This is a genomic window from Streptomyces sp. NPDC049813 (assembly GCF_044465085.1).
In the GTDB taxonomy this organism is placed as follows: domain Bacteria; phylum Actinomycetota; class Actinomycetes; order Streptomycetales; family Streptomycetaceae; genus Streptomyces.
The window spans coordinates 167,952-224,624 of the sequence record NZ_JBITLI010000007.1; the positions used below are offsets into that span (position 1 = coordinate 167,952).

Consider the following 56,673-nt stretch of genomic DNA (forward strand, 5'->3'; position numbering starts at 1 on the left):
GATGATCATCTTCAGCTGAGCCGGCAGCGGGGGGGGGGGGGGGGCGCGCGGCCCCGCCCCCCCCCCCCCCCCCCCCCCGGGCCCCCCCGGCGCCGGCCCCCCCCCCCCCCCCCCCCCCCCCCCCCCCCCCCCCCCCCCCACGCCGGGCTGGGCGTCATGGTCTGCAACAGCGCGCAGAGCGCCGCCGAGGAGGCCGAGTACCTCTCGCTCTTCGCCGAACAACGCGTGCGCGGCGCCCTGATCACCCCCGCCGACCCGAGCGGTGCGACCCTGCGCGACTTCCGCCGCCACGGCATCCCCTTCGTCGTCGTGGACCGGGTCGCCGGGGCCACCGAGGACGGCGCGGGCTGCTCCGTCTCCGTCGACGACGTGTCCGGCGGCGCGCTCGCCGTGCGCCACCTCGTCGCCGGGGGCCACCGCTCGCTCGCCTACGTCAGCGGACCGCCCCACCTCAAACAGGTGCAGGACCGCAGGGAAGGCGCCCTCAAGGCGCTCGCCGAGGCGGGCCTGCCCGGGGACCTGCTGCGCGAACTGCCCACCGAACGGCTCGACGTGGCCGCGGGCCGCGACGCGGGCGCCCGCCTGCTCGGCCTCGCCGACCGCCCCACCGCCGTCTTCTGCGCCAACGACCTGCTCGCCCTCGGCGTGCTCCAGGCCCTGTACGCGGCCGGCGTCAAGGTCCCCGACGACTTGTCCATCGTCGGCTACGACGACATCGAGTTCGCGGCGGCCGCCACGGTCCCCCTCACCTCGGTCCGCCAGCCCGCCCGCACCCTCGGCACCATCGCCGCGCAACTCCTCCTCCAGGAAACGGACGACCGCGCCGCCGACCACCGCCACCAACGGGTGGTGCTGCGCCCGGAACTGGTGGTCCGCGGGTCGAGCAGGGCGCTGCCCCGGGCCTGAGGGGCGGGTTGGGGCCGGACGCGGTGGCGTCCGGCCCCGCCCGCGTCTCCCCTCGCCGCTCAGCGCACCACGCTGGTCACCCGGTACCGCCCGGCCGGCAGCCGGTAGGTGGCCGTGGTGTCCGCGAAGCCCAGGAGGCGGACGCCGGGTACGGAGGCCAGCGGGGTGCGTCCCTCGCGGACCGCGGAGGCGGAGACCGCCGGCAGGCTCAGGGTCGCCTCGGTGTTCGCGGGGACCACCGCCTCGTAGGTCAGCTTCCCGTCCTTCGCCAGGGACCAGGCGCTCGTGATCTCGCCGTACGGCGACAGATGCCGGCCCGTGACCCGGGTGATCGCCCCGGTCGGGTCCAGGTGCGGCTGGAGGCGAAAGCGCCGGAAGCCGGGGTGGTCCGGGTCGCGGGCGATGCCCGCCATGTAGGCGTACATCCACTCCGCGATCGCGCCGTAGGAGTAGTGGTTGAAGGAGTTCATCTCGACAGGGCCGAAACCGTCCTCCTTGGAGTACGAGTTCCAGCGCTCCCACACCGTGGTCGCGCCGTTCTCCACGGAGTACAGCCACGACGGCATGGCGTTCTGGTGGAGCAGCGCGTACGCGAGGTCGGCGCGGCCCTCGTCGGTCAGGACCGGCGCGAGCACGTTCACGCCGAGGAAGCCGACGGACAGCGTGTTCTGCGCGTACTGCACGCGGGCACTGTCCGGGTGGGCCGCCTTGTACGCCGCGTCGTTGCCGATGTTGTCCGCCAACAGGCCGACCAGCGCGCGGCGTTGAGCCTGCGTGTCGTAGAAGCCGAGCTTCAGGACCCACAGCAGCGCGGACTGGCTGTCGTCCTCGGGCTCGCCGCCCATCTGCGGCTTCCCGCCGAGGCTGGACCTCACCGTGATCGAGTCGCCGTCCGTCACCACGTACTTGGCCAGGAACGCGCGCCGGATGTTGCCGAAGAGCCCGTCGTACGCCGTGGCCTCGCGGGTACGCCCGGTGGCCCGCGCCATCTGCGCCATCAGCCGGACGCTGTAGGCGTAGTAGACGTCGCTCATCAGCTGGGTGCCGGTGTTCTGGAAGGCGAGCCAGTCGGCGAAGATCGCGCCCTGCCCCGCGTACGTGTCGCCGCCCTTGCGCTCGATCCAGTCGAGGTAGCGGACCATCGCGTCCCAGCTGCGGTCGACGACGGTACGGTCGCCGCTCATCTGCCACACGGTCCACGGCACGATGACCCCGCAGTCCGCCCAACCGCTGCACGGGGCCGCCGCGTTGTACCGGTTGCCGGGCGCCACCGCGGTGAACTGGGCTCCGTCCACGCCGTAGATCTTCTGCGACTCGACGAGGATGGACTCGAAGTGGCTGAGGAAGGCGACGGCGTCCGTGTTGTAGAGGCCGGTGTTCGAGAAGACCTGGGTGTCGCCGGTCCAGCCGAGCCGCTCGTCCCGCTGCGGGCAGTCGGTCGGCACCCACAGGTAGTTGCCGCGCTGCCCCCACCGCACGTTGCTGAACAGCTGGTTGATGGCGTCGTCGTCGGTGGTGACGCTCCCCGTGTCGCGGATCGCCGAGGTGCCGACCCGGCCGGTCAGACCGGAGACGGTGACCTCCGCGCCGGGCGTCGTCACCTCCACCGAGACGTAGCGGAAGCCGTAGAAGGTGAGCGAGTCCTCGTGGGTCTCGCCGTCGGCCGCGCCCTTGAGGACGTACGTGCTCGTCGCCTCGGCGCTGCGCAGATTGGCCCGGTACAGGGACCCCGCGGGGCCGTCCGCACCCGCGCTGTCGTCGTTCAGCATCTCGCCGAACCGCACGACGACCTCCGCGCCGGCTGGGCCGCGCAGCGTGTAGCGCGGGACACCGACCATGTTCTGGCCGAGGTCGAAGACGGCCGTGTCGCCGGGGCGCAGGGCGACGGGACCGGGCGCGTCCCGGGTCGAGCGGGCCTCGTCCGGCACGACGCGGCCCTTGCCGCCGGCGCTCGACGACGCGCCCGTGACCTCGCGGTAGACCGTGACGGAGCGCGGGTGCCGGTCCCACCGCTCCATCAGCCGCGCCGACTCGCCGGGGTACGCGGTCAGCTTCGCGTCGGGGAACTTCGCGGCGTAGCCGACCTCCTCGACGTCCGCCCACCGCGCGGCGGAGAACCCGCCCGCCGTCCAGCCGTCCAGCTCCCTGCGCGCGTCGTACGTCTGGCCGTCGTAGATGTCGTCGGCGCGGTAGGGCCCGGTGTCCGTGGCCCGCCAGCCGCCGCCCGGCGCGGTGACGACGCTCTGGGTGCTGCCGTCGGCGTAGCGGATCAGCAGTCTCGCCTTGAGCGCGAGAGCATTGCCGTCCGGGGAGTAGTACGTGCTGCCCTCGGAGATCCGGCCGTTGTACCAGCCGTTGCCGAGGACCGCCGCGAGCGTCACCGACCGGCCGCGCGCGACGCTCCGCGTGACGTCGTACGTCAGGTAGTTGACGGTCATGTCGTAGTTGGTCCAGCCCGGGGCCAGCAGCTCGACCGTGCGGCCCCCGTCCTGCGGGACGGTGACGCGCTCACCGTTCACGTACGCCTCGTACACGCCGAGCGCGCTCACGTACAGGCGCGCCTCGCTGACCCGGCCCTTGCGCAACGGCGTCTCGCAGCGCAGCAGCGGCGCGCCCGCGGAGTTCGGCGCCTTGCCCTTCATGCCGACCCACCGCGCGCCGTCCCAGTTGGTGCTGCCGTCCGAGGAGAGCAGGCCCGTCTCGAACCAGGAGGCGGCCGAGGTGCCGAGCGGCCGTCCTTCGCCGTCCCAGGCGGAGACCGTCCAGAAGTACCGGGTGGACGGCCGCAGTCCGGGCCCGTCGTACAGGACGGCGACGCAGTCGGCCGAGGCGACCCGGCCGCTGTCCCAGACGTCGGGGCGCGGTCCGGCGAGCCGCGCGGGCGAGGACGCGACCCGGATGCGGTACGCGCCCTGGGTGAGCCCGCGCCGCCGCGAGCCGAGGTGCCAGCCGAAGCGCGGGCGGGCGGCGTCGGTCCCGAGCGGCTGTTCCCGGTGCTCGACGGTCAGTCCGGTGACGCTCCCGGTCCCGTCCGCCGGGGCGGGGGCCGCCTGGGCCGGTGCGGCGCTCCCGAAGGCGCCGGCGGCGGCCACGACGGGCACGGCGCCCGCGGTGGCGGCGAGGACGGTCCTGCGGCGGATGTCGCTGCTCATCTGTCGGGTTTCCCTTCGACGGTGAAGGTGCTCGGCCCCCTTTGAACGGTTTCAAACGATTCAATGTGGGGTGGAGGAACCTATGTGCAGCGCCGTCCCCTGGCAAGAGGCATGCAGCAGGCATCTTTGCTCGGCCGGATCGGCTCGCGACCGCGACCGTGCGGGCCTCTTCCGGTGCGGGCGTACGAAACGATTCAACCCGTGATGTCCGCGTCCGCCGTGCCGCGGCCGCCCCGCTCACCGGGGCGCCCGGCCGCTCCCGCGCACCGTCCGGCCGGCCGGACGGCGGGCGGGCCCGGCCCCCGTAGACTCGCCCTGCCGCACCCGCTCACCTGGAGGTCCACACCCGATGGCACAGACCGTGGGGATCAAGGACGTCGCCCGCGTCGCCGGGGTCTCCGTGGGCACGGTCTCGAACGTCATCAACCGGCCCACGACCGTCGCCGACCAGACCCGGGCCCGCGTCCTCGCCGCCATCGACCGCCTCGGCTACGTACGCAGCGAGTCCGCCCGGCAGCTGCGGGCGGGACGCAGCCGCATCATGGGCCTGCTCGTCCTGGACATGGGCAACCCGTTCTTCGTGGACGTGGCACGCGGCGCCGAGCGCGCCGCCCGTGACGCGGGTCTTGGCGTCATGGTCTGCAACAGCGCGCAGAGCGCCTCGGAAGAGGCCGAGTATCTCTCGCTCTTCGCCGAGCAGCGGGTGCGCGGCGTCCTGCTCACCCCCGCCGAGGCCACCGGCCGCACCGTCGAGGCGTTCCGCCGCCACGACATCCCCTTCGTCCTCGTCGACCGCGTCGCCGAGGGCGCCACCGAGTGCTCGGTCTCCGTCGACGACGTCAACGGCGGCGCGCTCGCCGTCCGCCACCTCGCCGGCGCCGGACACCGCCGGATCGCCTACGTCAGCGGCCCGCCCGCCCTCAACCAGGTCGAGGACCGCCGCCAGGGCGCCCTGCGCGCCCTGGCCGAGGCCGGACTGCCCGCCTCCGCGCTGCACGAACTGCCCACCGAGCGGCTCGACGTCGCCGCCGGACGCGACGCCGGGGCCCGCCTGCTCGGCCTCGCCGACCGCCCCACCGCCGTCTTCTGCGCCAACGACCTGCTCGCCCTCGGCGTCCTGCAGTCCATGTACGCGGCCGGGGTGCGGGTCCCCGAGGACGTCGCGATCGTCGGCTACGACGACATCGAGTTCGCGGCCGCCGCGGCGGTCCCCCTCACCTCGGTGCGCCAGCCCGCCGTCACCATGGGCGCGCTCGCCGCGGGCCTCCTCCTGGAGGAGATCGCCGCCGCCGACGACCCGGGCACCGCGCACGAGCACCGCCGCGTGGTGCTCCAGCCCGAGCTGGTCGTACGCGGCTCCAGCCTGGGCCCGCGCTGACCGGACCGGCACCGGTGTGCTCAACTGGGCGGCGGACCCGGACGTCCGGAATCCGGGCAGCCCGCACCGTCTGCAGAACTCCCGCACAGGAGCCGCTTTGAGCGCCGTCAGCTACCGCCAGCCCGGGGTCGTCCTCACCGACCGCCGTTTCTCCGTCCCCCTGGACCACGCCCGCCCGGACGGCGAACGCATCGAGGTCTACGCGCGCGAGGCCGTCGCCGCGGGCCGCGAGGGCGAGGACCTGCCCTGGCTGCTCTACCTCCAGGGCGGCCCCGGCTTCGGCGCCAACCGGTTCTCCGGCACGCAGGCCTGGCTCGGCCGTGCCCTGCGGGACCACCGCGTCCTCCTGCTCGACCAGCGCGGCACCGGCGCCTCCACGCCGGTCAACCGGCAGACGCTCCCGCTGCGCGGCGACGCCACCGCCCAGGCCGACCACCTCGCCCACTTCCGCGCCGACGCGATCGTCCGCGACTGCGAGCTGATCCGCCGCGAGGTGACCGGCGGCGCCCCCTGGACCATCCTCGGCCAGAGCTTCGGCGGCTTCTGCGCCACCCACTACCTCTCGTCCGCGCCCGAAGGCCTGACGGCGGCGCTCGTCACCGGCGGCCTGCCGACCCTGGACGGCCACGCCGACGACGTGTACCGCGCCGCCTACCCGCGCGTCGAACGCAAGGTCCGCGCGCACTACGCCCGCTACCCGATGGACGTCGCTCGCGCCCGGGAGATCGGCGCCTACGTCCTGGAGCACGAGCCCGTGCTGCCGGGCGGCTACCGCCTCACCCTGGAGGCCTTCCAGTCCCTGGGCATCTGGCTCGGCGCCGGCGACGGCAGCGACCGGCTGCACTACCTCCTGGAGGACGCCTTCGTGCCGACCCCGGCCGGGCGCGCGCTGTCCGACGCCTTCCAGGAACAGGTCGCCGCCGCCCTGTCGTACGCGAGCCACCCGATCTACGCGCTGCTGCACGAGGCGATCTACGCCCAGGACGGCCGCGCCACGGACTGGTCGGCGCAGCGGGTGCGCGGCGAGTTCCCGCAGTTCGACGGCGAGCGGGCGCTGGCCGCCGGCACGGCCCTGCTGTTCACCGGCGAGTCGATCCACCCCTGGCAGTTCGACTGCGACCCGGCCCTGCGGCCCCTGCGGGACGTCGCGCAGCAGCTCGCCGCGCGGACGGACTGGGCGCCGCTGTACGACACGGCCCGGCTCGCGGCCAACGAGGTCCCGGTGGCCGCCGCCGTCTACCACGACGACATGTACGTCGACACCGGCCACGCCCTGCGCACCGCCGCCTCGATCCGCGGGCTGCGCCCCTGGGTCACGAACGAGTTCGAGCACGACGGGCTGCGGGCGGGCGGCCCGCGCGTACTGGACCGCCTGCTCGGCATGGTGCGCGGCGAGGTGTGACGGGCCCGGGGCGGCCGCCCGGACTGTGCGAGACTCGGGGCGTGGACACCGCCAAGCTCGAACTCGCCGCCCAGCGCTACCGGGAAGCCGTGGAGGCGCTCGAAGGCGCCCGCCTCGACCTGCGGGCCGAGGCCGTCGCGGCCCTGAGCCAGGACGGCGTCCAGCCGGACGATCAGGCGGAGGTGGCCCGGATCACCGGCTGGAGCCGGGCCGACCTGCTGGCGCTCCTGGAGGAAGCCCCCGGCGGGCCCCGCCGATGATGGCACGCTCCAAACTGATCCAGGAGCTGCGTCGCGGCGGCCTCACCGCGGCCGCCGCCGCGCTCCTCGTCGAGGACTACGCCCACCAGCTCGCCGTGGAACTCCGCGAGGCCGGCCGGCGCGACGCGGCGGCCCTCATCGACCCCCGCGGGGGCCGCTGCACCTGCGGTGCCCCCACGGGCGAGGACGAGGACAGCGAACAGACCCGCCGTTACTGGCACCACGCCCGGGCCTGCCCGCTGGGCTCGTCGTAGCGCGCGGCGCGCCCAGGCGCGCTCAGTGGAGTCGGGCCGCACCGGCGGCCCCGGCCCAGCCGGTGGCTCCCACCACCTCGCGCGCGATGTCGACGACACCGCGCCCGTCGGTGGCCACCCGTCTCGTCCCCGGCGCACACCGCTGATCGAGCAGACGTGCCTTGCGGACACCGGCCGCCAGCTCGTGGGCGAGCCCGGACCCGAGCTCGCGTCCGGTCAGCCGCGCGCGGGCGGTGTCGTCGTCCGCGGTCAGCAGCACCCTGGTGATCACTGCGCCCGGCCCCAGGGCTCGCTCGAACATGCCGGTCGCCTCGGGCAGGACGCTCACCGTGTTCGTGTAGACCAGCCGACGACAGCCGCGGGCGGCGAAGTTGGCCCACACGGCGGTCAGGTTCCGTTCGGTGATCTCCGAGCGCTGCGGATCGTCGGCGGGCGCCGGATGGATCTGCCCCAGGAAGTCACCCTCAAGGACGGCATGAAACACGGTCGCGGCGCGCAGGAGCACCGAGACCTCCCAGGCCACAGTGGTCTTGCCGACCCCGGCCCGGCCGCCGAGAAGAAGTACCTCCGCCGCGTCCACCAGGGCAGCGTGCCAGGTGAGGACGCCGGAGCGCGAGGCGTTTGCGGTGCGCGCGGTCGAAGGGAGCGGTCGGGAGCCGCCCGGTGGCGGGCCCGGGTGGGGTGCGGAGCGGTCAACGGGTGGGTGCCGGGAGCACTATCGTGGCCTGATGGTTGCCGAGCTGATCCGTATCGTCTCCCGGTCCTCCCCGATGGCCCTGGCCCAGGTGGAGCGCGTCCGCGCCGAACTCGCCGCGCTGCACCCGGGCATACGTACCGAAGTCGTCCCCGTCACGACCAGCGGCGACCGGTGGATGGGGGACCTCGCCGCGCTCGGCGGCAAGGGCGCCTTCACCAAGGAGGTCGACCAGGCGCTGCTCGACGGGCACGCCGACCTCGCCGTGCACTGCCTCAAGGACATCCCGGCCGACCGCCCGCTGCCCGAAGGGTGCACGTTCGGGGCCTACTTGCAGCGGGACGACGTACGCGACGCGCTGATCGATCCGCAGGGCCGACGCCTCGACGAACTGCCCGAAGGCACCCGCATCGGCACCTCCTCCGTCCGCCGGGTGGCACAACTCGCGGCTACGCACCCGCACTTGACGTGCGTACCGATGCGCGGCAACGCCAACCGCAGGCTGGAGAAGCTCGCCGCGGGCGACGCGGACGCGCTGCTGCTCGCCGTCTCCGGCCTGGAGCGGATCGGGCGTCCCGACCTCATGACCGACGTGCTGGCGCCGGAGCTGATGTGTCCGCCCATCGGGGCCGGCATCCTCGCCTTGCAGTGCCGCGCCGACGACGAGGCGACCCTCGACGCCGTCCGCGGCCTCGGCCACCGGGACACCTGGCGCGAGGCGACCGCCGAGCGGATGTTCCTGCACGTGCTCCAGGGCCACTGCAACTCGCCGGTCGCCGGGTACGCGCGCGCCGAGCGCAGCGGCGACCTGTCGCTGCGGGCCTGCGTCTTCACGCCCGACGGGAAGCGGGTCCTGAACGCCCAGGAGTGGGCCGGTCCGCTGGACCCGGCGACGCTGGGCATGTCCGTGGCGGTGGCACTGCTGCGGCAGGGGGCGCGGGAACTGATCGACGGCATCGCGCACTGACACGGACCGCCCCGTGGCGCCGCTCGCGCGCCGACCCGGGACGCACCGGGCGGGAGCGGGCCGCGCCGCCCTGCGGTGTCACCGGTCCGTAGGGGCGACCGGTCCGCCCGGCGGCCGGGCCCCGTCCGCCGCCGGGGTGCGGGCGGCCCCGCGTGCCCGGGGCGGGAGGCCCCGCGCCGCCACCGCGCCGACGCAGGTCACCAGGGCCAGCACGGTCAGCGCCGGGCCCAGCGCGGAGGCCAGGTCCCGGCCCGCGGCGAGCAGCGTCGTGCCGAGGGCCACCCCCAGCGTCGGTCCCACGTTCATCGCCGTCTGCTGGAGCCCGCCGGTCACCCCGGCGTCGGCCGTCGCCGACCTGCGGACCAGCGCCTCCGTCGCACTGACCATGACGGCGCCGAACCCCGCCCCCATGGCGACCGCGCAGGCGCCCACGGCGAGCGCCGAGGCCGACCTGTCGAGACGGCCGAAGGCGAAGACCCCGAGCGCCAGGAGCACCATGCCCGCACCGGTCGTCATCCGGGCCCCCTGGCGGCGCAGCAGCACCGCGCCGAGCGGCGCCGCGAGGACCATGCACAGCGCCGCGGGCAGCAGGTACAGGGCCGTGCCGAGAGCGGAGAGCCCCCGGACGTCCTGCAGGAAGTACGACGCCACGAACAAGGTGCCGAACAGGGCGGCCGACGCGGCCAGCAGCACCCCCAGCGCCGCCACCACGACCGGCGAGGCCACGACGGACGGCGGCAGCAGGGGGCTCGGCGTCCGCCGCTCGTGCCGCGCCAGCGCCGCGGCCGCGATCCCCGCGCCACCCGCCGCGAGGACCGTGTACGCCGGCGAACCCCGGTCGGAGAGCGTGACCAGCGCTGTGACCAGGCAGGCGAGCGCGGCGCCGAGCAGCACCACACCGGCCGGGTCGAGGCCCGCCGCACCGCCCGGCACCCGGGCCCGCTCCGGCTCCTTCGCCCGCAGGACCAGCAGCGCGATCACCACGGCGGGCAGCACCCCGATGAAGAACACGGAGCGCCAGCCGAACTGGGCCGTCAGGACGCCTCCGACCAGGGGTCCGGCAGCCGCCGCGACCCCGATGGCACTGGTGCGCAGCGCGATCGGCATGCCCAGTTCGTCCGGGGGATACGCCGCCCGCAGCATGCCCAGGGTGGCGGGCTGCAACAGCGCGCCGCACACCCCCTGGGCGACGCGCAGCGCGATCACCCAGCCGATCGTCGGCGCGCACCCGATCCCCGCCGACGCGGCGGCGAACCCGAGCATGCCGGCCGCGAAGAGCCGCCGGTGCCCGTACCGGTCGCCGAGCCGTCCCGCGAAGACCAGCAGACTCGCCACGGCGATCAGATAGGCGGTACTGGTCCACTGGGCCTGGGTGAGCGACGCGCCCAGATCGTGCTGGAGCGCGGGCCGCGCGACGGTCAGGACCGTGCCGTCGAGGGCGACGAGGACGGCACCGACGACGCTGCCGGCCAGCGTGACCCGGCGCAGGGACGGCACGCTCACGACGCCACCGGCCCCAGATGCGCGTCGAGCACCCTGATGATCAACGGCTCGATCGCGTCGTGCCCGACGGCGAGCGGGAGGCTCCCCCAGCCCCACAGTTGCGCCACCCCGTGCAGATTGGCCCACAGTGCCCCGGCCACCACCGCGGATTCGCCGCCGGCCGGTCCGCCGCCCGGCCGGGTGGCGTCCTGGTGGACGGCCGCGACAAGCTCCGTGAGCATCCGGAACAGCGGCAGGCTCGTCTCCCGCAGCCCCAAGGTGCCGCTCTCCAGCAGGTCGTGACGGAACATCAGCTCGTACATGCCCCGGTGGTCCGCCGCGAAGCCGAGATAGACCCGGGCCAGCGTCGCGAGCCGGGCGCGCGCGGAACCCGGCCCGGACCCGCCGTCCCCGTCCCGCACCGCTTCCGCCGCCCGCGCCCCGAGATCCGCGAAGCCGCGCCGCGCGATGGCCGACAGCAACTCCAGGTGGGTCGGGAAGTAGCGGCGGGGCGCGCCGTGCGAGACGCCTGCCGCGCGGGCGATCTCCCGCAGGCTCAGGGCCCCGGCGCCCCGCGCGTCGACGAGGGCCACGCCGGTGTCGACGAGGCGGTCCCGCAGGCTCCCGCCGACGCCGCCCGTCTCCGTGCCGTCCGTCTCCGTGCCGCCCGTCTCCGTGCCGCCCGTCTCCGTGCCGTCCCTCTCCGTGCCGTCCCTCTCCGTGCCGTCCCTCTCCAGGCTGCCAGCCGCCGAGTCGTCCGCACCGGGCATGCCCGCACTCTCCGTCTGCATAGACACTGTCTACTCGATTGGGGTAGACAGTGTCTACCCCAATCGGCGCGCCGGGAGCGACCGGGGCGGCGGGCCCGCTCACAAACCCGCGCCCGCCGCCCGCGCCCGGGCCACCGCACGCTCGCCCTCCGGCGAGAAGACCCCGCCCCGGCGCCGCGCCACCTCACGCGCCAGATCGGCGTGGAGCAGTTCGGCGTTGAGGGTGGCCCCGGCCCGGTACCCGGCGCTCGCCGCGTTCACCACCTGCTCGGCGGGGCCCGTCGCGTTGCCCACGGCCCAGACGCCCGGCACGCTGGTCAGCCCGGTGGGGTCCACGTCGACGAACGGCCCGGCCTGGGTCTCCTTCGTGCGCGCCCCGAGAGCCGTGAGCAGCGAGTCGCTCGGGACCATGCGCGGCGGCACCACGAACACGTCGCGCGCGAACTCCCGCCCGTCGGCGAGGCGCACCCCGGTGAGCGCGTCGCCGGCCACGACCAGCCCGTCGAGCTTGCCGCTGACCACGCTCACCCCGGCCGCCGCCAGCAACTGCCAGTCGCTGTCCGGTACTTCGTCCTCGTCGGCGCCGTCCAGGAAGAGCGTCACGTCCTTCGACTGCTGGCTGAACAGGACGGCCTGGTGGCTGCCGGACGCCGCCGTGTACAGCACCCCGATCGCCCGGTCGCGTACCTCCCAGCCATGGCAGTACGGGCAGTGGATCACGTCCTTGCCCCACCGCTCGGCGACGCCGGGCAGGTCCGGCAGCTCGTCCACGAGGCCGGTGGCGACGACGAGTCGGCGCGCGTACACCCGGCCGCCGTCCGCCAGCGTGACGTCGAACCCGTCGGCCCGACCCGGCTCGCCGGGCCCGCCCGGCAGATCGGACCCGGCGCTCCCGTCGTCCCCGGCCACCCGGGCCGGTTCCGCCGCCGTCACCCGGCCGCGGACCAGCTCCACGCCGTACGCGGCCACCTCACGGCGCACCTCCGCCAGGAACGCCCCGGGCGCCATCCCGTCCCGCGAGGGATATCCGTGCATGTGCGCGGCCGGCGCGTTGCGCGGCTCGCCCGCGTCGACCACGAGCACCGAGCGGCGCGAGCGGCCGAGGATCAGCGCGGCCGCCAGGCCCGCCGCTCCGCCGCCGACGACCACGACGTCGTACGCGTCCTTGCTGTTGCTGTTGGTGTGCTGCTGCGTGCGCATGAGAGCCCCTCGCTTCCGGCGTCGGAGTCCGAGCCCGGCTCCGTGGTTCCGAACATGCACCCGGGCTCTCGGTATTGACAAACAGACTTGCCGAAACTGCAATGGGACCATGAAACAGCGCGCACACGACGAGGAGAACGGGCCGCCCGAGGCGAGCATGGACGCCGTGCTGGGCGGTGTCGGCCCGCGCCTGCGTGCCCTGCGCAAGGAGCGCGGCGCCACGCTCTTGGGCCTCTCCGAGACCACCGGCATCTCCGTCAGCACGCTCTCCCGCCTGGAGTCGGGGCTGCGCAAGCCCAGCCTGGAGCTGCTGCTGCCGATCGCCCGGGCCCACCAGGTGCCGCTGGACGAGCTGGTCGGCGCCCCGCCGGTCGGCGACCCGCGCGTCCGGCTGAAGCCGATCGTGCACTTCGGCCGCACGATGATCCCGCTCACCCGGCAGCCCGGGGGGCTCCAGGCGTACAAGGTGATCGAACCGGTCCGGCAGCTGGAGCCGGACCCGCGCTCGCACGAGGGCTACGAATGGCTGTACATGCTCTCCGGCAAGCTGCGCCTGGTCCTCGGCGACCATGACGTGATCCTGGGTCCCGGCGAAGCGGCCGAGTTCGACACCCGGGTGCCGCACTGGTTCGGGTCGACGGGGGAGGGCCCCGCCGAGTTCCTCAGCCTGTTCGGGCCGCAGGGGGAGCGGATGCACGTACGGGCCCGGCCGACCCGCGGCGAGGCCTGACGGGGCCGCCCGGCACCGCCGCGCGGACCTGCCGCACCCGGGCATTCACAGAAGGGCAAGCGACCGCTTAGTATGCGCGGGAAGCCGGTAGCGCCCGCCGTGGCGGCGGGCGCCGTCGCGGCAGTCCTGACGCAGCAGTCCGTGGAGGCCCCGCATGCAGGCATGGCAAGTGCACGAGAACGGCGAGCCGAGCGAGGTGATGCGCCTCGAAGAGGTCGAGCGCCCCGTGCCCGGCGAGGGGCAGGTCCTGCTCAAGGTGCGCGCCGCCGACATCAACTTCCCCGACGCGCTGCTGTGCAAGGGGCAGTACCAGGTCAGGCCGCCCCTGCCGTTCACGCCCGGCGTCGAGGTCTGCGGCGAGACCGAGGACGGGCGCCGTGTCATCGCCACCCCCGCGCTGCCCCACGGCGGCCTCGCCGAGTACGTCGTCGCCGACGCGCGCGCCCTGCTGCCCGCCCCCGACGCCCTGGACGACGCCGAGAGCGCCGCACTCCACATCGGCTACCAGACCGGCTGGTTCGGCCTCCACCAGCGGGCGCGCCTCCAGGCGGGCGAGACGCTCCTCGTGCACGCCGCCGCGGGCGGGGTGGGCAGCGCCGCCGTCCAGCTGGGCAAGGCCGCGGGCGCCCGGGTCATCGGCGTCGTCGGCGGCCCCGAGAAGGCCGCGGTGGCCCGGGCGCTCGGCTGCGACGTGGTCGTGGACCGGCGCGGCGAGGACGTCATCGCCGCCGTGAAGGAGGCCACCGGCGGGCGCGGCGCCGACGTGATCTACGATCCCGTGGGCGGCGACGCGTACACGCAGTCGGCGAAGACGGTCGCCTTCGAAGGCCGGATCGTCGTGGTCGGCTTCGCCAGCGGCACCATCCCGAGCCCCGCCCTCAACCACGCCCTGGTCAAGAACTACACGATCATGGGCCTGCACTGGGGTCTGTACGCCACCAAGAACCCGAAGCTGATCGCGCACTGCCACGAGCAGCTCACCGAGCTGGCCGCGCGCGGCGCCATCAAGCCGCTGGTCAGCGAGCGCGTCGACCTGACCGAGGCCGCCGGCGCCGTGCAGCGCGTCGCCGACGGCGTCACCACCGGTCGCGTCGTCGTCGTCCCCGGCCTGCACGCGCGTACCGAAGGAGCCGCCGCATGAGCATCGACGCCGCGCGACTGCGCACCCTCACCCAGGAGTTCCTGACCGCCCACCCGCCCGCCACCACACCGCGCGCGGACTTCCTCAGCGCCCGCTTCGACGCCGGGCTGGCCTGGGTGCACTACCCGCAGGGGCTCGGCGGGCTCGACGCGCCGCGCGCCCTGCAGGCCGTCGTCGACGCCGAACTGGAGGCGGCGGGCGCCCCCGACAACGCTCCCCGGCGCAACGGCATCGGACTCGGCATGGCCGCGCCGACCGTCCTGCACTACGGCACCGACGAGCAGAAGCGGCGCTTCCTCAAGCCGCTGTGGGTCGGCGACGAGATCTGGTGCCAGCTGTTCAGCGAGCCCGGCGCCGGATCGGACCTCGCCGCGCTCGGCACCCGGGCCGTCCGCGACGGCGACACCTGGATCGTCAACGGGCAGAAGGTGTGGACCTCCGGCGCGCACAACGCCCGGTTCGCCATCCTCATCGCCCGCACCGACCCGGACGTGCCCAAACACCGCGGCATCACGTACTTCGTCTGCGACATGAGCGACCCGGGCGTCGACGTGCGCCCGCTGCGCCAGATCACCGGCGAGGCCGAGTTCAACGAGGTCTTCCTCACCGACGTCCGCATCCCCGACGCCCACCGCCTCGGCGAGGTCGGCGACGGCTGGAAGGTCGCCCAGACCACCCTCAACAACGAGCGCGTCGCCATCGGCGGCATGCGTCTGCCGCGCGAGGGCGGGCTCATCGGCATCGTCGCCAAGACCTGGCGCGAGCGCCCGGAGCTGCGCACCACCGACCTGCACCAGCGGCTCGTGAAGCTCTGGGCCGACGCCGAGGTCGCCCGCCTCACCGGGGAACGCCTGCGCCAGCAGCTCGTCGCGGGACACCCCGGTCCCGAGGGCGCCGGCATGAAGCTCGGCTTCGCCCGGCTCAACCAGGAGATCAGCGGCCTGGAGGTCGAACTCCTCGGCGAAGAAGGTCTGTTGTACGACGACTGGACCCTGCGCAGGCCCGAGATCGTCGACTTCGCGGGCCGCGAGGCCGGGTACCGCTACCTGCGGGCCAAGGGGAACAGCATCGAGGGCGGGACGAGCGAGGTCCTGCTGAACATCGTCGCCGAGCGCGTCCTGGGCCTGCCGCCCGAGCCGCGCACCGACAAGGACGTCGCCTGGAAGGACCTGGTCCGATGAGCGCACAGCCCGATCTGCTGTACTCCGAGGAAGAGGAAGCGCTGCGGGCGGCGGTCCGCGATCTGCTCGCCGACCACTGCGACGCCACCGCCGTGCTCGCCCGCGTCGAGTCCGGCGAGCCGCACGACCGCGCCCTGTGGAAGAACCTCGCCGAGACCATGGGCCTCGCCGGGCTCCTCGTCCCCGAGGATCAGGGCGGCCAGGGCGCCTCGCACCGCGAGGCCGCCGTCGTCTGCGAGGAGCTGGGCCGCGCCGTGGCGCCGCTGCCGTACCTCACCAGCGCCGTCATCGCCACCGAGACGCTGCTCGGCTGCGCCGGCGACGAGGCCCGGACGCTGCTCGCCGCCCTCGCCGGCGGCCGCACCGTCGGCGCGCTCGCCGTCCCGCTGTCGGCAGGTCCCGGGCAGGGCCCGGGCGACGTGCGCGCCGACGGGGGAGCGGTGAGCGGGCGCGTCACCGCGGTCGCCGACGCGGCCGCCGCCGACGTCTTCCTCGTCCCCACGCCCAGTGGCCTGTTCGCCGTGGACGCCACCGCCGACGGCGTCACCGTCACGCCGCAGACCTCCCTCGACCGGACCCGGCCGCTGGCCGCCGTCACGTTCGACGGCGCGGCCGGACGCCTGCTCACCGACGACGCCCCGGCCGCGGTCCGCCGTGGCCTGCGCGCCGGAGCCGGGCTGCTCGTCTCCGAGCAACTGGGCATGGCCGACTGGCTGTTGGCCGAGACCGTGCGCTACACACGCGAACGCCACCAGTTCAACCGGCCCGTCGGCTCCTTCCAGGCGCTCAAGCACCGCCTCGCTCAGCTGTGGCTGGAGGTGGTCAACACCCGTGCCGTCGCCCGCAACGCGGCCGACGCGCTCGCCACCGGCAGCGACGACACCGACGTGGCGGTCGCCGTCGCCCAGGCGTTCGCCGCCCCCGTCGCGGTACGGGCCGCGGAGGAGGCGCTCCAGCTGCACGGCGGCATCGGCATGACCTGGGAGCACCCGATCCACCTCTACCTCAAGCGCGCCAAGGCCGACGCGATCGCCCTCGGCACCCCGGGCCACCACCGCGCGGCCCTGGCCGAACTGGTCGACCTCCAGGCCCCCTGAGCCGCCCCCGGCCCCCCCGGCGGGGCAGCGACCACCCACCCCGGCGACCGCTGCCCCGCCCAGGACGGCTCCTTCGACCCGGCCCCCACCTACCCGGCGGCGAGTCGGTGGGGGCACCCGCTGCTCCACCGCCCGCTGCCTGCCCCCCCCGGGCAGCTCCCGGAGGGCATGGACCTCCCCCCCCAAGCCGCCCCCGCCGACCCGGCGGTGAGCTGGTGACGGCGCCCTCCCGCCCCCCGGGGCCCCGCCCCGTTCCGAGCAGTTCCCGCCCGCTCCGGCCGCGCCCGCCCCGTTCCGGGCAGTTCCCGCCCCCCGGGGCCCCGCCCCCGCCGACCCACCGGTGAACCCGGAGCGGCAGTCCAACCAACTCCCGCCCCGTATCTGCCCCTTGGCAACGCGCGCCCCGCATACTCGCCGTGTCCCCACCCGCCCACCACGGGAGGCACCCATGGCTCCGACCACCCGCCGCAGAGCACTCGGCACGCTCGCCACCGCCCTCACCGTCGGCATGGCCGCGCCGCAACTCGCCCGCGCCGACGGGCGAAAGCGCGGCCCGCGCCCGCTCCTGCGGGCCCACGCCCACAACGACTACGACCACGCGCGGCCCCTCTTCGACGCCCTGGACCACCGGTTCAACAGCGTCGAGGCCGACATCTACCTCGTCGACGGCGACCTCCTCGTCGCCCACGACCCGGTCGACCTCGACCCCGCGCGCACCCTCGAATCCCTCTACCTCGCCCCGCTGGCCGCCCGGGTCCGCGCCCAGCACGGAGCCGTCTACCGGGGCTGGCACACGCCGCTCCAGCTGCTCGTCGACATCAAGACCGAGGGCGCCGCGACCTACCTCGAACTCGACCGTCAACTGCGCCGTCACCGCGGCCTGTTCACGACGTACGCGCACGGCCGGGTGCACGCCGGGCCCGTCACCGCCGTCGTCTCCGGGGACCGCGCGGCCCGCGTCCCGATGGAGGCGCAGCGCAGCCGCAGCGCCTTCTACGACGGGCGCCTCACCGACCTGGACACGCCGACCCCCGCCTCCTTCACGCCGCTCATCAGCGACAACTGGTCCACGAACTTCACGTGGCAGGGAGTGGGCCCCGTCCCCGCCGCCGAGCGCGCGAAGCTGCGCGGCATCGTCTCGGCCGCCCACCGCCGCGGTCGGCGCGTGCGTTTCTGGGCCACCCCCGACCTCGCGGGCCCGGCACGGGACGCGGTCTGGGCCGAACTGCTCGCCGCCCGCGTCGACCACCTCAACACCGACGACCTCGCCGGACTCGAAGCCTTCCTCGACGCCCACGAGCGGTGACCGACCCTTACCACCCGATCGAGGGACAGGTCAGACACCGCCGGACGCCCTCCGCTGCGTCACACTTGCGGCCGAAAGCCACGGCGCCGACGTGGCGGAGGAGGTCCGACGGTGTCGCTGTCCATTTCCATTGTGCTGCTGCTCCTGATCGTCGCGGTGCTGTTCCTGCGCAACGGAGCCATGAAGCTGTCGCACGCCGTCGTGTGCGTCCTGCTCGGCTTCCTGCTCGCGGGCACCACGGTCGCCCCGACGATCCACGACGGCATCAACGCCACCGCGGGGCTGGTCAGCAGCCTCCAGCCGTGACCCCGCGCGCCCGTCAGCGGCGCGCGTAGACCCCGATCCCGTTGGCGACGGCGCGCTCGGGGGCGTCGGTGGGATGGTTGCGTACGGTGACCGAGGCCGCGCCCGGCTCCCGGGCCACCAGCGTGGACGAGCCGCCGCCGTCCAGACTGAACGCGTCGTCGGCGCCCAGCGACCGCATGGCCGCCGCCACTTCCGCGATCGACAGGCCCGTGCGGTAGGCGGGTGCGCCGTCCAGGGCCAGCAACAGCAGCGTACGGCCGTGGTCGGCGACGCCCGCGGCCGTGCGCACCGCGGACGTCCTCGCGTCGAGACCGGGCAGCGGTGCGCCGCCGAGCAGCACCGGATACCCGCCGACCGCGAACACGTACGGGACGTGCGCGCTCCCGGCGACCAGCCGGTGCCGCACCTGGACCGGGTCGCCCGCCGACAGCTTGCGCAGCCACTGCGCACCGGCCTCCCGGCCCACCAGCACCGTGCTGCCCGGGGCGATCGGCCCCGCGCCCGGCCGGTCCGCCGTCGCCACGACCCGGCCCCGGCGCACCGTCACCTCGTAGGTGTCCGTGCTGCACGGCGCCGCCCGCTGGGTGTCCGTGCCGCACGTGGCGCGGACCCGGGAGACGGAGCCCCACTCCGGGGTGAACGCCCCGACCGAGCCCACCGGCAGCGCGTACTGGTTGAGCCCGCCGAGCGCCACCCGGTCCGCGCGGCCGCGCACCGACCCCTCCAGGGTCAGGCTGTCGGTCCTGGCCCGCCGGTCGGTCCCCACGCCGAGCACGTCACGGGTGGAGGTGCCCGGCGGCAGCTCGGGCCCGAACCGCTGGCCGTCCGGGACGGCCGCCTTCAAGGCCCGGCCATCCGCGATCGCGGGGCCGACCGCGGCGCCGGTCGCCGCCACTCCGGGGTGCTGGGTCTCGGTGATGTTGAAGAAGTCCCCGTTGACGCCGCCGACGGCGCCCGTCGCGTCCGCCATCGCGGAGACGGTGGCCCGCGCGCCGACCGCGCCCGGATGGAGCAGCCCGACGCGCACCCGCGGATCGCGCAGGTCGACGGTGAGGACATGAGCGTGGGCGGGCCCCGCGGCGCCGGGCAGATCGAACTCCGTGTACGACACGCCGGGCGCGACCCGGCCCGTCGCCGGGGCGGCGCCCGCCGGCGCCGCCCCCGACAGACCGGCGCCCGCCAGCGCGCACACGACCGCCACGGCCGCCAGGACTCTCGTGCGTCTCTTGCCAACTCTCTTTCGCATCCGAGGAGTTCAGCAGAGGTCTCCTGCCCCGTCGATGGCTACGCGCCGACCAGCCGGGAACGGATCAGGAAACGTACGCCGTCCGGCGCCTCCAGCGAGAACCCGCTGCCCCGCCCCGCCACGACGTCCACGATGAGCCGCGTGTGGGCCCACACCTCGTACTGGCTGCGCGACATCCAGAAGGGGACCGGCTCCGCCACCCCGGCCACCGCGAGCTCCGCGAGGAGCACGTCGGCGGCCCCGGTGCGGAACTCGCCCGCCGGGAAGCACATCGGCGCGCTGCCGTCGCAGCAGCCGCCCGACTGGTGGAACATCAGCGGCCCGTGGGCCTCCCTCAGTCGCCGCACCAGTGCGGCGGCCGTCTCGGTCAGCTCCACGCGGGGTGCATCGCTCATGACGGGACAGTGAAGGCGGGCGGAGGTTGCGACCACGTTGCACGCGCGGGGCCCCGCCCGCATAGGCTCCGCACATGGAACAGAGGGAGATCGTCCTGCGGGCCATCGGTGTGCTGACCGAGACACAGGAGATGGTGCGCAGACTCAACGACGGGGACGAGCTCGACAACGACCTCACGCAGCTGGGGCGGCTGGTGTCGGAGGTGTTCCCGACCATCGAGATCCCGGCCGGCTCCGACCCCGAGGAAGCCGCCGAGCTGGCCATCGCCGCGCTCATGCCGGCCAGCGTCTCGCTCGTCGAGGCGTTCGCGTTCCTCTTCACGCAGCTCGCGAAGGTGCACGACGAGGGCCGCACCGACGTCAACTCCACCGAGCTGCTCCGCGAGATCGCGCTGCGGATGTCCGACCCCGGCGGCCTGGAGGCCGAGGACGAGGAGGAGTGAGACGGGGCGCGCCCCGCCCGGCGGGCGCGCCCTACTTGTTCGGGTCCCGGAAGCGGCCGAGCGCCTTCGTGAGGGCGCTCAGCGGCGAGCCGTCCGGCTTGGTGAGACCCGGCACGGAGAGCCGGGTCAGACCCTCGCCGACCCCGCTCTCGGCGAGCGCGGCCTGCGCCGCCTCGGCCGCCTCCCGGTACAGGTCGCGGGAGGTCGTCATGGCCTCCAGCGCCTCCGCGTACCGGGTGACCATCGCCTGGGCGTGCGCCAGCTCCTCGTCCGGGGTGAGCAGGTGCCAGCCCTGGCGCAGCCGCGTCAGGGCCCGCTCGGCGTCCGCGGTCAGCGGCCGCGGCAGCGCGGCGAACTCCTTCACCCGCTCCAGCAGCTCGACCGGCTCGGACCCGTCCAGGAAGACGTTGCGGACGGTGTAGCGGTCCGCGTCGTGGGCCGGGTCCTGCGGCGAGGTCGGCAGGACCACCGCGCCGCCCCGCGGCATCCGCAGCCTCAGCTCCCGCTTCATCGCGAAGTCCACGATCTGCGCCTGCTCCGGCGTGGCGCGGTGCTCGATCACCCGGTGCCGCACGCTCGGCGGCAGGAACGCGATGACCGGCCGCTGCCCCCGCGCGTCCGGCGTCATCGCCTCGTGCACCACCACATGGACGTACCAGCTCTCCCGGGTCCAGTCCCGCAGGCGGTGGCGCAGCTCGTCGTCGTCCTTGGGCAGCTGGTTCGCGGTCCGCAGCCGCACGCCCGACGCCGCGTCGTGGTCCCAGGGGACGCGCTCGCTGTCCGGCCAGAACATCGTCGCGGGCGAGGGCCACCGCGGGTCCCACGCGGTCTCCGCCTCGGCGGCCAGGACCCAGCCGACGCCGTCACCGTCCTTGCGGCGCGGCTCCGGCTCGTACGTCGTCAGCTGCGCGCGCACCGTGACACCCTCGGCCGGCTGCCAGCGCGCCTCGAACAGGCGGCGGGCCGTGGGACCCGGGTCGGCGGACTCGTCGCGCGGGTGCAGCACGGTGGAGCGCGCCGCCTCGGCCGGGTCGAGGTCCTGGAAGTCGTCGAGCACCCCGGCCGCCTTGAGGGCGATCAGGTTGCGCCGCACGTCCTGCTCGGGCTCGGGGCCGAGGTGGCGCCCGCGGCCGAGCCACGCGGTGTCGGGGAGGTAGGTCGAGGGGGTGCTGTTTCTGGCCATGGAGTCTTCTGTGGGTGGTCGGGGCACGACCAGTATGGGCCGTGAACCGCTCGGCGGAAGGGGGCAGGGTGGTCCGGTGTCGGGATTGTCGCGCGTGGGCACGGCTCTCGGCTGCCCGCAACGCCGTGGCCCTACGCCACGGATCCCGTAGGCTCGGCGGATGGCCCGGTACTTCGACGTGCATCCCGAGAACCCGCAAGCGCGCATCATCGGCGCGGTCGCCGACAGCATCCGCGACAGTGCGCTGATCGCCTATCCCACGGACTCCTGCTACGCGCTCGGCTGCCGCCTCGGCAACCGCGAGGGCGTCGAGCGGATCCGCTCGATCCGGCATCTCGACGACAAACATCACTTCACCCTGGTGTGCCAGGACTTCTCGCAGCTCGGCAGGTTCGTGCACATCGACAACGACGTGTTCCGGGCGATCAAGGCGGCCACCCCCGGCAGCTACACGTTCATCCTGCCCGCGACGCGCGAGGTGCCGCGCCAGCTCCAGCACCCGAAGAAGAAGACGGTCGGGGTCCGCATCCCCGGCCACGTCGTCACCCAGGCGCTCCTCGCCGAGCTCGGTGAGCCGCTGCTCTCCAGCACGCTGCTGCTGCCCGGCGAGGACGAGCCGCTCACCCAGGGCTGGGAGATCAAGGAGCGGCTCGACCACGTGGTGGACGCCGTGCTCGACTCCGGCGACTGCGGCACCGAGCCCACCACGGTGATCGACTTCTCCGACGGCGAGGCCGAGATCGTCCGCCGCGGCGCGGGCGACCCCGACCGCTTCGAGTGACGGCCCGGCGGAGCGCGCCACCGTGTCCCGGATGATGTCGGCCGACGACGTGCTGGGGGTTCTCGCCCTGGCGCGCTCCGCCGGCGCGGACGTGTGGATCGGGGGCGGCTGGGGCATCGACGCCCTCGTCGGCGCGGAGACCCGCCGGCACCGGGACCTCGACCTGATGCACCGCCACGAGCAGGAACCGGCCCTGCTCGCCGCCCTGACCGCCGCTGGTTTCGCCGAGACCCTGGACTGGCGGCCCGCCCGGTTCGTCCTGAGCCACCCGGACGGCCGGGAACTCGATCTGCACCCGCTGCGCTTCGCCGCCGACGGCTCCGCGCGGCAGGCCTCCCTCGACCCGGAGCGGCCGTTCGACTACCCGGCGGACGCCTTCACCGCCGGGACGGTCGCGGGGCGCCGGGTGCCGTGCCTGTCCGCCGCCCAGCAGGTCGCCTTCCACCAGGGGTACGAGCCCGCGGACCGCGACCGGCACGACATGGCGCAGCTGCGCCGCGTGTTCGGGATCGCCACGCACTTCTGAGCCCCGGCCCGGCGCTCAGCGTTCGGCGTTGAGGGCCGACACCGCGCCGGCCGGGTCGCCGATCGTGGCGTAGTCGACGGCGACGAAGGTGACTGGTCTGCCGCGTTCGCGCTCGCATCTGTGGGCCCGGTCGAGTACGAAGCGGCGGCTGTTGACCGTGCCCGCGTCGAGCCGGCTGCCGCCGTTGTCGGTGATGAAGTGGTTCAGCAGGAAGAGCCGCTTGCCGGTGCCCCCGCGGTGCGGTGCGCAGCTCATCTCCTGCGGCGAGCGGAAGGCGAACGGGGTCTCCATGCCGTACCGGTAGAAGGCGCGGTACCAGGGCGCGGGACCGTCGGCCTGCTCGGCGAGGACGACGAGGCGGCGGCCGCTGTCGATCATGGAGCCGAGGGTCGGCCAGGGGCGGGCCGGGTCGGCGTCGGGGGTGTGGACCAGCGCGTCGAGCCCGGCGTCGTGCACCGCCTCCCGGGTCTCCTCGCCGGTGATCGCGTCCTGCACGATGAGGGTGATCACCTCGTCGGGATGGGCGCGCATCCACGTGCCCAGCTCCCGGAGCGCCGGCACCAGCGCGAGCGCGCCCGCCCGGCACACCGCGTGGCAGAGCCACAGTCCGGGCCGCGGCGGATTGAGCGCCCGGACCGCCCGGGCGACCAGTGCCCGCTGCTCGGCGGTGAGATCGGAGTCGCGCAGCCGCCCGGCGATCTCGTCCGGCTCCTCCCAGCGATAGGTGTCGAGCTGCAACGCCCGGACGCCGTCGTCCAGCTGCGCGGTGATGCCGGGGTCCTGGAGGGGTCCGATGAACCGGTCGGCCGTCGTCGCCATGGCGTTGTGCGCGGTGAGGTACGCGACCTCGTCGTAGGGCCGGTCGCACAGCGCGACGCTGCCCTGGCACCGGCGCGGCGCCTGCGGAGCCGCGACGAGCGGCACCAGGACCGTCCCGGCCACCGCCAGCGCGGCGGCCCCCAGCCCCAGCGGGACCAGGACCCGGGGCCCCGGACCGCGCTCGCGCCGCCCGCTCAGCCACCGCCCGCCGAGCACCAGGAGTGCCCCGGCGGCCGACGGGACGAGGGCGGTCCACAGCGCCGTACGCGTGAGCTGGTCGACGGCGGCGTCCTGCACGTCGTCGACGAGCCGGGCCAGAGAGGGCGGCCAGGCCGCGGGCGGATCGACGACGCGGCCGTCGGTGACGAGGCGGGCCACACCGGTCGCGGCCGCCGTCACCAGGCCGCCGGCCAGCAGCGGCCACCCCAGGCGCCGGAGGCGGGGCCCGGTGCGGGCGGGCCCGGCGTACCACAGGACGGCCAGCGCGAGCACGAGCAGGACGGCGGCCGCGTACTCGACGAGCGCGAGCCGCGTGGCGGTCCACGGCCGGATGTCGTGCAGGACCCGCAGGTCGTTCCCGGAGGCCGCCAGCGTCGCCGTGAGGTCCCAGGTGCCGCCGCCCACCTCGTCGAGGAGCCGCCGCGACGCCGCGGGGGAGCGGTCCGGCAGCGCCACGGGCGCCACGGCCGCCAGCGCCGTGGCGACGTCCCCGTCGGCCAGCGCCGTCGCGACCTGGGGACGCAGCGCGTCGCGTTCCCGGGACGGCAGCGCCCGTAGCAGCGTCTCGGTCGCCCGGTCGGCCTGCTCCGGGGTGAGCGGCAGCGCCGGCAGCCCGCCGGGGGCCCGGCCCGCGGCGAGCGCGCGCACGGCGGCGGAGAGGTCGGCGGCGAACCGGTCGAAGTCCGGTTCGCTGCGCCGCTGCACCCCGGCCACGAGGTCACCGAAGTACGTCTGGGCCAGCGCGTCGAGCGAGGCGAGCACCGGGCGCAGGTCGACGGTCAGGTCCAGGGCCGCCCGCTCGCCGTTCAGGTAGCCGACCACGGCGTCGATCTGCTGCCGGGTGAGGTCGCGGACCGTCTCCGGCGGCAGCACCAGCTTGATGTTGCTGGTCACCTGCGCCTCCGGCACGGGCAGCCCGGCCAGCAGGTCCCGGGTCAGGGGCGCGGCCCGCGGATCGACCAGGACCTCGTCGTAGAGCCGGTCGTAGGCGTGCCGCTCGTCCAGGACGGAGGCGTGGAAGGCCGGGGCGAGCAGCGTGGCGCGCACCGTCGCCGTGGTGACGACGCAGACCGTGGCGAGCGCGGCGACGACCAGGGCCACGACTCGCACCACCGCACCGCGCTCCATGGCGCGCCCGCCGTCCCGGCCGCGCGGCGTCAGTACGCCACGGCGTCGCGGATGATCGGGCACGTCATGCAGTGGCCGCCGCCGCGGCCCCGGCCCAGTTCGGCGCCGACGATCGTGATGACCTCGACGCCCGCCTTGCGCAGCAGCGTGTTGGTCTGGGTGTTGCGGTCGTAGGTGACGACGACCCCCGGCTCCAGGGCGACCGCGTTGTTGCCGCTGTCCCACTGCTGCCGCTCGGAGGCGTACACGTCGCCACCGGTCTCGATCACCCGCAGGCCGGGCAGGCCGAGCGCCTTGGCGACGACGTCGACGAAGGCGGCCGAGCCCTCGTCGGTGACGGTCAGGCCCGGCGCCCTGTCGCTGGGGCGCAGCGTGAACGTGTGCACGGCGTCCATGATCCGCGGGTAGAGCGTCACGACGTCCCGGTCGGCGAAGGTGAAGACGGTGTCCAGGTGCATCGCCGCACGCAGCTTCGGCATTCCGGCGACGACGACCTGTTCGGCGGCGCCGCTCTTGAACAGGGCGGCGGCGACCTGGGTGATGGCCTGTCGCGAGGTGCGCTCGCTCATGCCCATGAGGACCACGCCGTTGCCGACGGGCATGATGTCGCCGCCCTCGAACGTGGCCTGCCCCCAGGCGTGTTCGGGATCGCCCCACCACACGGTCGCGTCCACGAAGTCGGGGTGGAAGCAGTAGAGGGCCTTCATCAGCAGCGTCTCGTCGTGCCGCGCGGGCCAGTACAGCGGGTTGAGCGTGAGCCCGCCGTACAGCCAGCAGGTGGTGTCGCGGGTGTAGAGCGTGTTGGGCAGCGGCGGCATCAGGTACTCGCGGACGCCGGTCGACTCGCGCGCCATCGACACGTACGCGGAGCGGTACTCGTCCGGCAGGTCGGTGGTGGCGAGGCCGCCGATGAGGAACTCCGCGAGCCGCGCCGGCTCCAGCGACTCCAGGAAGGCGCGGGTGTCGTCGATGAGACCCGTCCCCACCTGGTTGGCGACGATCTTGCGGTCCAGGAGCCAGGACTTCGCGGCGGGCAGCGCCATTGTCTGCGCGAGCAGCTCGTGCAGCTCGACCACCTCGATCCCGCGCCCGCGCATCTTGTCGACGAAGTCGGCGTGGTCGCGCTGGGCGTTCTCCACCCACATGACGTCGTCGAAGAGGAGGTCCTCGGCGTTGGTCGGGGTCAGCCTGCGGTGGGCGAGCCCCGGGGCGCAGACGAGGACCTTGCGCAGCCGGCCCACCTCGGAGTGGACGCCGTACGCGGAAGCGGGGGTGGCGTGGTCGGTCACGGGGGCCTCCGGGGCTTGACGTGGGGGAGCGCTGAGGGGTCTCACAGGCTGATCCAGCCGGCGGCGAGGGCGACGACACCGACCACGGCGCCGACGACGGAGACGGCCAGGACGACCAGCTCACGCGGGGAGAACAGGCGCCTGCCCTGCTCCCTGCGGGCCATCACGAACAGGATCGTGGCCGGGGCGTAGAAGACGAACGAGACCAGGACGAACTTCAGGCCGGCGGCGTACAGCATGAAGGCGGTGTAGAGGGTGGCGACGGCCGCGACGGTCAGCTCCCGCCGCGAGGTGCGCCCGCCCTCCGTGCGCCGGTCGGCCCGCGTCCCGATCCGCACGGCGAAGGCGGCCGCCAGCAGGTACGGGATCAGGGAGAGCGAGCTGGTGAGGTCGAGCGCGAAGTTGAAGGCGTCGTCGGAGAAGGCGGTGATGACCAGCACCACCTGCGTGAGCACGGTCGTCATGAGGAGGGCGGGCACGGGGACGTCCGCGGGGGTGGCGCGGCGCAGGAAGCGCGGCATGTCGTCGTCCTTGGCGGCCACGAAGAGCACCTCGGCGGCCATCAGGGTCCACGCCAGGTAGGCGCCGAGCACGGAGACGATCAGGCCGACGCTGATGAAGACCTTGCCCCAGGTGCCGACGGCGTCCTCCAGCACCCCGGCCATGGACGGCTGGCGCAGGCCGGCGATCTCGCCCATCGGCAGGATCCCGTACGAGACGATGACGACGGAGGCGAAGACGGCGAAGACGCTGAGGAAGCCGAGGACGGTGGCCCGGCCGACGTCGGAGCGCTTCTTGGCGTGCCGCGAGTACACGCTCGCGCCCTCGACGCCGAGGAAGACGAAGACGGTGGCCAGCATGGTGCCGCGGACCTGGCTGAAGAGGGAGCCCGCGTAGTCCGCGCCGCCCCAGTTGTCGGCGAAGACCGACGGGTCGAAGTAGACGAGGGCCAGCACGACGAAGACGAGGATCGGCACGATCTTCGCCACGGTCACGATCCGGTTGATCGCCGCGGCCTCCTTCACCCCCCGCCTGATCAGCAGGAAGAACGCCCACAGGCCGGCCGAGGAGAGCAGCACGGCGAGCGCGGTGTCGCCCTCGCCGAGCGCCGGCCAGATCGCGCCCACCGTGGACATGATGAGGACCCAGTACGTCACGTTGCCGACGCAGGCGCTGGCCCAGTAGCCGAACGCGGAGAAGAAGCCCAGGTACTCGCCGAACCCGGCCTTCGCGTACGCGTACACACCCGCGTCCAGGTCCGGGCGGCGTACGGCGAGGGACTGGAAGACGAAGGCGAGCGTCAGCATGCCGGTGCCGGCGATCAGCCAGGCGATCAGGGCGCCGGCCACCCCGGTCTCCTGCGCGAACCGGCTGGGCAGGGAGAAGACTCCGGCGCCGACCATGGAGCCGATGACCATCGTGGTCAGGGTGAACAGCGGCAGTTTGGCGGCGGGCGCACTCTTCTCGACGACGGCGGCCTGCTCCATGGCGTCCCCCTCTCGTCTCATGGCGTCTCGGTTGACGTCCGGTGCCGGGCGCGCTCGCGCGGGGCGCACGCGGGCACCGGGAGAACAGTCTTGTCCCGCTTGTACGGGTAGCGCACCTTTTGCCGACGTTCGGATGGCCGGATATGCCCGGGTGTGCACAGCATGGAGGCGTTGCGCCACCAGGGCCGCGACAGAAGGGCACTCAGCCATGCACTCCTCGTTGAACCCGGCGGTCCTGCGCCACCTGCGCGCGCCGCGGCCCTATCCCGCCGTCTCCCTGGCGATGCCGACCCACCGCAGGCAGCCGGAGAACGCGCAGGACCCGGTCCGCCTGCACAACCTCGTCGCCGAGGCCGTACGCCAGCTGGAGGCGGACCCGGCCGTGACCCGCGAGCGCCGCGACGACGTGGTCGCGCAGCTGGAGGCGGCGGTGTCGGAGCTCGACCTCGCCCACGCCCGGGACGGACTCCTGATCTTCGCCGCCCCCGGGGAGCACGAGAGCTGGACCGTCGACCGGTCCGTGCCCGAACGCGTCGTGCTCGCGGACACCTTCCTCACCCGCAACCTCGTGGCCGCCGACGCCGCGCGCCGCCCCTACTGGGTGCTGGCCGTGGCCGCCGACCGGATCACCCTGTGGGACGGCCGGGGCGAGCGCGTCACCGAGGACACCGGCCACGGCTTCCCGCACAGCCGCAGCCTGGAAGCGCCGGACTCCGAGCGCAAGGAGCGCATCGGCGACCTGCCCAGCACCTTCAGCGACGAACAGACCCGGCAGTTCTTCCGGGACGCCGACACCGCGCTGACCCACGTCCTCGGCGACCGGCCCCGGCCGCTCTACGTCACCGGGGACCCGGCCGCCCTCGCCCTGTTCTCCGCGGCGGGCACCGCCGCGCGCGACGCGGTGCAGGTCCCCGTCGGCGGACTCGCCCAGGCGGCGCCGGAGGCCGTCGCGCGGGCCGTGGCCGGGGCTCGCGCCGACGAAGCGGCCCGGACGGTCGCCGAGGCGCTGGCGGAGCTGGACCGGGCGCGCGGCGGCAACACCTACGCCGCGGGCGTGGACGAGGTCTGGCAGAAGGCCTCCGACGGCCGCATCCACCGGCTCGTCGTCGAGGAGGACTTCCGCGTCACCGTACGGGCCGGGGAGGGGCACCTCGAACCGGCGGGGGAGGACGACCTGGACGCGGTCCACGACATCGTCGACGAGATCGTCGAGTCCGCCCTGGAGACCGGCGCGCAGGTCGTCTTCGTCCCCGACGGGACCCTGGCGGACGTCGGACACGTGGCCGCCGTGCTGCGGTTCTGACCCCGTCCGTGGCAGCCATGGCGCACAGCAGGCCCCAGCCGTCCGAAAGGAATTCCCTCATGAGTGCAGCGAAGACGCCCGGACCCGCCCGCCGCCGGCGCGGACCGCTCGCCCTTGCCGCGTGCGCGGTCGCCGGTGCGCTGGCGCTCGCGGCGTGCGACAGCGGCGGCGACGGCGACGGCGGTACGAGCGCCAGCCCGCGGCCGAGCGCCCCCGACTCGTCCCGGTTCTCCGGCGAGCCGCCGTCCTCCATGGCCTCCAGCGCCGAGTCGAAGAAGGCCGAGGCCAAGCGGTCGGCCTCCGCGGCGGCCGAGTCGGCATCCGAGCGGGCGCACGACTTCGAGGCGTCGGTGGCGGCCGACGTCGAGCGCAACCGGCAGGAGTTCACCAAGCAGCTGGCCGCCGCCGACGGCCGGGGCAACGCCGTCAAGGACGTGTCGCTGACCGGCAAACCGCTCGCGGAGACGGACAACGTCCGCGCCCTCGTCGTCACCATCACCAACAAGACCGACGCGACCGCCTCCTTCGCCGTGCAGGTGGACTTCAGCGACTCCGACGGCAAGGTCGTCGAGAGCAAGGTCGTCGGCGCGAAGGACCTGAAGGCGGGTGACAAGGCCCAGCCACTGGCCATCAGCTCCAAGCCGCCGCAGCCGCACCTCACCGCCGAGATCGCCAAGGCGCAGCGGTACTGAGGCGGTCGCCGGGACGGACCGGGCCGCCGGTCGCTATCTTGTGATCATGGAGTCCTACACAATCGGTCAGGCGGCCCGGCTGCTCGGGGTGAGTCCGGACACCGCGCGGCGCTGGGCCGACGCCGGACGGATCGTCACCCACCGGGACGAAGGCGGGCGCCGGCTCATCGAGGGCACGGACCTGGCCGCGTTCTCCGTCGAGCTGGCCAAGGGCTCCGGCGGCGAGGACGACGTCTCGTACACCTCCGTCCGCAACGCGTTCCCGGGCATCGTCACCGCCGTCCGGCTCGGCGACGTGGCCGCGCAGGTCGAGATCCAGGCCGGGCCGCACCGGCTGGTCTCGCTGCTGACCCGCGAGGCCGTGGAGGAGCTGGGCCTGGAGGTCGGCATGGAGGCCACCGCCCGCGTCAAGTCGACCAACGTGCACATCGACCGCGTCTGAGCGCGCGGCCCCTCAGACCCGCAGCGCGCCCGGCGTCGCCGCTCAGCTCCACGGCGCGTAGCCGCCGTCCACGCGGATCGCGTCGATGCCGCTGATGTGCCGCGCCCCGCACCGGTCCTGCGGCAGCACGAGCTGCGGGCCCGCGCGGTCCAGCGGAGCGCCGTCGACGGTCAGCGCGAGCAGGACCGGCGCGTCCGCGAAATCCGGGTCGATCTCGGCCCACGACAGCAGCGCGTGATGACCGTCGGCCCCGCTCACCGCGATGAGGAAGCGCAGCCGGTCCTTGCGGCGCACCGGGTCGAAGCCGGGCCCCGCCGCCGACAGCACGTCGTACAGGCGCGGGCCCGAGAAGCGGTGGTGCTGGATGCCGCTGGTCGCGCACTCGAAGGCGACCTCCGCGTGGTGCACCGGCCACGCGTGCAGCTCGGCGACGGTCAGCAGGGCGGGGCGCGCGAGGTCGCCGCTGAGGGTCAGCCGCGCCGGGTGGCCGGTCGTGGCGGTCGCGGGTCGCGTCGTCGGCGACGGGCTCATGGACACCACCTCCCGCTGGACCGTACCCGCCGCGCCTCCTCATGCAAACGCACATGCGTATATCCAAGCCACAAGATCCCAGCTCATGCGATGCGACAGAAGACGTACTCCTTGCAGATGCGGCATTATGATCCCCGCACGCCGTCGACCGCGCCGCCCCGCACACCCAGGAACCGGTCACGCGTGCGCGAAGCAGTCGCATGCTCAGGCACCAGCCGCATGCTCAGGAATTGAGGGAGTGGACCCGTGATAACCCGTTCCGCGCGCCGGACCCGCCGGATGCTGTCCGTGGCCGGCCTCGGCACCGCCGCGCTGCTGACCCTGAGCGCCTGCGGCTCGTCCGACTCCGACTCCGGCTCGTCCGCCGACTCCTCCGCCTCCGCCTCGGGGGAGAAGAAGCTGTCCGGGACGGTGACCGTGTTCGCCGCCGCCTCGCTCAAGGAGAGCTTCACCACCCTCGGCAAGCAGTTCGAGAAGGCGCACCCCGGCACCGAGGTCACCTTCAACTTCGGCGGCAGTGACAGCCTCGCGGCCGGCATCACCGGCGGCGCCCCCGCCGACGTGTTCGCCGCGGCCAGCCCCAAGACGATGAAGACCGTCACCGACGCGGGCGCCGCGTCCGGCGCCCCGGCCACCTTCGTCCGCAACCAGCTGGAGATCGCCACCCTGCCGGGCAACCCCGACAAGGTGGCCTCGCTCAAGGACCTCACCGCGTCCGACCTGAAGGTCGTGCTCTGCGACAAGACCGTGCCGTGCGGCGCCGCCGCGCAAAAGGCGCTCACCGCGGCCGAGTTGAAGCTCACCCCCGTCTCGTACGAGCAGGACGTCAAGAGCGCCCTGACCAAGGTCGAGCTGAAGGAGGCCGACGCGGCCGTCGTCTACAAGACCGATGTGCACGCCGCGGGTGACAAGGTGGAGGGCGTGGACTTCCCCGAATCGGCCGACGCCATCAACGACTACCCGATCGCGCAGCTCAAGGACGCCCCGAACGCCGCCGGGGCGAAGGCGTTCATCGCGCTCGTGCGCTCCGCCCAGGGCCAGAAGGTGCTGACCGGGGCCGGATTCCTCAAGCCGTGACCCAGCTCGACAAGCCCGACGCCGCGGCCGGCGCCCTTCAGGGCGGGCCGCGGCGCCGTCGTGCCCGCGGCCGTACCGCGCCCCTGCCCCTGCTGCTGCCCGCCCTGGTGGGGCTCGCCTTCCTCGTCGTGCCGCTGCTCGCCCTGCTCGTCCGCGCCCCGTGGCGGGAACTGCCGTCCCAGCTGAGCAGCACCGAGGTGTGGCAGGCGCTCCAACTGTCCCTTATCTGCGCGACGTCCGCGACGCTGGTGAGCCTCGTGCTCGGGGTGCCCCTGGCCTGGCTGCTCGCCCGCACCGACTTCCGCGGCCGCGGTCTCGTCCGCGCCCTGGTCACGCTGCCGCTGGTGCTGCCGCCGGTGGTCGGCGGCGTGGCCCTGCTGACGGCGCTCGGGCGCAACGGGATCGTCGGCCAGTACCTGGACCAGTGGTTCGGCCTCACCCTGCCCTTCACCACCACCGGCGTCGTCATCGCCGAGGCGTTCGTCGCCATGCCGTTCCTCGTCATCAGCGTCGAAGGCACCCTGCGCGCCGCCGACCCGCGCTACGAGGAGGCCGCCATGACGCTCGGCGCCTCCCGCTTCACCGCGTTCCGCCGCGTCACCCTGCCGCTCATCGCCCCCGGCATCGCCGCCGGTTCGGTCCTCGCCTGGGCCCGGGCGCTCGGCGAGTTCGGCGCCACCATCACCTTCGCCGGGAACTTCCCCGGCCGCACCCAGACCATGCCGCTCGCCGTCTACCTCGCCATGCAGAGCGACCCGGCCGCGGCCATCGCCCTCAGCCTGGTCCTGCTCGCCGTGTCCATCACGGTCCTCGCGGGCCTGCGCGACCGCTGGATGACCGCCTCATGACCGCGACCCCGAACCGCCCCGGCACGCCGCGCCCGGCCGGACTCGACGCCCGCCTCGTCGTCGACCGCGGCGCCTTCCGCCTCGACATCGCCCTGGCCGCGGCCCCCGGCGACGTCGTCGCCCTGCTCGGCCCGAACGGCGCGGGCAAGACCACCGCGCTGCGCGCCCTGGCCGGTCTCACCCCACTCGACGACGGACACCTGCGGCTCGACGGAGCCGAACTGGACGGCACCCCGCCCGAATCCCGCCCCGTCGGCGTCGTCTTCCAGGACTACCTGCTCTTCCCGCACCTGACCGCCCTGGACAACGTCGCCTTCGGCCCGCGCTGCCAGGGCAGGACCCGGGCCGAGGCCCGCGCCGAGGCCGCCGACTGGCTCGACCGCATGGGCCTGGCCGCCCACGCCGGCGCCAAGCCGCGCCGGCTCTCCGGCGGCCAGGCCCAGCGCGTCGCCCTCGCCCGCGCCCTCGCCACCCGGCCCCGGCTCCTCCTCCTCGACGAACCCCTCGCCGCGCTCGACGCCCGAACGCGTCTGGACGTACGGGCCCAACTCCGGCGCCACCTCACCGAGTTCGAGGCAGTGGCGGTCCTCGTCACCCACGACCCGCTGGACGCGATGGTCCTCGCCGACCGCCTGGTCGTCGTGGAGCACGGGCGCATCGTCCAGCAGGGCGCCCCCGCCGACATCGCCCGGCGGCCCCGCACCGACTACATCGCCCAACTCGTCGGCCTCAACCTCTACCGGGGGCGCGCGGAGGGCCACACCGTGCACCTCGACGGCGCGGGGCCCGCCGTGACCACCACCGAGGAGCTGACGGGCCCCTGCTTCGTCGCCTTCCCGCCGGGCGCCGTGACGCTGCACGGCGAGCGCCCCGCCGGTTCCAGCGCCCGCAACCTGTGGCGCTGCGAGGTCAGCGGCATGGAGACCCACGGCGACCAGATCCGCGCCGCCCTCACCGGCGAACTCCCGCTCGCCGCCGACCTCACCACCATCGCCGCGGCCGAACTGGACCTCCGCCCCGGCGCCACGGTCTGGGCGACGGTCAAGGCGGCCCAGACCCACGCCTATCCCGCCTGACCGGGAGCGGTCCGGGTGCCCGCCGCGGCCCGCGAGGGGCGGGCCCGGCGCACGGCCCGCGGCACGGATCGGAGAGGATGGCGCGGTAGCGATCGACAAGCACCGTCCGGGCCCGCGGGCCCGCGCCCTGGAAGGAAGCGACGAGATCATGCCCGTCCTGACGACGCCCGCCCCGACGAAGGCCCCGCGGTGAGCGGCGGCGAACCCCCCGTCCTCGTCCGCCGGGACGGACGCGCCGCCCACCTCGTCCTCAACCGGCCGCGCGCCCTCAACGCCCTCGACCACGCCATGGTGCGCCGCATCGACGCGGCCCTCGACGCGTGGGCCGGGGACGACACCGTGGAGACCGTCGTCCTCACCGGGGCGGGGGAGCGCGGCCTGTGCGCGGGCGGCGACATCCGCGCCGTCCACGACGACGCGCGGGACAGCGACGGCGCGGCCTCCGCCGACTTCTGGCGCGACGAGTACCACCTCAACGCCCGGATCGCCCACTACCCCAAGCCGTACGTCGCCGTCATGGACGGCATCGTGATGGGCGGCGGCGTCGGCGTCTCCGCCCACGGCAGCGTGCGGATCGTCACCGAACGCTCCCGGGTCGCCATGCCGGAGACCGGCATCGGGTTCGTCCCCGACGTCGGCGGCACGCACCTGCTCGCGCGGGCCCCCGGCGAACTCGGCACCCGCCTCGCCCTGACCGGCGAGCACATCGGGGCCGCCGACGCGCTGCTGTGCGGACTCGCCGACCACTACGTGCCCTCGGCGGCCCTGCCCGGTCTGCTGGCCGGTCTCGCCACCGCGCCGGCCCGCGACGTCCTCGCGCGCCACACGGCCCCCGCGCCGCAGGGGCGACTCGCGGCCCAGCGCGCGTGGACCGACACCTGCTTCGCGGCCCGCACGGTCGAGGAGATCCTCGGCCTCCTCCTCGACCACGGCGACCCGGCGGCCAAGGAGACGGCGGAGACGGTCCTCGCCAAGTCGCCCACCGCCGTGAAGGTCACCCTGGCCGCGGTGCGCCGGGCCCGGGCCCTGGGCTCGCTGGAACGCGTCCTCGACCAGGAGTACCGCGTCTCCTGCGCCGCTCTCAACAACCCCGACTTCGTCGAGGGCGTCCGCGCCCAGGTCATCGACAAGGACCGCAGGCCCCGCTGGTCGCCCCGGACCCTCGCCGAGGTCACCGACGCCGAGGTGGAGCGGCACTTCGCGCCGCTGGGGGAGCGGGAACTCGGCCTGGGGGACAGCGCCGTGTGACCGCGCGCGGCCCCGCGCGCACGGTCCGGTGACCTCCGGCTGATACGGCGCCGCTCCGGTCGCCGCCGTCACGTGCGGGCCGCGCGTGGTGCGGACCCGACCCGCTCATCGGCGCCGAGCCGGCCGTGCGGACGCCGCGCCCGGAGGCCGCCCGGTCTCGCCGCCTCCCCGGCACGGCGGGACCAGCGGGGGCGGGCCACTCCGGCCGCCGACGCCGGATGCGGAATGTGCGGGCTCTCCCGCCCCGGCGGCCCGAGTCGCGCGCCGTCAGTTGCGTACGAAGCCATCCCGCCCGCCCCGGCTCCGCAGCGATTCGCCGTGCCCAGCGCCCGCCGGGTCGCAGCACCCCCGGGACGCCCGGGGGCAGCGAGCTGACCCCGCCCTGGCCCCGCCACTCCGGCCACCGGAGCCCAGGCCCACGCCCACCCGGTGACCTGCGCCAGAGCGGCCGGCGGCGACGCGGGCGGACGGCGCGACGGCCGCCCCCGCCGAACCGGCCCACGGCGTGGGAGCGCTCTCCGGATGCGGCAACTCGTAGCCACCGTAGGGCACTTGATCGGGCCGCGCCCGGCCCTGGACGCCCCCATCCGCACCACATCCCTCTGCAACGGCGTGTTCACTTTCTCTTGACACTGCCATGTCGGAGCGAGAACACTCCCCGGCGAGAGAGCGCTCTCTCAGGTTCCGCGCACGACCTGTCCCACGGGCGGCGGCGCCCCCGCCGGCGCCGTCGCCCACCCCCCACCACGCCGAACCGACATGGCAGGAGGTCTCCATGGCAAGGAGATCCACACTCATCTCAGGGCTGCTGATATCCGGCGCGCTCGTGCTGACCACACTGGGAGTGGGCGGGGCGGCTCTCACCGCCGGCGCCGCCCCCGTCCAGCAGTCGTCGGCAGCCGCCCCCGCGCACCAGGGCCACACCATGGCCGCGTCCACCAAGGCCGCCGCGGAGGACGCGGACGGCGACGGCTACATCCCGGCGAACCCGCCGGTCACCGGCGTCGAGCCGTCCACGAAGCAGCCGCCGCAGGCCTACTTCCACGAGTTCCAGGCACACTGCTCCGTCACCCACACCAAGCCCGACGACCCGATCGTCTACCCGGGCCAGCCCGGCAAGTCCCACGACCACACGTTCATGGGCAACACCACGACCGACGCCAACAGCACCACGGCGTCGCTCGACAGCGGCTCCACCAAGTGCCTGGCACCCGGCGACAAGTCCGGCTACTGGATGCCCACGCTGCTCAACGGCGACCAGCCCGTCCTCCCCGTCGGCGAGCAGACCATCTACTACAAGGCCGGCGTCACCGACTACACCAGCGTGCGGCCCTTCCCCAAGGGGCTGCGGTTCGTCGTCGGCAGCCCGATGCAGACCGCTCAGGAGTTCCGCAACCACCGTGGCTTCGTGGAGGGCTGGGAGTGCGGCAACAGCTACTTCAACGTCGACTTCCCGGCCAGCTGCCCCACCTCGCGGGACACCCAGCTCAACATCCGCATGCAGGCGCCCAGTTGCTGGGACGGGAAGTATCTCGACACCCCCGACCACAAGAGCCACATGGCCTACCCGGTGGTGAAGCCCGGCACGAACGACAACATGTGCCCGGCCGACCACCCCGTCGCGCTGCCGATGATCGAGTTCAAGATGGCGTTCCCGGTCAACGGTGACATGTCGAAGGTCCGGCTCTCCAGCGGCCGGGGCTACTCGTTCCACTACGACTTCTTCAACGCCTGGGACGACCGGACGCTGAAGGCGATGGTGGACCACTGCGTCGTCGGCGGCCTCCAGTGCGACCCGCGCGGCTACGACCAGAACCACCCCGACAAGGGCGCGGTCCTCAACGACCACTACGAACTGCCCTGACCCGCACGGCGACACCCGGGGCGGCGGCCGCCCTGACCGGCCGCCGCCCCACCTCCCCGCACCGCCCTTCGCTCCTCCCCGCCCTCTTCCCCCGAGACTTCCCCCGCTGCTCTCCCCACGACCCCCGCCCGGAGGCACCCCCATGCGCAGGACCCGCCCCATCAACCGCAGGACACACCGCCTGGCCACCCCGATCACCGCGGGCGTGCTCGCGGCCGGCTTCCTCGCCCTGCCGACGCACGCCGCGCAGGCCGCGGGCGACGTGGTCAAGGTGACCGGATCGCAGGGCAACTGGCAGCTGCAGGTCAACGGCGCGCCCTACCAGATCAAGGGCCTGACCTGGGGCCCCTCCGTCGCGGACGCGGGCCGCTACCTCCCCGACCTGAAGTCCATGGGCGTCAACACCATCCGCACCTGGGGCACCGACGCCTCCAGCAAGCCGCTCTTCGACACGGCCGCGGCGAACGGCGTCAAGGTCATCGCGGGCTTCTGGCTCCAGCCCGGCGGCGGCCCCGGCAGCGGCGGCTGCGTGAACTACCTGACCGACACCGCGTACAAGAACCAGATGCTCGACGAGTTCCCCAAGTGGGCCGCCACCTACAAGGACAACCCCGGTGTCCTGATGTGGAACGTCGGCAACGAGTCCGTCCTCGGCCTGCAGAACTGCTACAGCGGCGACGAGCTGGAGAAGCAGCGCAACGCCTACACCACCTTCGTCAACGACATCACCAAGAAGATCCACGCCGTCGACCCCAACCACCCAGTCACCTCCACCGACGCCTGGGTCGGCGCCTGGCCCTACTACAAGAAGAACGCGCCTGACCTCGACCTGTACGCCGTCAACTCCTACAACGCCGTCTGCGACGTCAAGGCGGCCTGGCAGCAGGGCGGTTACACCAAGCCCTACATCGTCACCGAGACCGGCCCGGCCGGGGAGTGGGAGGTCCCCGACGACGCCAACGGCGTGCCGCAGGAGCCCACCGACGTGGCCAAGGCCGAGGGCTACACCAAGGCCTGGGGCTGTATCACCGGCCACAAGGGCGTCGCGCTGGGCGCCACCATGTTCCACTACGGCACCGAGTACGACTTCGGCGGCATCTGGTTCAACCTGCTGCCCGCGGGCGAGAAGCGGCTGTCGTACTACGCCGTGAAGAAGGCCTACGGAGCGGACACCTCCCGGGACAACACCCCGCCGGTCATCTCCCAGATGAACATCGAGGGCGGCGCGACGAACGTGCCCGCGGGACGCGACCTCGTCATCGCGACCAAGGCGACCGACCCGAACGGCGACGCGCTCTCCTACCAGGTGCTGAGCAACAGCAACTACATCGACCAGAGCAAGCAGCTCGTCCCGATGCAGGCCACCGACCTGGGCGGGGGGCGCCTGAAGGTGACCGCGCCGGACAAGCCCGGCGTCTGGAAGATCTACGTCAAGGCCACCGACGGCCACGGCAACGTCGGCGTCGAGACCCGCTCCGTGCGCGTCGTGCCGCCGCCCGTGACCGGCACGAACATCGCGCTCGGCCGGCCCGTCACCGCCTCCTCCCAGCAGACCACCGACTACGGTGACTGCCCGTGCACCGCGGCGCAGGCCGTCGACGGCAAGAACGACACCCGCTGGGCCAGCGACTGGAGCGACCCCCAGTGGCTGAGCGTCGACCTCGGCTCCCGCCGCTCGTTCAAGCACGTCCAGCTCAACTGGGAGACGTCGTACGCGAAGGCGTACACCATCCAGACCTCGGACGACGGCCAGAACTGGACGACGGTGCGGCAGGTCACCGACGGCAACGGCGGCGTGGACGACTTCGACGTGAACGGCACCGGCCGCTACGTCCGCGTCAACGGCACCGCCCGCGGCACCGGATACGGCTACTCCCTCTACGAGTTCGGGCTCTACAACTGACCCGGATCCGGTAGAACGACAGATGAGAGAGCGCTCTACGGCGCTCCTGGGTGCGAAGGGCGGGGCAATGGCCGACGAGGAGCCGGACCGGCTGGCCGACAAGCTGGGTCCACGGCAGAAGGTACGGCTGCTCACGGGCGGGACCACCTGGCGCACCCGCGCCGAACCCGCCGTGGGCCTGGCCGAGGTGGTGACCTCGGACGGGCCCGCGGGGGTACGCGGCGAGGCCTGGGACGAGCGCGTCACCTCGCTCCTGATGCCCTGCGCGTCGGCGCTCGCCGCGACCTGGGACGAGCAACTCGTCACCGAACTCGGCGGGTTGCTCGCCGGGGAGGCGCGCCGCAAGGGCGTGCACGTCGTCCTGGCCCCGAACCTGAACCTGCACCGCTCACCCCTGGCCGGCCGCCACTTCGAGTGCTTCTCGGAGGACCCCTGGCTCGTCGGCCGCATCGGCGCGGCGCTGGTGCGCGGCCTGCAGGCCGCCGGGGTCGCGGCCACGGCCAAGCACCTCGTCGCCAACGACTCCGAGACCGGACGGCTCACCGTCGACGTACGCGTCGGCGAGCGGACCCTGCGCGAGGTCCTCCTCGCCCCCTTCGAGGCCGCCGTCGAGGCCGGGGTCTGGGCGGTGATGGCCGGGTACAACCGCGTCAACGGCACGACCATGACCGCCAGTCCGCTGCTCGCCCGGCCCCTGAAGGACGAGTGGGGCTTCGACGGCGTCGTCCTCTCCGACTGGGGCGCCCTGCGCACCGCGGTGGACACCGCCAACGCCGCCCTCGACCTCGCCATGCCCGGGCCCGGCGGTCCCTGGGACGAGAGGCTCGCCGACGCGGTCGCCGACGGGCGCGTCCCCCAGGGCGCGGTCGACGACAAGGTGCGCCGGCTGCTCCTGCTCGCCCAGCGCGTCGGCGCCCTGGACGGCGCCCCCGCGCCGGCGCGGCCCGGCGGCGTCCGCGCCCCCCGGCACCTGCTGCGCCGCACCGCCGCCGCCGGGTCGGTCCTGCTGTGCAACGACGGCGTGCTCCCGCTGTGCACGGAGGCCCTGCGCACGGTCGCGGTGATCGGCACGCACGCCGTGACCCCGCGCGTGCAGGGCGGCGGCAGCGCCGGGGTCTTCCCGGAGCGGACCGTCTCCCCGCTGGACGGCATCACCGAGCGGCTCCGCGGCCGGGCCCGCGTCGTCCACGCCCCGGGCCCGGACCTCGGGGGCCCACCCGCCCCCCTGGGCCCCGGCAACTGCACCGACCCGCGCACCGGCGCCCCCGGCGTCCTGCTGCGCGTGCTGGACGCCAAGGGTGAGGAGCTCTACGGCGAGCACCGGCGCTCGGGCCGGCTGCTCGAACCGGCCGTGCCCGACGGCGCCCGTGCCGTGGAGATCAGCGCCCTGCTGACCCCGGAGCGCGGCGGCCGGTGGTCGTTCGGCCTCGCCGGGTTCGGGCGGCTCTCCCTGACCGTGGACGGCCGGCCGCTGATCGACGGCGTCTTCCCCCGCGCCACCGACGATCCGGCCGTCGTCCACGTGCACCCGCCCGGCCCCACGGCCCACCACACCCTCACCGCGGGTGTCCCGGTGCTCGTCGTGGCACGGCGCGAACTGGCCCCCGACACCGGCCGCGCCACCGTGCTCACCGCGGCCCCGCCCGCGGTGCCGGCGGCGACGGCGCTCGCCGGGGCCGTCGCCGCGGCCCGCCGCGCCGACGTGGCCGTGGTCGTCGTGGGCACCACCGACGGCGACGAGGCGGAGGGCCACGACCGCACCTCCCTCGCCCTGCCCGGACACCAGGACGACCTGGTGCGGGCCGTCGCCGCGGCCAACCCCCGCACCGTCGTGGTGGTCAACTCCGGCGCCCCGGTCGAACTGCCCTGGCGGCACGAGGTTGGCGCGGTCCTGCTCACCTGGCTGCCCGGCCAGGAGGCCGGCGGCGCCCTCGCCGACTGCCTCTTCGGCGCGGTGGAACCCGGCGGCCGACTCCCGACGACCTGGGCGCGGCGCCTCGACGACGCCCCGGTGACCGCCACCGAACCCGTCGACGGGGTGCTCGCCTACGACGAGGGGGTGCACGTCGGACACCGGGCCTGGCTGCGCTCCGGCCGCGCTCCCGCCTACTGGTTCGGGCACGGCCTCGGCTACACGACCTGGCGCTACGAGAGCGTCGAGGTGCCTGAAGCCGTCGGCGCCGACGAGGAGTTCACGGTCTCCGTGCTGGTGCGCAACACCGGCGAGCGGGCCGGACGGGAGGTCGTCCAGGTCTATCTGTCCCGGCCGGACTCGGCGGTGGAGCGACCGGTGCGCTGGCTCGCCGGGTACGCGGCCGTGCGGGCGGCGCCCGGCGAGAGCGTCCTGGCCCGCGTCACCGTCCCGCCCCGTTTATTGCGGCACTGGAGCGCCGCCGCGGGCGGCTGGGCCGTGGAGCCGGGCCGGTTCACCGTGCACGCGGGCCGTTCCGCGGGGGACCTGCCGCTCCGCGCGCACGTGCGAGTGGCCACCGGGGCGGCGGGCGAGAGCCCCTGCGAGAGAGCGCTCTATGCGCGGTGACGCGGCACGATTAGGCTGCGTGCATGCAACGACAGTCCCTGACGCTGGAGGACGTGGCCCGGGAGGCCGGGGTCTCACGGGCCACCGTCTCCCGGGTCATCAACGAGGTCCCCAGCGTGGACCCCGCCATCCGGGAGACGGTCCGCGAGGCGATCAGGCGCACCGGCTACACGCCCAACCGGGCGGCCCGTTCCCTGGTCACCCGGCGGGCGGAGACCATCGCCCTGGTGGTGTCCGGCGCGGGTGAGGACGAGGAGAGCGCGCAGAACGCCTTCGCGGCGCGGGTCTTCGCCGACCCCTTCTTCGGCCGCATCGTCAGCGGCGTCGTCGCCTTCCTCAGGACGCGCTCCATGCACCCCGTCCTGATGTTCGCCGAGTCGGGACCCGCCCGGGACGACGTGCTCGCGTACCTGCGCGCGGGCCGGGCCGACGGCGCGCTCGTCGTCTCCACGCACGCGGCGGACCCGCTGCCGTCGCTGCTGGCCCAGGCGCAGGTGCCCGCCGTCTGCTTCGCCCGGCCCGCGCTGCCCGCCCCCATCAGCTATGTCGACCTGGCCCACGGCGAGGGCGGCCGGATGGCGGCGCAGCACCTGCTGGAGCGCGGCCGGCGGCGGGTGGCGACGGTGACGGGGCCGCTGGACCTGCCGGCCGGACAGCAGCGGCTGGCCGGGTTCCGGGAGGCGATGGAGCGGGCGGGGGTGGCGTACGTGCCCATCGCGGAGGGCGGGTTCACGCTGGACAGCGGGGCCGCGGCGATGGCCAGGCTGCTGGCGGACCATCCGCACCTGGACGGGGTGTTCGCCGCCAACGACCTGATGGCGCAGGGCGTCTGCCAGGTGGTGCGTGAGCGGGGCGGAAGCGTCCCCGGGGACGTCGCGGTCGTCGGCTTCGACGACTCCAGCGTCGCCATCACCTGCACGCCGCCGCTCACCACCGTGCGTCAGCCGGTCGAGGAGATGGCCATGGCCATGGCCCGCATCCTCCAGGAGCACATCGAGGGCGAGCGCACGGAACCCACCTCCCGGATCTTCGAACCCGAGCTGGTGGTCCGCGCGTCCACGTGAGGGGCGGACCCGGTCAGCGCCCGGCGGGGGAGCGGCGGTCGAGGACCGCGACCAGGCACAGGAGCGCCAGGAGCAGCCCGGCGAACCAGGTCATCGCCGTGGTGGCGGTGAGCGACAGGGTGGCCACGCCGATGGCGACGGCCGGCACGCTCAGCCCCAGGTACGCGATGAGGAACAGGCTCGCGAGGGCCTCGCTGCGGCGTGCGGGCGCGGCCATCGCGACCACCCGGCCGACCGCCGCCTTGAACAGCAGCCCCGCGCCGACCCCCGCGACGACGCCTCCGGCGAGGAACGCGGCGAGGTTCACGGTGTGCATGCCGACGACGAGCACGAGGAAGCCGGTGCCCTCGGCGAGCAGCCCCGCGGTCATCTTCGCGCGGGGCGTGAGCCGCTGGGTCAGCGTCTGGGCCAGCGCCGCGCCGCCGAACACCGCGAAGACGATGCCGCCGGCCAGGGCCCGGGACGGATGGCCGAGCGTGTGCCCGACGAAACCGGCGGCGATGGACGTGAACAGGCCGAACACCGCGAAGGAGGCGAAGGCGGCCGCGGCGGCGGCGAGATATCCCGCCCGGTCCCCGTGGTCGGCGCTCACCCGCTGCGGCCGGTACCGCGGCCGCCGCGCCGGTGGCCGGACCGTCTCGGGGGCGAGGGCGAGCGCCGCCACGACCAGGACGAGCAGCGCCACGAAGACCGCGTAGGGCACCCGCAGCGGCGTGCCCACGTACTGGGCGAGGAACCCGGCGACCAGCGGGCCGAGGCCGAGGCCGCCGATGTTGGCCGCGGTGGAGACCACCTCGAACCGCTGCGCGGAGGCGTCCGGCCGGTGTGCGGCGTGCAGTTCGTGCAGGTGCGCGGTGGCCGTGGCGGTCAGCATGCCGACACCGAGACCGGTGACGAAGCGGGCCACGAGCAGCATCGGCAGCGCCGCGCTCGACAGGAAGAGCGCGGCCGCGACGAGTTCCAGGGCGAGCGCGGCCACGAGGATCTTCCGCCGCCCCACCCAGTCCGAGACGTGCCCGGCCAGCACGAGGCTGACCATCACGCCCACCGAGTAGACCGCGAAGACCACGGTGACCATGAAGGTGGAGAAGCCGTCCCGGACCTCGTAGAGCGGGTACAGCGGTGTCGGTACGGTCGAGAACGCCATGGCGACGAGGAACGCCGCGGCGACGGCCCAGAACCCGACGCCGTGGCGGAGTGAGCCGGTCGCGGGCCGCGGGGCCCCGGGCGAGGGGGCCCCGGCGCGCGAGGGCGTCGACGTGGTCATGGCACTGCTCCGATCGCAGAAGATCCGTGGTCCGTGCACCTTCTACTGTGCGCCCGGGCTGCGATCGCGTCCAACGAATCTTTCCGCTGGGAACGATCTGCCCGTGCGATAGTGAAGGGGTGGAGCTCCGACATCTCGCGTACTTCGTGGCCGTCGCCGAGGAACAGAACTTCACCCGCGCCGCGGCCCGGCTGCACATCGTCCAGTCCGCGGTCTCCGCCGCGGTCAAGGCACTGGAGCGCGAGCTCGACGCGCGGCTGCTGGACCGCAACTCCCAGCGGGTGCTGCTCACCGACGCGGGCCGCGCCCTGCTGCCCCGGGCCCGGATCGCCCTGGACGCCGCGCGGGACGCGGCCGACGCCGTCGCCGAGGTGCGCGGCGGGCTGCGCGGCACCCTGCGGCTCGGCACCCTGACCTCGATCCGGCTGATCGACCTGCCCGCCCTGCTCGGCGAGTTCCACCGCCGCCACCCGGGGGTGCAGCTCCAGATCAGCGTGGCGCCCACCGGTTCCCAGGGGCATCTGGAGGCGCTCGCCGAAGGCCGTCTCGACCTGGCCTTCGTCTCCCTGCCGGGGCCGCAGCCGCCGGGGATCGACCTGCTGCCGCTGACCGGCTCGACACTGTCCCTGATCGTGCCGCCCGGCCATCCGCTCGCCGGGCGGCACGAGGTGGCCATCGGTGAACTGGCCGGGACGCGCTTCATCGACTGTCCCGTCGGCTACGGCAACCGGGCCGTCGCCGACCGGGCCTTCGCGGCGGCCCGGGTGCCGCGCCACGTCACCATCGAGATCACCGACATCGCGACGAGCGCGGACTACGTGCGCGCGGGCCTCGGGATCGCCCTGCTGCCCCGGTTCCTCGCCGACACCACCGACGGCCTCGCCGTCGTCCCGGTGACCGGCGCCGACCTGCGCTGGCCGCTCTCGCTCGCGGCGCCCGCCGACCGGACCCGCAGCGCTGCGGCCCGTGCCCTGACCGACCTGCTCCGGGAGTCGGTACCGGCCGCGGGCTGACGGCGGCCGGGGCCGGGGAGCCCTCAGGCCGCGTCGCGGGCCACCTTGCGGGCCCACAGCACCAGCGGCACCTGGAGCGGCACCCGCAGCTGCGCGGCCCGGCGCAGCGGCGCGGGGCGATCGCGCCAGTCCCGGGCCATCCGCACGTTGGCGGGAGCGACGGCGACGAAGAACGCGGCCGCGGCCGTCGCCGCCCGCCCTCGGGTGCGCGGCAGGGCGACCCCGGCCGCGAGCGCCAGCTCCACCGCGCCGCTGGCGTACGTCCAGGCGCGGGGCGGGCCCGGGAGCGGACGCGGCACCATCGCGTCGAACGGCCGCGGCGCCACGAAGTGCGTGACCGCGGCTCCGGCCAGGAGTCCGGCGAGGAGCTGGGGCGAGCGGACGCGGCGCAAGGAGGCCTCCAAGAAGCGGTGCGAGAACGGCTGCCGCGCGAGCTTACTTACCAGTAAGTAATGCTGTCGAGGGCGACCCGCCGCACGGCACACCGCGGCGCCGGGCGGACGGCGTGGATCGTCGCACCCGGCGCCGGCGGACCGGCCTGGACCCTCACACCCGGCGGTAGCGGGCCAGCGCGAACGAGAACAGGCCGAACAGCAGCAGGCCGAACGCGACCAGGGCCAGCAGCCACGGCCCGGCCGGCGTGCCGGCGAAGGAGCGCAGGGTGCCGTCCACGCCCTTGGCCTCGTCGGGGTCGTACTGCGCGGCGGCGATCACCACGAAGACGCCCGCGCCCCCGTAGATCAGGCCGCGCGCCACGCCCCCGCTGACGCCCAGGACGTCGATCGCCCGGCGCACGTGCCGCGACATCTGCGCCTTCTTCAGGTGCTTGTGGTACTTGCGCAGCGCCGCCCGCACACCGACCCCGATACCGATGCCGATGACGACCAGCCCGGCGATCCCGACCAGCCAGCGGCCCGCCGGGAGGTCGAGCGCCCGGGCCGTGAAGTCCTGCGACTTCGCGTCGCTGCCCTTGCTCTTGCGGGCGGAGGCCGCGAAGGAGAGCACGGAGTACGCCATGAACCCGTAGAAGACGAAGCGACCGGCGGAGAGTATCCGCTTGCCGGGCTTGCCGCCGTCGGGGCCCGCCGAGCCGAACAGCGCCTCGCTGAGCCGCCACAGCGCCATGCCGACCAGACCGATCCCCACCGCCCACACCAGGACCTTGCCGAACGGCTGCTGGGCCAGCTCGCGGATGGCGCCGCTGCTGTCCGCCTCCTGGTTCTCACCGCCGAACGCGACGCGCAGCGCGAGGAGTCCGATCAGCAGGTAGAGCACCCCGCGCGCGACCAGACCGAACCGCGCGCCGGTGTCGACCACCGAACTGTTCGCCGCCTTGCGGGCCTTGGCCTTGCCCGTGCCCTTGACCGCCTTCACATGTCCTCCTCGTGCCGTCGGCGCCCCCGAGGTTCGCCGCAGGGTCGACAGATTCCCCGGCTCGCGCCTGACATGCGGTGACGTACGGCACGAACCTCCCGGCCGGACGGACTTTGAACTCATCGATGACAAAGTATGGACGTGCTCAGCAGAAGTCCCCTACGGTGACCGCGCAACCGTAGGAGCCCTGCCTTCCGCGCCCCAGCGGAATCGTCAAGCTCGACCGGAGTGCGATCCGGCGGTCTCCGGTCCCGTCCTGGAGGACCGATGCATCCACGGCTGTTCCGCCATGCCCGAAGACGCCTCACCACCCTGCTCGTCGGGGGGTTCCTCGCCGGAGGCGTCTGGATCGCGCCGCCGTCCGTCGCCGCCCCCGACGACATCCCGCCGCAGGAGCCCGGTGTCACCCTGCGCGTCTTCGACACCCAGCTCCCGCTCAGCAAGCTCTGCGCGCTCAAACCGGGCCAGACCCCCAACCACGACCGGCTGATGCGGACCGTGGACTGGTCCACGACCGAGGACTTCGGCGGCTTCGCCGACAACTTCTCCGCCCAGGCCTCCGGATACCTGGTGATCCCGAGCGACGGCACCTACTCCTTCCGTCTCACCAGCGACGACGGCTCCCGGCTCACCATCGACGACCGTGAGGTCATCGACCACGACGGGCTGCACGGCGCCGAGCCGAAGGACGGCGCCGTCCAACTGACCGCGGGCTCCCACCCGTTCCGCGTCGACTACTTCGAGGCGACCGGGGGCCAGCAGCTCACGCTGGCGTGGAAGCCGCCGGGCGCCGCCGACTTCGGCGTCGTGCCGACCGGGGCACTGAGCACCGACGCCGGGGTCGTCCGGGTCACCGCCCCGGGCCGCAAGGAGTGCGAGGCCGGTGCGGACAGCCCCGGCGACGGGCTGCCGCTGACCGGCGTCCGCCCCGACCTCGACCTCACCGACCTGCGCCCCGACGGCTTCGAGCCGCAGGTCACCGGCATGGACTGGCTGCCCGACGGACGCCTCGCGCTCAGCACGTGGGGCGGCTCCGAGAACGTGGCGGGCGAGGTGTACCTCCTCGACCACGTCACCGGGGAGACCGACCGCACCGAGGTGGGCGTCACGAAGATCGCGAGCGGGCTGCGCGAACCGATGGGCATCAAATACGTCGACGGTTCCCTGTACGTCTCGCAGAAGCACGAGCTGACCCAACTCGTCGACACCGACAAGGACGGCGTCACCGACACCTACCGCACGGTCGCGACCTGGCCCTACGGCGGCAACTTCCACGAGTTCGCCTTCGGCCTGCTCTACCGGGACGGCTACTTCTACGTGAACCTCTCTGTCGCCATCGACTACGGCGGCGCGACCACCACCCCGCAGCCCGCGCCCGGCCGCGGCGCCACGTACAAGATCAGCAAAAAGACGGGGAAGATCTCCCCGGTCGCCGGAGGGCTGCGCACCCCGAACGGGATCGGCTGGGGCCCCGAGGGGTCGATCCTCACCGCCGACAACCAGGGCGGCTGGCTCCCCGCGTCGAAGCTCGTCCAGATCAAGCAGGACCGCTTCTTCAACCACTACACCGAGCCGTCCGGCCTCTTCGACGACCGGCCCGTCACCCAGCCGGTGCTCTGGCTGCCGCAGAACGAGATAGCCAACTCGCCCAGTACGCCGCTGTACCTGACCCAGGGGCGGTTCGCGGGGCAGGTGCTCTTCGGTGACGTCACCTACGGCGGCCTCCAGCGCGGCTACCTGGAGAAGGTGAAGGGCCAGTACCAGGGTGCCGTCTTCCGGTACACCCAGGGGCTCGAAGCCGGCGTCAACCGGATCACCATGGGCCCCGACGGCGCGATCTACGCGGGCGGCCTCGGCGCCGACGGCAACTGGGGCCAGCCCGGCAAACTCCGGTTCGGCCTGCAGAAGCTGACCCCGAACGGCGGCAACACCTTCGACATCAAGGAGATGCGGGCCGTCCCGGGCGGCTTCGACCTGGAGTACACGCAGCCCCTCTCGCAGGAGACCGCCGACAAGCTCGCCGAGCGGTACACGGCCGAGCAGTGGCGCTACACCCCGACGAGCGACTACGGCGGCCCCAAGATCGCCGAGGAGCGGCTCGCCGTGCGCTCGGCGACCCTCGCCGACGAGGGCCGCACCGTGCACCTGCGGCTCGACGGCCTCAAGCCCGGCCGCGTCGTCCACGTCCGCTCACCGCGCCCCTTCGCGTCCGCCTCCGGCGAGAGCCTGTGGAGCACGGAGGCCTGGTACACCCTCAACGAGATGCCCGGCGCGCAGCCCCCGGCCGCCACGCTCTACGAGGCGGAGGAGGCGCGCCTGACCGGCACGGCCGGGGTCCACACCGACCACACCGGCTACTCGGGCAGCGGCTTCGTCGACCGCTACAACACCGAGGGCAAGGCCGCCACGTCCTTCGACGTGACGGTCCCCAGGGCCGGCGAGTACGACGTGAACCTGCGCTACTCCAACGGTCCCAACCCCTACCAGGGCACCAAGTCCCTCTCCCTGTACGCCAACGGGACAAGGCTGCGGCAGAGCGCGCTGGCCTCCACCGGCACCTGGGACACCTGGTCGACGAAGACCGAGCGGGTCACCTTGCGCGCCGGGAAGAACACCGTCGCCTACCGCTTCGACGCCGGTGACGCGGGCCACGTCAACCTCGACCTGATCACCGTGCGCCCGCACGGCGCCCCGGTCGCCCTCTTCGACGGCACGGCGGCCTCTCAGGCGCAGTGGCAGCACCCCGACGGCCGCGGCGCCGACTGGCCGCTCGCCGACGAGAAGTCGATGGAGGTCTGCTGCGGCGACATCCGGACCAAGGACGCCTACCAGGACTTCACGCTGCACGCCGAGTTCCGGGTGCCGCTGCTCCCGGACGACGTGACCGGACAGGACCGCGGCAACAGCGGCATCTACCTCCAGGACCGCTACGAACTCCAGATCCTCGACTCGTACGGGGACACCACCCCCGCCGCGAACGAGGCCGGGGCCATATACGAGAAGAAGGCACCGGACGTGAACGCCGCGACCGCACCCGAGACGTGGCAGACGTACGACATCACGTTCCGGGCGGCCCGCTTCGACGACAGCGGCGCCAAGACGGCCGACGCGCGCGTGACCGTCGTGTGGAACGGCAAGAAGGTCCACGACGACATCACCCTCGACGGACCGACCGGCGCGGGGGCGCCGGAGGGACCGGCAGCCGGCGCGATCCGGCTCCAGGACCACGGGAACAAGGTGCGCTTCCGCAATCTGCGGGTGACGCCGCTGGGCTGAGCACGGGCGGGCCCGCACAGTGAACCGGAGCGCGCACACGAGTCCGTGTGCGCGCTCCGGCCTGTCTTCGGCTTGGTGGTGCGCAGCCGCTGCTGTCATCATGCGATGACATCAGTTGATGACATGAACGGGATCACCTTGTCTCCCTCCATACCGGCGCCCGCGTCCACCACCGCCGTCCCGGCGGCCCCCCTGCTGCGCCACCCGCGGGCCCTGGTGCCCGTCCTCGTCTCGCTGGGCATGCTCGTGGCCGTCGTCAGCAGCCTCGGCGCCCCGCTGATCCCCACCATCGCCGCCGCCGACCACGTCGCTCTCTCCAGCGCGCAGTGGGCACTGACCGTGACGATGCTGGTCGGCGCCGTCGCCACGCCGGTCATGGGACGCCTGGGCGACGGACCCCACCGCAAGCACGTCGTCCTCGCCGGTCTCGGCGCCGTCATGGCGGGCAGCCTGCTGGCGGCCCTGCCGCTCGGCTTCCCCTGCCTGCTCGCCGGCCGGGCCCTGCAGGGCGTCGGCATGGGACTCGTGCCGCTCGCCATCGCCACGGCACGCGACGCGCTGCCGCCGCACAAGGCGCGCGCGGCGGTCGCCACGCTCTCCCTGACCACGGCGGCGGGCGTCGGCCTCGGCTACCCCGTCACCGGCCTGTTCGCCGAGTACCTCGGCATGTACGCCGGGTTCTGGTTCGCGCTCGCCACCGCCGCGGCCGCGTTCGTCGCCACCCTGATCGTCGTGCCCGCGCCCCCGCACCGCCCCACCACCCCCATGGACGTCCCGGGCGCGCTGCTGCTGGCCGCGGGCATGGCCGCGCTGCTGCTGAGCCTCGCCGAGGGGGAGCGCTGGGGCTGGAGCTCCCCACCGCTGCTGGCCCTCGCGGTCGCCGCCGTGCTGCTGCTCGCCGGCTGGGTGCTGCACTCGCTGCGCTCCACGCACCCGCTGGTGCGGGTCAGCCTCGTCAAGGACCGGGGCGTCCTCGTCGCCAACCTGACCACCATGGTCGGCGGCGTCGGCACCTACCTGCTCATCGCCCTGGTGACCCGGTACGTGCAGACCCCCGGGTCCGCCGGGTACGGCTTCGGCGCGTCCATCGTCGTCACCGGACTGCTGCTCGTCCCGTTCTCCGCGGCCAGCCTCCTCACCGGCCGGCTCGTGCGGGCCCTGGGCGCCGCCGCCACACCCGCGCGCATGCTGCCGCTCGGCTGCCTCCTGTCGCTGGCCGGACTCGTCTGCTTCCTGCTCGCCCGCTCCAGCCTGTGGGGCATCGGTGTGATGATGGCCCTGGCCGGCCTCGGGGTCGGCGTCACCTTCGCCGTCACCCCCGGCCTGATCGTCGGCGGGGTGCCGGTGGCGGAGACCGGCAGCGCGATGAGCTTCAATCAGGTCGTGAAGTACATCGGCTACTCGACCGGCAGCGCGCTCAGCGCGGTCGTCCTCCAGGCGCACACCGCCCCGGGCGCCGCCCTGCCCACGAACGACGGCTACCGCAGCGCCGGCCTCGTCGGCTGCGCCGCGTTCCTCGTCACCGGGGTCCTCGCGCTGGTGCTGACCCGGGTCGGCGTCCGGCCCCGCCCCTCCGTCGTCGCGGCGGGACAGGCCGTCGCCGTCGAGGCGGACGCGGAAGCGAGCCGCCCGTGACCGCGCCGGGCACCGACCGGAGCCGCAGCGCCGCGCGCAGCCGCTCGGCGCTGCTGCGCGCGGCGACGGAACTCTTCTCCGAGCGCGGCTACGACCGCACCACCATCCGCGAGATCGGCGAGCGGGCCGGGGTCGACGCCGCCCTGATCGCCCGCCACTTCGGCAGCAAGGCGCTGCTCTACGTGGAGGTGCTGCGGGCCGAGCACGGCGACATTGCCCCCGTGGACCTGCTCACCGAGCCGCGCCTGCGGGAGGTCGCCGAGCGGACCGAGCGGCGCGGCCCGGTCCCGGTGCTGCGGGTCGCGGTCCAGCCGCTGAGCGAGGCGGGCGCCCAGGACGCCACGCGCGCGGCGCTCCAGGCGCGCCTGGTGGCGCCGTTGCGCGACCGCTTCGCGCGCGAGGGCCGCGACCGGCCGGGGCTGCGCGCCGACATCCTGGTCGCCGCGGTCTCCGGCGTCCTGCTCGCCCGCCACTCCGGCGCCTTCGACGACCTCGCCGACGCCTCGGTGGACGAGGTCGTCGACGTGCTCATGGAGATGTACGGGGCGCGGGCGGCCGGGGCTGCGTCGGCCGGGGGCCTCGCCTCCGGGACCACTTGGGCCGGGGCCGGCGCGGGCCCGGCAGGCCCGGACCCGTCCGGGCCGTGACGCGGTGGGGCCGGGTCAGCAGACGGAGTCGGTCGGCTTGGGGTTGCCGAGGCCGAACAGGGGCCGCAGCCGCAGCCCGGCCCAGGTGCCGAGGATGGCGACGCCGCCCCAGATCCAGCCGTGCAGCGAGCCCGAGGCGATCCCCGCGAGGTAGGCGCCGATGTTGCAGCCGCCCGCGAGCCGCGCCCCGATCCCCATCAGGACGCCCCCGAGGACCGCGGCGAGCGCGGTGCGGGCCGGGATGCCGCGGTGCAGCTGCCAGACACCGCCCGCGGCGGCGGCGACGGCGGCGCCGACCATGATGCCGAGGTCGGTGAGGCTGGTCCTGTCGGCCAGCACCGGCCCGGACAGCTGGGCCGCACTGCCGGGCTGGCGCCAGTACGCCCAGGTCTCCGGGGCGCCGCCGAGCAGGCCCACCGCCTTCGAGCCCCACAGGGAGAAGGCGCTGGTGACGCCCCAGGCACCGCCCGAGACGAGCAGCACACCGGCGCCGAGCACGGCGAGCACCACGGCGCCGACGGCCAGCGGCCACGAGCCGCGCACCACACGGGCGAGCGAGGACCTGGCCGAGGGCGGCGCCCCGACCGGCGGCGGGTTGCGGCGGGCTTGCACGGTCCGGGCGACGAACCAGATCGCCGCCAGCGCCACGACGGTCAGCGCCCAGGAACCGAACCAGCCGACGTGGTCGGAGAGCAGATAGGGGTCGAACGCGGGCAGCTCGCTCCAGAGCCCGAACTGCCAGGCGGCGAGGGTCGAGCCGGCGATGAACCCGAAGAGCGTGAGCACGATCGTGCTCTGCCCGGAGCCGACGGCGAAGAGCGTGCCGGAGGCGCAGGCGCCGCCGAGCTGCATGCCGACGGCGAAGAGGAAGGCCCCGACCAGCAGCCCCACCCCGATCGGCCCGGCACTGGCCGCGGGCACCGATCCGAACAGGCCGGTGCCGGTGCCGATGACCAGCGCGAAGAGGGTCGCGGTGGTGCCGAGGAGCAGGGTGTGGGCCCGCAGCCCCGTGCCGTTGCCGACCGCGACCAGCTGACGCCAGGCCGACGTGAAGCCGAACCGCGAGTGGAACAGCGCGAACCCGAGCCCGATGCCGAGCAGCAGCAGGACCCCGGGCCTGGACCCGTGTGCGGCGAAGACGTACCCGGCCAGCGCCACGCCGACGGCGCACGCGCCGATCAGCGGGGCCCGCCGGACCGGCGGCGCCTGAGCGGCGCGCGGCGCGGGGGACGAGGTGGGGGAGGGGGAGAGCAGGGTGGCCCGGGGCGGCGCCCCAGCGGGGGGAGCGGTGGTCAAGGGGGGACTCCGGAACGGGGAGGGGGCGTGTCGGACAGGCGGCGACCTGTAGTGGCCGCAGTGTCCACCGATGGGGGCGGGGCGTGCGTCAGCGGCGACAGAGCGCGTCGTCCACGCTCCACGGCGTGGCCGCGAAGAGGGCGAGCGCCAGACGGCGAGCAGGTCCGGACATGCGCTCCACCATAAGGATCGTTTGGGGAAGGCATAAATGCGTCTCATATGACGAACATCCTCATGGAGGGCTTGTGGCGTGCCGGGCACCCGCCTCAGGAAAGAAGGGTGCGCATCGGCAGGTGTGCGGGATGATTTCCCGGGTAATCGCCGCGCAACGGGGAACGACAGGCCAGGCTCGATTCACAAGGAGCGGGACACAGATGATCACCGTGACGGCGCAGGAACAGACACAGGCCACCCGGAGCGAGGAGGACCTGGTCGAGCGCGCATACACGGACCCTTCCTCCATCGCGCCCAAGGACGCGCGGGAGGTCGGCAAGCGGTTCTTCGACCGGCTCGGCCAGCTGGAGGAGGGGACGCACGAGTACCAGTACGTGCGCAACTGCCTGATCGAGATGAACCTCTCCTTGGTGCAGTACGCGGCGTCGCGGTTCAAGCACCGCGGGCCGCAGGAGATGGAGGACATCGTCCAGGTCGGCACGATCGGCCTGATCAAGGCGATCGACCGGTTCGAGCTGACCCGCGAGGTCGAGTTCACCTCGTTCGCCGTGCCCTACATCACGGGCGAGATCAAGCGATTCTTCCGTGACACCTCCTGGGCCGTGCACGTCCCGCGCCGCCTGCAGGAAGCCCGCATCGAACTGTCCAAGGCCACCGAGGAGCTGCGCACCCGCCTGGGCCGCACCCCCTCGACGGCGGAGCTCGCGGAGCTGATGCAGCTGGAGCCCGCCGAGGTCGCCGAGGCCCAGCGCGCCTCGAACGGCTACAACAGCATCTCCCTCGACGCGGCGGTCAACGGTCAGGACGACGAGTCCGACACCATGCTCGCCGACTTCATCGGCGTCGACGAGCAGTCCTTCGAGCTGGTGGAGAACTTCCACTCGCTGGCCCCGCTCATCGCCGGTCTCGACGAGCGGGACCGCACCCTGCTGCACCTGCGCTTCGTCGAAGAGCGGACCCAGCAGCAGATCGCCGACGAGCTGGGCTGCTCCCAGATGCACGTCTCCCGGCTGATCTCCCGTGTCGTGGCCAAGCTCCGCGCGGGCCTGCTGACCACCGACTGACACGTCCGGGAAAGGCGCCGTCGCGAACCCCCCCGCGGCGGCGCCTTCCGTTGTGCCCGGACCCCGCCCACGACGTGCGATTTCTCTCGGTTTGGGCTTACTTGGTGTGGTTACGCGGTGGATCCGGACCGTACCGAGTGGGACCGGGCACAGAGAGGAACGCAAGGCCGTGGTGGTGGGTCGGTTGCGCAATGGCGGGGCATGGCTGGCGCGCGCGTGGCGCGCGTCCGGACACGAGCGCGAGACCGTCCTGCGCGTCTTCAAGAGCGTGCTGGCGGCGACGGCGTCCTGGTGGGTGGCGCACGATCTCGTGCACGCCCAGTCACCGGCGTTCGCACCGTTCTCCGCCGTACTGACCATGCACGTCACGATCCACCGGTCGCTCTGGCAGACCCTGCGCTACGTCGCGGCGGTCATCGTCGGCGTCGCTGTGCAGGCGGCGATCGGCTTCGCCGCGGGCCCCGACCTCTTCGCCTTCGTCGTGGTCGCCGTCATCGCCCTGGCCATCAGCCAGTGGCCCGCCCTCGGCGACCAGGGCCCCCAGGTCGCCACCGCGGCCTTCTTCGCCTTCTCCGTCTACGCGTCGGCCACCACGAACACCGGCCGCGCCCTCCAGCTGGGACAGATCGTCCTGCTCGTCGTCATCGGCTGCGGCATCGGCCTGGTGGTGAACCTCTGCATCGCCCCGCCGCTGCGCTACCGCAGCGCCGAGCAGGGCCTGCACGTCCTGGCCGCGGAGATGGAGTCCCTGCTGGACGACATGGCGGACGGACTGCGCAGCGGCGACGTCAGCGACGAGCGCGCCGAGCGGTGGCGGGCGGCGGGCGAGCGGGTGCAGGGCGCTGTCGGGCAGGCCAGGGCCGGCCTGAACACGGCCGAGAGCAGCCTCCCCTTCAACCCGCGCCGGCTGCTGCCCGCCCACCGCGGCTACGTGAGCTTCACCCGCTACCGCCAGGTCCTCGGCGCCCTGGAACGTGCCGTGTACCAGCTGAGCTCGACGATCCGCAGCCTCGGCCGGTGGCGCGAGACGGAGGACACGTACACCTACGCACCCGCCTTTGAGGCCTACGCCGACTTCGCCCTGGGGCTGCGCGACATCGCCCACGTCATCGCCGAGCTCGACAGCGACACCCTCACCGACCAGGCCGAGGAGATGGGCCGGCAGGCCGCCGAGGCGCAGCAGGCGCTCCAGCACCTGCTGGACACCGCCGACGAGCACCGGCTGCCGCTGGCCGACTCCTCGCGCCCGTACGGCGTCCTCGTCGTCGAGGCGTCCCGCCTGATGGAGGAGTTCCAGCACACCTGCGACGTGCTCCAGGACACCGCCGACGCCTGAGCCCCCGGCCCCCGGGGGCCGGGCCCGGCGCCCGCGCATCAAGCGTCCCGGCCCTGGGTACGCGGAGGCCCCGCCTCCGCCGGTCACGTGGCGGCGGGCCGCACAGTATGAGCCCCTGGAAGGAACCCCGACCCGACGGGACCCACCCGCACGCTACTCACCCTGGAGGCGCCGCATGCGTGCTCTGACCTGGCAAGGAAAGCGCGACGTACGCATCGAGGAGGTCCCCGACCCCCGCATCGAGAAGCCCGACGACATCGTCGTCCAGGTGACGTCGACCGGTATCTGCGGCTCCGACCTGCACCTGTACGAGGTCCTCGGCCCCTTCCTGGACCCGGGCGACATCCTGGGACACGAGACGATGGGCACCGTCGCCGAGGTGGGCCCCGAGGTCACCGAGGTCGCCGTGGGGGACCGGGTGGTCATCCCGTTCAACGTCTCCTGCAACACCTGCTGGATGTGCAAGCAGGGCCTGCACTCGCAGTGCGAGACCACCCAGGTGCGGTCCATGGGCAGCGGCGCCGCCCTCTTCGGCTACACCAAGCTGTACGGGCAGGTCCCCGGCGGCCAGGCCGAGTTCCTGCGGGTGCCCTTCGGCAACACCCTGCCGATCAAGGTGCCCCAGGGACCCCCGGACGACCGGTTCGTCTACCTCTCCGACGTGCTGCCCACCGCCTGGCAGGCCGTGGAGTACGCCGCGATCCCGCGCGGCGGCAGCGTGACCGTCCTGGGCCTCGGCCCCATCGGTGACATGGCCGCCCGGATCGCCCGGCTGCGCGGCGCGGAGCTGGTCATCGGGGTCGACCTCGTCGACACCCGGCTCGAACGCGCCCGGCGGGGCGGCTTCACCGTCCTGGACCTGCGCGAGCACAAGAAGGACCTGGGCGACGCCGTACGCGACCTGACCCAGGGTCGGGGCACGGACGCGGTGATCGACGCGGTCGGGCTCGAGGCCCACGGCACACCGACCGCGCAGGCGGCCCAGTGGGCCACAGGACTGCTCCCCGACAAGCTCGCCCGCCCCCTCATGGAGAAGGCCGGGATCGACCGCGTCGGCGCCCTGCTGGCCGGGATCGACGCGGTACGCCGCGGCGGCACGCTCTCCATCAGCGGTGTCTACGGCGGCGCCGCGAGCCCCATGCCCCTGCTCACCATGTTCGACAAGCAACTCCAGCTGCGCATGGGCCAGGCCAACGTGTGGCGGTGGGTCGAGGACATCCTGCCGCACCTCACCGAGGAGGACCCGCTGGGCGTCGACGGGT

General features: G+C 74.0%; 48 protein-coding genes and 1 pseudogene (1 of these 49 cut by a window edge). 33 read left to right on the forward strand and 16 right to left on the reverse strand.

What is annotated here, in order from left to right; genetic code table 11:
* Positions 1–141: 141 nt before the first annotated feature.
* Positions 142–906 (forward strand): annotated as a pseudogene (locus ACIBW6_RS17335) (substrate-binding domain-containing protein); the annotation flags it as partial.
* A 59-nt stretch (positions 907–965) separates the two neighbouring features.
* On the opposite strand, the gene ACIBW6_RS17340 reads toward ACIBW6_RS17335, so the two are convergent.
* Entirely contained in the window at positions 966–4,058 is a 3,093-nt protein-coding gene (locus ACIBW6_RS17340; RefSeq protein WP_399060308.1) for a family 78 glycoside hydrolase catalytic domain, read from the reverse strand.
* Positions 4,059–4,407: 349 nt separating this feature from the next.
* On the opposite strand from ACIBW6_RS17340, the gene ACIBW6_RS17345 reads away from it, so the two are divergent.
* From ACIBW6_RS17345 to ACIBW6_RS17360, 4 genes are all read left to right on the forward strand, one after another.
* Positions 4,408–5,436: a LacI family DNA-binding transcriptional regulator gene (locus ACIBW6_RS17345; protein ID WP_399060310.1), complete on the forward strand. Its 1,029-nt coding sequence runs from the start codon at positions 4,408–4,410 to the stop codon at positions 5,434–5,436.
* A 97-nt stretch (positions 5,437–5,533) separates the two neighbouring features.
* On the forward strand, positions 5,534–6,838 hold the full coding sequence (locus ACIBW6_RS17350; RefSeq protein ID WP_399060312.1) for an alpha/beta fold hydrolase: 1,305 nt from the start codon (positions 5,534–5,536) through the stop codon (positions 6,836–6,838).
* A gap of 41 nt (positions 6,839–6,879) precedes the next feature.
* Complete coding sequence (locus tag ACIBW6_RS17355; protein ID WP_399060314.1) at positions 6,880–7,098, forward strand: hypothetical protein; 219 nt, start codon at positions 6,880–6,882, stop codon at positions 7,096–7,098.
* Positions 7,095–7,352 (forward strand): hypothetical protein, encoded by a 258-nt coding sequence (locus ACIBW6_RS17360; RefSeq protein WP_399060316.1) that lies wholly within the window; start codon positions 7,095–7,097, stop codon positions 7,350–7,352. Before ACIBW6_RS17355 ends, ACIBW6_RS17360 begins: the two co-directional genes overlap by 4 nt.
* Before the next feature lie 22 nt (positions 7,353–7,374).
* On the opposite strand, the gene ACIBW6_RS17365 is transcribed toward ACIBW6_RS17360, so the two are convergent.
* Positions 7,375–7,932 carry a hypothetical protein gene (locus ACIBW6_RS17365; protein ID WP_399060318.1) on the reverse strand — a complete coding sequence of 186 codons (558 nt, stop codon included), beginning with the start codon at positions 7,930–7,932 and terminating at the stop codon, positions 7,375–7,377.
* 148 nt (positions 7,933–8,080) lie between these two features.
* On the opposite strand from ACIBW6_RS17365, the gene hemC reads away from it, so the two are divergent.
* Positions 8,081–9,013 (forward strand): hydroxymethylbilane synthase, encoded by a 933-nt coding sequence (hemC, locus tag ACIBW6_RS17370; RefSeq protein ID WP_399060321.1) that lies wholly within the window; start codon positions 8,081–8,083, stop codon positions 9,011–9,013.
* Positions 9,014–9,091: 78 nt separating this feature from the next.
* Here hemC and ACIBW6_RS17375 read toward each other — a convergent pair whose 3' ends face one another.
* The 3 genes from ACIBW6_RS17375 to ACIBW6_RS17385 form a co-directional block, all read right to left on the reverse strand.
* The gene (locus ACIBW6_RS17375; RefSeq protein ID WP_399060553.1) at positions 9,092–10,510 is read right to left on the reverse strand and encodes an MFS transporter; all 1,419 of its coding nucleotides are present in this window, start codon (positions 10,508–10,510) and stop codon (positions 9,092–9,094) included.
* A 2-nt stretch (positions 10,511–10,512) separates the two neighbouring features.
* A complete protein-coding gene (locus ACIBW6_RS17380; RefSeq protein WP_399060323.1) occupies positions 10,513–11,286 on the reverse strand; it encodes a TetR/AcrR family transcriptional regulator in 774 nt (257 codons plus the stop codon).
* 78 nt (positions 11,287–11,364) lie between these two features.
* On the reverse strand, positions 11,365–12,465 hold the full coding sequence (locus ACIBW6_RS17385; protein ID WP_399060325.1) for an NAD(P)/FAD-dependent oxidoreductase: 1,101 nt from the start codon (positions 12,463–12,465) through the stop codon (positions 11,365–11,367).
* A gap of 109 nt (positions 12,466–12,574) precedes the next feature.
* Here ACIBW6_RS17385 and ACIBW6_RS17390 point away from each other — a divergent pair, with 109 nt between their 5' ends.
* The 6 genes from ACIBW6_RS17390 (at position 12,575) to ACIBW6_RS17415 (ending at position 18,226) form a co-directional block, all read left to right on the forward strand.
* Positions 12,575–13,195, forward strand: a complete 621-nt coding sequence (locus ACIBW6_RS17390; RefSeq protein WP_399060327.1) for a helix-turn-helix domain-containing protein — start codon at positions 12,575–12,577, stop codon at positions 13,193–13,195.
* Positions 13,196–13,349: 154 nt separating this feature from the next.
* Positions 13,350–14,336, forward strand: a complete 987-nt coding sequence (locus tag ACIBW6_RS17395) for an NADPH:quinone oxidoreductase family protein (protein WP_399060329.1) — start codon at positions 13,350–13,352, stop codon at positions 14,334–14,336.
* Positions 14,333–15,517 carry an acyl-CoA dehydrogenase family protein gene (locus ACIBW6_RS17400; RefSeq protein WP_399060331.1) on the forward strand — a complete coding sequence of 395 codons (1,185 nt, stop codon included), beginning with the start codon at positions 14,333–14,335 and terminating at the stop codon, positions 15,515–15,517. Before ACIBW6_RS17395 ends, ACIBW6_RS17400 begins: the two co-directional genes overlap by 4 nt.
* Positions 15,514–16,614: an acyl-CoA dehydrogenase family protein gene (locus tag ACIBW6_RS17405; RefSeq protein WP_399060333.1), complete on the forward strand. Its 1,101-nt coding sequence runs from the start codon at positions 15,514–15,516 to the stop codon at positions 16,612–16,614. The genes ACIBW6_RS17400 and ACIBW6_RS17405 overlap by 4 nt, the downstream gene beginning before the upstream one ends.
* Positions 16,615–17,062: 448 nt before the next feature.
* The gene (locus tag ACIBW6_RS17410) at positions 17,063–17,920 is read left to right on the forward strand and encodes a phosphatidylinositol-specific phospholipase C/glycerophosphodiester phosphodiesterase family protein (RefSeq protein ID WP_399060336.1); all 858 of its coding nucleotides are present in this window, start codon (positions 17,063–17,065) and stop codon (positions 17,918–17,920) included.
* A gap of 111 nt (positions 17,921–18,031) precedes the next feature.
* Positions 18,032–18,226 (forward strand): hypothetical protein, encoded by a 195-nt coding sequence (locus ACIBW6_RS17415; protein WP_399060338.1) that lies wholly within the window; start codon positions 18,032–18,034, stop codon positions 18,224–18,226.
* 13 nt (positions 18,227–18,239) lie between these two features.
* On the opposite strand, the gene ACIBW6_RS17420 is transcribed toward ACIBW6_RS17415, so the two are convergent.
* Together ACIBW6_RS17420 and ACIBW6_RS17425 are read right to left on the reverse strand one after the other, a co-directional pair.
* Positions 18,240–19,472, reverse strand: a complete 1,233-nt coding sequence (locus ACIBW6_RS17420) for a phosphodiester glycosidase family protein (RefSeq protein WP_399060340.1) — start codon at positions 19,470–19,472, stop codon at positions 18,240–18,242.
* A 38-nt stretch (positions 19,473–19,510) separates the two neighbouring features.
* Positions 19,511–19,867, reverse strand: a complete 357-nt coding sequence (locus tag ACIBW6_RS17425) for a DUF779 domain-containing protein (protein ID WP_399060342.1) — start codon at positions 19,865–19,867, stop codon at positions 19,511–19,513.
* Between the two features lie 74 nt (positions 19,868–19,941).
* Here ACIBW6_RS17425 and ACIBW6_RS17430 point away from each other — a divergent pair, with 74 nt between their 5' ends.
* Positions 19,942–20,310 (forward strand): hypothetical protein, encoded by a 369-nt coding sequence (locus ACIBW6_RS17430; protein WP_399060344.1) that lies wholly within the window; start codon positions 19,942–19,944, stop codon positions 20,308–20,310.
* A 31-nt stretch (positions 20,311–20,341) separates the two neighbouring features.
* Here the strand turns inward: ACIBW6_RS17430 and ACIBW6_RS17435 are convergent, their stop codons facing one another.
* The gene (locus ACIBW6_RS17435) at positions 20,342–21,493 is read right to left on the reverse strand and encodes a hypothetical protein (RefSeq protein ID WP_399060346.1); all 1,152 of its coding nucleotides are present in this window, start codon (positions 21,491–21,493) and stop codon (positions 20,342–20,344) included.
* Between the two features lie 160 nt (positions 21,494–21,653).
* On the opposite strand from ACIBW6_RS17435, the gene ACIBW6_RS17440 reads away from it, so the two are divergent.
* Together ACIBW6_RS17440 and ACIBW6_RS17445 are read left to right on the forward strand one after the other, a co-directional pair.
* Positions 21,654–22,274, forward strand: a complete 621-nt coding sequence (locus ACIBW6_RS17440) for an L-threonylcarbamoyladenylate synthase (protein ID WP_399060348.1) — start codon at positions 21,654–21,656, stop codon at positions 22,272–22,274.
* Positions 22,275–22,308: 34 nt separating this feature from the next.
* The gene (locus ACIBW6_RS17445; protein WP_399060555.1) at positions 22,309–22,800 is read left to right on the forward strand and encodes a nucleotidyltransferase domain-containing protein; all 492 of its coding nucleotides are present in this window, start codon (positions 22,309–22,311) and stop codon (positions 22,798–22,800) included.
* A gap of 15 nt (positions 22,801–22,815) precedes the next feature.
* Here ACIBW6_RS17445 and ACIBW6_RS17450 read toward each other — a convergent pair whose 3' ends face one another.
* Genes ACIBW6_RS17450 through ACIBW6_RS17460 form a run of 3 tightly spaced genes read right to left on the reverse strand, consistent with a single transcriptional unit; the run spans position 22,816 to position 27,742 of the window.
* Positions 22,816–24,966, reverse strand: coding sequence for a hypothetical protein (locus tag ACIBW6_RS17450; protein WP_399060350.1), 2,151 nt, complete (start codon positions 24,964–24,966; stop codon positions 22,816–22,818).
* 29 nt (positions 24,967–24,995) lie between these two features.
* A complete protein-coding gene (locus ACIBW6_RS17455; protein WP_399060352.1) occupies positions 24,996–26,255 on the reverse strand; it encodes an arginine deiminase in 1,260 nt (419 codons plus the stop codon).
* Positions 26,256–26,296: 41 nt separating this feature from the next.
* The gene (locus ACIBW6_RS17460) at positions 26,297–27,742 is read right to left on the reverse strand and encodes a basic amino acid/polyamine antiporter (RefSeq protein ID WP_399060557.1); all 1,446 of its coding nucleotides are present in this window, start codon (positions 27,740–27,742) and stop codon (positions 26,297–26,299) included.
* A 208-nt stretch (positions 27,743–27,950) separates the two neighbouring features.
* Between ACIBW6_RS17460 and ACIBW6_RS17465 the strand changes: the two genes are divergently transcribed.
* Genes ACIBW6_RS17465 through ACIBW6_RS17475 form a run of 3 tightly spaced genes read left to right on the forward strand, consistent with a single transcriptional unit; the run spans position 27,951 to position 30,179 of the window.
* Positions 27,951–29,045: a chemotaxis protein gene (locus tag ACIBW6_RS17465; protein ID WP_399060354.1), complete on the forward strand. Its 1,095-nt coding sequence runs from the start codon at positions 27,951–27,953 to the stop codon at positions 29,043–29,045.
* A gap of 59 nt (positions 29,046–29,104) precedes the next feature.
* A complete protein-coding gene (locus tag ACIBW6_RS17470; RefSeq protein WP_399060356.1) occupies positions 29,105–29,737 on the forward strand; it encodes a hypothetical protein in 633 nt (210 codons plus the stop codon).
* A 46-nt stretch (positions 29,738–29,783) separates the two neighbouring features.
* Positions 29,784–30,179, forward strand: coding sequence for a molybdopterin-binding protein (locus ACIBW6_RS17475; RefSeq protein ID WP_399060358.1), 396 nt, complete (start codon positions 29,784–29,786; stop codon positions 30,177–30,179).
* A 42-nt stretch (positions 30,180–30,221) separates the two neighbouring features.
* On the opposite strand, the gene ACIBW6_RS17480 is transcribed toward ACIBW6_RS17475, so the two are convergent.
* Positions 30,222–30,710, reverse strand: coding sequence for a molybdopterin-dependent oxidoreductase (locus ACIBW6_RS17480; protein ID WP_399060360.1), 489 nt, complete (start codon positions 30,708–30,710; stop codon positions 30,222–30,224).
* Positions 30,711–30,959: 249 nt separating this feature from the next.
* On the opposite strand from ACIBW6_RS17480, the gene modA reads away from it, so the two are divergent.
* From modA to ACIBW6_RS17520, 8 genes are all read left to right on the forward strand, one after another.
* Positions 30,960–31,787, forward strand: a complete 828-nt coding sequence (gene modA / locus ACIBW6_RS17485; RefSeq protein WP_399060560.1) for a molybdate ABC transporter substrate-binding protein — start codon at positions 30,960–30,962, stop codon at positions 31,785–31,787.
* Positions 31,784–32,635 carry a molybdate ABC transporter permease subunit gene (gene modB / locus ACIBW6_RS17490; RefSeq protein ID WP_399060362.1) on the forward strand — a complete coding sequence of 284 codons (852 nt, stop codon included), beginning with the start codon at positions 31,784–31,786 and terminating at the stop codon, positions 32,633–32,635. Before modA ends, modB begins: the two co-directional genes overlap by 4 nt.
* Complete coding sequence (locus tag ACIBW6_RS17495) at positions 32,632–33,711, forward strand: ABC transporter ATP-binding protein (protein ID WP_399060364.1); 1,080 nt, start codon at positions 32,632–32,634, stop codon at positions 33,709–33,711. Before modB ends, ACIBW6_RS17495 begins: the two co-directional genes overlap by 4 nt.
* Before the next feature lie 189 nt (positions 33,712–33,900).
* On the forward strand, positions 33,901–34,959 hold the full coding sequence (locus ACIBW6_RS17500; protein WP_399060366.1) for an enoyl-CoA hydratase/isomerase family protein: 1,059 nt from the start codon (positions 33,901–33,903) through the stop codon (positions 34,957–34,959).
* A gap of 775 nt (positions 34,960–35,734) precedes the next feature.
* Positions 35,735–36,823 carry a DUF1996 domain-containing protein gene (locus ACIBW6_RS17505; protein ID WP_399060368.1) on the forward strand — a complete coding sequence of 363 codons (1,089 nt, stop codon included), beginning with the start codon at positions 35,735–35,737 and terminating at the stop codon, positions 36,821–36,823.
* A 142-nt stretch (positions 36,824–36,965) separates the two neighbouring features.
* On the forward strand, positions 36,966–38,726 hold the full coding sequence (locus ACIBW6_RS17510) for a discoidin domain-containing protein (RefSeq protein WP_399060370.1): 1,761 nt from the start codon (positions 36,966–36,968) through the stop codon (positions 38,724–38,726).
* 67 nt (positions 38,727–38,793) lie between these two features.
* Positions 38,794–41,265 (forward strand): glycoside hydrolase family 3 C-terminal domain-containing protein, encoded by a 2,472-nt coding sequence (locus ACIBW6_RS17515; protein ID WP_399060372.1) that lies wholly within the window; start codon positions 38,794–38,796, stop codon positions 41,263–41,265.
* A gap of 23 nt (positions 41,266–41,288) precedes the next feature.
* Positions 41,289–42,329 (forward strand): LacI family DNA-binding transcriptional regulator, encoded by a 1,041-nt coding sequence (locus ACIBW6_RS17520; RefSeq protein WP_399060374.1) that lies wholly within the window; start codon positions 41,289–41,291, stop codon positions 42,327–42,329.
* 13 nt (positions 42,330–42,342) lie between these two features.
* On the opposite strand, the gene ACIBW6_RS17525 is transcribed toward ACIBW6_RS17520, so the two are convergent.
* On the reverse strand, positions 42,343–43,596 hold the full coding sequence (locus tag ACIBW6_RS17525) for an MFS transporter (protein WP_399060376.1): 1,254 nt from the start codon (positions 43,594–43,596) through the stop codon (positions 42,343–42,345).
* Positions 43,597–43,715: 119 nt separating this feature from the next.
* On the opposite strand from ACIBW6_RS17525, the gene ACIBW6_RS17530 reads away from it, so the two are divergent.
* Entirely contained in the window at positions 43,716–44,609 is an 894-nt protein-coding gene (locus ACIBW6_RS17530; RefSeq protein ID WP_399060378.1) for a LysR family transcriptional regulator, read from the forward strand.
* Between the two features lie 23 nt (positions 44,610–44,632).
* Here ACIBW6_RS17530 and ACIBW6_RS17535 read toward each other — a convergent pair whose 3' ends face one another.
* Both ACIBW6_RS17535 and ACIBW6_RS17540 read right to left on the reverse strand, forming a co-directional pair.
* The gene (locus ACIBW6_RS17535) at positions 44,633–45,001 is read right to left on the reverse strand and encodes a hypothetical protein (protein ID WP_399060380.1); all 369 of its coding nucleotides are present in this window, start codon (positions 44,999–45,001) and stop codon (positions 44,633–44,635) included.
* A gap of 154 nt (positions 45,002–45,155) precedes the next feature.
* Complete coding sequence (locus tag ACIBW6_RS17540; protein ID WP_399060382.1) at positions 45,156–45,983, reverse strand: DUF1206 domain-containing protein; 828 nt, start codon at positions 45,981–45,983, stop codon at positions 45,156–45,158.
* Between the two features lie 267 nt (positions 45,984–46,250).
* On the opposite strand from ACIBW6_RS17540, the gene ACIBW6_RS17545 reads away from it, so the two are divergent.
* The 3 genes from ACIBW6_RS17545 (at position 46,251) to ACIBW6_RS17555 (ending at position 51,541) form a co-directional block, all read left to right on the forward strand.
* Entirely contained in the window at positions 46,251–49,259 is a 3,009-nt protein-coding gene (locus tag ACIBW6_RS17545; RefSeq protein WP_399060384.1) for a family 16 glycoside hydrolase, read from the forward strand.
* A gap of 105 nt (positions 49,260–49,364) precedes the next feature.
* The gene (locus ACIBW6_RS17550) at positions 49,365–50,894 is read left to right on the forward strand and encodes an MFS transporter (protein WP_399060386.1); all 1,530 of its coding nucleotides are present in this window, start codon (positions 49,365–49,367) and stop codon (positions 50,892–50,894) included.
* Entirely contained in the window at positions 50,891–51,541 is a 651-nt protein-coding gene (locus ACIBW6_RS17555) for a TetR family transcriptional regulator (RefSeq protein ID WP_399060388.1), read from the forward strand. Before ACIBW6_RS17550 ends, ACIBW6_RS17555 begins: the two co-directional genes overlap by 4 nt.
* 15 nt (positions 51,542–51,556) lie before the next feature.
* On the opposite strand, the gene ACIBW6_RS17560 is transcribed toward ACIBW6_RS17555, so the two are convergent.
* Positions 51,557–52,837, reverse strand: a complete 1,281-nt coding sequence (locus tag ACIBW6_RS17560; RefSeq protein ID WP_399060390.1) for a YeeE/YedE family protein — start codon at positions 52,835–52,837, stop codon at positions 51,557–51,559.
* 374 nt (positions 52,838–53,211) lie between these two features.
* Between ACIBW6_RS17560 and ACIBW6_RS17565 the strand changes: the two genes are divergently transcribed.
* From ACIBW6_RS17565 to ACIBW6_RS17575, 3 genes are all read left to right on the forward strand, one after another.
* Entirely contained in the window at positions 53,212–54,075 is an 864-nt protein-coding gene (locus ACIBW6_RS17565; protein ID WP_399060392.1) for a SigB/SigF/SigG family RNA polymerase sigma factor, read from the forward strand.
* 169 nt (positions 54,076–54,244) lie between these two features.
* Entirely contained in the window at positions 54,245–55,411 is a 1,167-nt protein-coding gene (locus ACIBW6_RS17570) for an aromatic acid exporter family protein (RefSeq protein WP_399060394.1), read from the forward strand.
* A gap of 175 nt (positions 55,412–55,586) precedes the next feature.
* Positions 55,587–56,673, forward strand: partial view of an alcohol dehydrogenase catalytic domain-containing protein gene (locus tag ACIBW6_RS17575; RefSeq protein ID WP_399060397.1) — the 5' portion only. The gene runs 98 nt beyond the window's last position; only the first 1,087 of its 1,185 coding nucleotides appear in the window; the start codon lies at positions 55,587–55,589; its stop codon lies beyond the right edge, outside the window.

Coding starts and splice junctions, on each gene's coding strand:
- ACIBW6_RS17480 (WP_399060360.1), bottom strand. CDS start 30,710: ATGAGCCCGTCGCCGACGACGCGACCCGCGACCGCCACGACCGGCCAC.
- ACIBW6_RS17385 (WP_399060325.1), bottom strand. CDS start 12,465: ATGCGCACGCAGCAGCACACCAACAGCAACAGCAAGGACGCGTACGAC.
- ACIBW6_RS17340 (WP_399060308.1), bottom strand. CDS start 4,058: ATGAGCAGCGACATCCGCCGCAGGACCGTCCTCGCCGCCACCGCGGGC.
- ACIBW6_RS17400 (WP_399060331.1), top strand. CDS start 14,333: ATGAGCATCGACGCCGCGCGACTGCGCACCCTCACCCAGGAGTTCCTG.
- ACIBW6_RS17525 (WP_399060376.1), bottom strand. CDS start 43,596: ATGACCACGTCGACGCCCTCGCGCGCCGGGGCCCCCTCGCCCGGGGCC.
- hemC (WP_399060321.1), top strand. CDS start 8,081: ATGGTTGCCGAGCTGATCCGTATCGTCTCCCGGTCCTCCCCGATGGCC.
- ACIBW6_RS17545 (WP_399060384.1), top strand. CDS start 46,251: ATGCATCCACGGCTGTTCCGCCATGCCCGAAGACGCCTCACCACCCTG.
- ACIBW6_RS17425 (WP_399060342.1), bottom strand. CDS start 19,867: ATGAGCGATGCACCCCGCGTGGAGCTGACCGAGACGGCCGCCGCACTG.
- ACIBW6_RS17390 (WP_399060327.1), top strand. CDS start 12,575: ATGAAACAGCGCGCACACGACGAGGAGAACGGGCCGCCCGAGGCGAGC.
- ACIBW6_RS17565 (WP_399060392.1), top strand. CDS start 53,212: ATGATCACCGTGACGGCGCAGGAACAGACACAGGCCACCCGGAGCGAG.
- ACIBW6_RS17470 (WP_399060356.1), top strand. CDS start 29,105: ATGAGTGCAGCGAAGACGCCCGGACCCGCCCGCCGCCGGCGCGGACCG.
- ACIBW6_RS17420 (WP_399060340.1), bottom strand. CDS start 19,472: ATGCGAAAGAGAGTTGGCAAGAGACGCACGAGAGTCCTGGCGGCCGTG.
- ACIBW6_RS17405 (WP_399060333.1), top strand. CDS start 15,514: ATGAGCGCACAGCCCGATCTGCTGTACTCCGAGGAAGAGGAAGCGCTG.
- ACIBW6_RS17510 (WP_399060370.1), top strand. CDS start 36,966: ATGCGCAGGACCCGCCCCATCAACCGCAGGACACACCGCCTGGCCACC.
- ACIBW6_RS17505 (WP_399060368.1), top strand. CDS start 35,735: ATGGCAAGGAGATCCACACTCATCTCAGGGCTGCTGATATCCGGCGCG.
- ACIBW6_RS17430 (WP_399060344.1), top strand. CDS start 19,942: ATGGAACAGAGGGAGATCGTCCTGCGGGCCATCGGTGTGCTGACCGAG.
- ACIBW6_RS17460 (WP_399060557.1), bottom strand. CDS start 27,742: ATGGAGCAGGCCGCCGTCGTCGAGAAGAGTGCGCCCGCCGCCAAACTG.
- ACIBW6_RS17475 (WP_399060358.1), top strand. CDS start 29,784: ATGGAGTCCTACACAATCGGTCAGGCGGCCCGGCTGCTCGGGGTGAGT.
- ACIBW6_RS17450 (WP_399060350.1), bottom strand. CDS start 24,966: ATGGAGCGCGGTGCGGTGGTGCGAGTCGTGGCCCTGGTCGTCGCCGCG.
- ACIBW6_RS17410 (WP_399060336.1), top strand. CDS start 17,063: ATGGCTCCGACCACCCGCCGCAGAGCACTCGGCACGCTCGCCACCGCC.
- ACIBW6_RS17515 (WP_399060372.1), top strand. CDS start 38,794: ATGGCCGACGAGGAGCCGGACCGGCTGGCCGACAAGCTGGGTCCACGG.
- ACIBW6_RS17550 (WP_399060386.1), top strand. CDS start 49,365: ATGACATCAGTTGATGACATGAACGGGATCACCTTGTCTCCCTCCATA.
- ACIBW6_RS17495 (WP_399060364.1), top strand. CDS start 32,632: ATGACCGCGACCCCGAACCGCCCCGGCACGCCGCGCCCGGCCGGACTC.
- ACIBW6_RS17395 (WP_399060329.1), top strand. CDS start 13,350: ATGCAGGCATGGCAAGTGCACGAGAACGGCGAGCCGAGCGAGGTGATG.
- ACIBW6_RS17440 (WP_399060348.1), top strand. CDS start 21,654: ATGGCCCGGTACTTCGACGTGCATCCCGAGAACCCGCAAGCGCGCATC.
- ACIBW6_RS17465 (WP_399060354.1), top strand. CDS start 27,951: ATGCACTCCTCGTTGAACCCGGCGGTCCTGCGCCACCTGCGCGCGCCG.
- ACIBW6_RS17345 (WP_399060310.1), top strand. CDS start 4,408: ATGGCACAGACCGTGGGGATCAAGGACGTCGCCCGCGTCGCCGGGGTC.
- ACIBW6_RS17435 (WP_399060346.1), bottom strand. CDS start 21,493: ATGGCCAGAAACAGCACCCCCTCGACCTACCTCCCCGACACCGCGTGG.
- ACIBW6_RS17520 (WP_399060374.1), top strand. CDS start 41,289: ATGCAACGACAGTCCCTGACGCTGGAGGACGTGGCCCGGGAGGCCGGG.
- ACIBW6_RS17380 (WP_399060323.1), bottom strand. CDS start 11,286: ATGCAGACGGAGAGTGCGGGCATGCCCGGTGCGGACGACTCGGCGGCT.
- ACIBW6_RS17445 (WP_399060555.1), top strand. CDS start 22,309: ATGTCGGCCGACGACGTGCTGGGGGTTCTCGCCCTGGCGCGCTCCGCC.
- ACIBW6_RS17360 (WP_399060316.1), top strand. CDS start 7,095: ATGATGGCACGCTCCAAACTGATCCAGGAGCTGCGTCGCGGCGGCCTC.